This window comes from Kitasatospora sp. NPDC094015 (assembly GCF_040304075.1).
Taxonomy (GTDB): domain Bacteria; phylum Actinomycetota; class Actinomycetes; order Streptomycetales; family Streptomycetaceae; genus Kitasatospora.
This window is the reverse complement of record NZ_JBEOUL010000042.1, coordinates 1-48,447: the sequence shown is the minus strand read 5'-3', so window position 1 is coordinate 48,447 and position 48,447 is coordinate 1. Positions and strand designations below refer to the sequence as shown.

At 75.7% G+C, this 48,447-nt stretch carries 21 protein-coding genes and 1 pseudogene; 4 read left to right on the top strand and 18 right to left on the bottom strand.

Annotated elements, in window-relative coordinates; translation table 11 throughout:
• Positions 1 to 132 (bottom strand): annotated as a pseudogene (locus ABT014_RS34625) (GTP 3',8-cyclase MoaA); the annotation flags it as partial.
• A gap of 2,352 nt (positions 133 to 2,484) precedes the next feature.
• Between ABT014_RS34625 and ABT014_RS31310 the strand changes: the two are divergent.
• Positions 2,485 to 3,285 carry a septal ring lytic transglycosylase RlpA family protein gene (locus tag ABT014_RS31310; RefSeq protein ID WP_350642727.1) on the top strand — a complete coding sequence of 267 codons (801 nt, stop codon included), beginning with the start codon at positions 2,485 to 2,487 and terminating at the stop codon, positions 3,283 to 3,285.
• 139 nt (positions 3,286 to 3,424) lie between these two features.
• Here ABT014_RS31310 and ABT014_RS31305 read toward each other — a convergent pair whose 3' ends face one another.
• The 7 genes from ABT014_RS31305 to ABT014_RS31275 are packed head-to-tail and all read right to left on the bottom strand — an operon-like array spanning position 3,425 to position 11,391.
• The gene (locus tag ABT014_RS31305; RefSeq protein WP_350642726.1) at positions 3,425 to 4,426 is read right to left on the bottom strand and encodes an aldo/keto reductase; all 1,002 of its coding nucleotides are present in this window, start codon (positions 4,424 to 4,426) and stop codon (positions 3,425 to 3,427) included.
• 32 nt (positions 4,427 to 4,458) lie between these two features.
• Positions 4,459 to 5,925: a glycoside hydrolase family 3 protein gene (locus ABT014_RS31300; RefSeq protein WP_350642725.1), complete on the bottom strand. Its 1,467-nt coding sequence runs from the start codon at positions 5,923 to 5,925 to the stop codon at positions 4,459 to 4,461.
• Positions 5,922 to 6,977, bottom strand: coding sequence for an N-acetylglucosamine kinase (locus ABT014_RS31295; RefSeq protein WP_350642723.1), 1,056 nt, complete (start codon positions 6,975 to 6,977; stop codon positions 5,922 to 5,924). Before ABT014_RS31295 ends, ABT014_RS31300 begins: the two co-directional genes overlap by 4 nt.
• Positions 6,974 to 8,233 (bottom strand): 6-phospho-beta-glucosidase, encoded by a 1,260-nt coding sequence (locus ABT014_RS31290; RefSeq protein WP_350642721.1) that lies wholly within the window; start codon positions 8,231 to 8,233, stop codon positions 6,974 to 6,976. The genes ABT014_RS31295 and ABT014_RS31290 overlap by 4 nt, the downstream gene beginning before the upstream one ends.
• Positions 8,230 to 9,126, bottom strand: coding sequence for a carbohydrate ABC transporter permease (locus tag ABT014_RS31285; protein WP_350642719.1), 897 nt, complete (start codon positions 9,124 to 9,126; stop codon positions 8,230 to 8,232). The genes ABT014_RS31290 and ABT014_RS31285 overlap by 4 nt, the downstream gene beginning before the upstream one ends.
• Positions 9,123 to 10,052, bottom strand: a complete 930-nt coding sequence (locus ABT014_RS31280; protein WP_350642717.1) for a carbohydrate ABC transporter permease — start codon at positions 10,050 to 10,052, stop codon at positions 9,123 to 9,125. Before ABT014_RS31280 ends, ABT014_RS31285 begins: the two co-directional genes overlap by 4 nt.
• 1 nt (position 10,053) lies before the next feature.
• Positions 10,054 to 11,391 (bottom strand): ABC transporter substrate-binding protein, encoded by a 1,338-nt coding sequence (locus ABT014_RS31275; protein WP_350642715.1) that lies wholly within the window; start codon positions 11,389 to 11,391, stop codon positions 10,054 to 10,056.
• A 251-nt stretch (positions 11,392 to 11,642) separates the two neighbouring features.
• On the opposite strand from ABT014_RS31275, the gene ABT014_RS31270 reads away from it, so the two are divergent.
• Positions 11,643 to 12,470: a GntR family transcriptional regulator gene (locus tag ABT014_RS31270; RefSeq protein ID WP_350642713.1), complete on the top strand. Its 828-nt coding sequence runs from the start codon at positions 11,643 to 11,645 to the stop codon at positions 12,468 to 12,470.
• Between the two features lie 116 nt (positions 12,471 to 12,586).
• Here the strand turns inward: ABT014_RS31270 and ABT014_RS31265 are convergent, their stop codons facing one another.
• The 3 genes from ABT014_RS31265 to ABT014_RS31255 all read right to left on the bottom strand — a co-directional run bounded on the left by ABT014_RS31265 (position 12,587) and on the right by ABT014_RS31255 (position 19,853).
• A complete protein-coding gene (locus tag ABT014_RS31265; RefSeq protein ID WP_350642711.1) occupies positions 12,587 to 14,083 on the bottom strand; it encodes a ricin-type beta-trefoil lectin domain protein in 1,497 nt (498 codons plus the stop codon).
• A gap of 144 nt (positions 14,084 to 14,227) precedes the next feature.
• Positions 14,228 to 16,996, bottom strand: a complete 2,769-nt coding sequence (locus ABT014_RS31260; RefSeq protein ID WP_350642709.1) for an AfsR/SARP family transcriptional regulator — start codon at positions 16,994 to 16,996, stop codon at positions 14,228 to 14,230.
• A 34-nt stretch (positions 16,997 to 17,030) separates the two neighbouring features.
• Positions 17,031 to 19,853 (bottom strand): AfsR/SARP family transcriptional regulator, encoded by a 2,823-nt coding sequence (locus ABT014_RS31255; RefSeq protein ID WP_350642707.1) that lies wholly within the window; start codon positions 19,851 to 19,853, stop codon positions 17,031 to 17,033.
• A 315-nt stretch (positions 19,854 to 20,168) separates the two neighbouring features.
• Between ABT014_RS31255 and ABT014_RS31250 the strand changes: the two genes are divergently transcribed.
• Entirely contained in the window at positions 20,169 to 23,063 is a 2,895-nt protein-coding gene (locus ABT014_RS31250) for an AfsR/SARP family transcriptional regulator (RefSeq protein WP_350642705.1), read from the top strand.
• Here ABT014_RS31250 and ABT014_RS31245 read toward each other — a convergent pair.
• The 5 genes from ABT014_RS31245 to ABT014_RS31225 form a co-directional block, all read right to left on the bottom strand.
• A complete protein-coding gene (locus ABT014_RS31245; RefSeq protein WP_350642703.1) occupies positions 23,003 to 23,572 on the bottom strand; it encodes a sigma-70 family RNA polymerase sigma factor in 570 nt (189 codons plus the stop codon). The genes ABT014_RS31250 and ABT014_RS31245 overlap by 61 nt on opposite strands.
• A 203-nt stretch (positions 23,573 to 23,775) precedes the next feature.
• Positions 23,776 to 24,243 (bottom strand): hypothetical protein, encoded by a 468-nt coding sequence (locus ABT014_RS31240; protein WP_350642701.1) that lies wholly within the window; start codon positions 24,241 to 24,243, stop codon positions 23,776 to 23,778.
• Positions 24,244 to 24,497: 254 nt separating this feature from the next.
• Positions 24,498 to 25,796, bottom strand: a complete 1,299-nt coding sequence (locus tag ABT014_RS31235) for a S8 family serine peptidase (protein WP_350642699.1) — start codon at positions 25,794 to 25,796, stop codon at positions 24,498 to 24,500.
• On the bottom strand, positions 25,793 to 29,128 hold the full coding sequence (locus ABT014_RS31230) for a right-handed parallel beta-helix repeat-containing protein (RefSeq protein ID WP_350642697.1): 3,336 nt from the start codon (positions 29,126 to 29,128) through the stop codon (positions 25,793 to 25,795). Before ABT014_RS31230 ends, ABT014_RS31235 begins: the two co-directional genes overlap by 4 nt.
• Positions 29,129 to 29,192: 64 nt before the next feature.
• Positions 29,193 to 30,854 carry a hypothetical protein gene (locus ABT014_RS31225; RefSeq protein ID WP_350642695.1) on the bottom strand — a complete coding sequence of 554 codons (1,662 nt, stop codon included), beginning with the start codon at positions 30,852 to 30,854 and terminating at the stop codon, positions 29,193 to 29,195.
• A gap of 200 nt (positions 30,855 to 31,054) precedes the next feature.
• On the opposite strand from ABT014_RS31225, the gene ABT014_RS31220 reads away from it, so the two are divergent.
• Complete coding sequence (locus tag ABT014_RS31220) at positions 31,055 to 32,986, top strand: hypothetical protein (RefSeq protein WP_350642694.1); 1,932 nt, start codon at positions 31,055 to 31,057, stop codon at positions 32,984 to 32,986.
• A gap of 69 nt (positions 32,987 to 33,055) precedes the next feature.
• Here ABT014_RS31220 and ABT014_RS31215 read toward each other — a convergent pair whose 3' ends face one another.
• Complete coding sequence (locus ABT014_RS31215) at positions 33,056 to 34,888, bottom strand: peptidoglycan-binding protein (RefSeq protein WP_350642693.1); 1,833 nt, start codon at positions 34,886 to 34,888, stop codon at positions 33,056 to 33,058.
• Positions 34,889 to 35,053: 165 nt separating this feature from the next.
• A complete protein-coding gene (locus ABT014_RS31210) occupies positions 35,054 to 48,202 on the bottom strand; it encodes an EndoU domain-containing protein (RefSeq protein ID WP_350642692.1) in 13,149 nt (4,382 codons plus the stop codon).
• Positions 48,203 to 48,447 lie beyond the last annotated feature (245 nt).

Below are 48,447 nucleotides of genomic sequence, written 5' to 3'. Positions count from 1 at the left end.
CCGCAGATCGCTCTCCTCGGTGGCGAACAGGCAGTTGCGGACCTGGCCGTCGGCGGTGAGCCGGGTCCGGTCGCAGGCGCGGCAGAACGGGCGGCCAGGCCGAATCCACCACCGATCAGGAGCAGCGCACCCGCTCCCGCGACCACCACGCTGGTGGCGTCGCCGCCGCCGGTCGAGGCCAACTGGCCGTCCCCGCCCTTGTCCTGGGGCTGGGCCGGGGCGGGCTTGGGCTTGGTGGCGGGCGGGGTGGTGGACTGCGTCGCGCTCGGGGTCGCGGTCGGGGTGGCGGTGGGGCTCGGGGTGGCGGTCGGGGTCGGGGTCGCCTTCTGCGTGGCGCCGGTCGTCGCCGTGGCGCTCGGCGTCGAGGTGGCCGTCCCGCACTGCGAGCCCGGGGCGGTGCACTCCTCGGGCTTGCTCTGCGACGGCGCGGGCGTGGCGGTCACCGGGGCGGAGGCCGACCCGGAGGCCGAGACGGACCCGGAGGCCGAGGCGGAGGGCATCGCGGTCGGGCTGGCACAGTTGCTCGGGGTGGCCGCCGGGCTGGTGGCCGCCGACGAGGAGGCGGAGGCCGAGGCCGACGGCGAGGCCTTCGCCGACGCGGACGGCGAGGCGGAGGGCGAGGCCTTGGCGGACGCCGACGGCGAGGCCGACGCGGACGGGCTCTCGGAGTCGACCGGCTGGGCCGAGGCGCTGTTGGCCGACCGGCCCAGGTGGCTGTCCTCGTCCTCGTCCTCGTCCTCGTCGTCGCTCTGGTCGACCGGCTCCCCGGGCTGGGTCTGCGCGACCCGACGCCCCTGCTGCTTCCGGCCCTCGGACTCCTCGGTGCCGGTGTCCTCGTCGTCACCCCCGTCGTCGCCGTCACCGTCGTCCGCGGGCTTGGCCGTGGTGGTGCTGGGATCGGGCTTCGGGCTCTTGCTCTTCTTCCCGCTCGCGGACGGCGAGGGTGACCCGTCCCCGCTCTCGGACGGGTCGGCGGTCGCCGAGGCGGAGGCACTGGCTGAGGCGGAGGTGGAGGCGCCGGCGGACGGTGTCACGCCGGGCGTCACGCAGGCGCCGGCGCCCGGCACCGAGTCGACGTGGTAGCCGGCGACCACCTTGGTGAACTCGTAGTCGCTCTGCGCGATCCCGCTGCACTCCGACTCGGCGTTCTTGTCGTACGCGCCGGCACAGGCCCGGTCCCGGTTGACCGCCCAGAAGGTGAACCGGGCCAGGTGGTGCGTGGCCGCGAAGTCGCGCATCGCCGTGAGGTCGGCCACCGACACCTGCTCGCCGGTCTGGTCGGTGCGTCCGATCATCGAGGACAGGCCGGAGTGCCGCCAGGCCTTGTCCGCGTCGTAGCCGTAGGCGGTGGCGACCGCCTTCTGCAGCCCGGTGACCGCGGTGGCGGTGGCCTCCGCCATGGTGCCGGTGTGGCTGTCGAAGTCGAACGGCATGACCGTCCAACCGTCGACCTCCAGGCCGGCCTTGGCCGCCTTGCCGATCAGGTCGACGCCTTCGGCCTCGGGCCCGTCGGGGGTGGCGCCGAAGGTCAGGTAGACCAGCAGGCCCTGGTTGCGGTCCTTGACCAGCTTGAGCGCGTCGACCACCTTCTGGCGGTTGCCGGCGTCGGTGTACTCGGTGTCCTCGATGTCGATGTCGATCGCCTTGAGCCGGTAGGCGTCGATCACCTTCTGGTAGGCGCCGGCGAGGTCGGCCGCCGTGGCGCACTTCTCGCCGAGCTTGGCGCCGTCCCAACCGCCGAAGGAGGCGAGCACGTCGCCGCCGGCGGCCCGGATCGCCTTGATCCTCGCCTCGTCGTCGCCGCCGACCAGCGGCCGGGAGCCGTCCCACAGCGGGTCGCAGCCGCCGTCCTTGCCCGCCAGCACGAAGGAGAGCGTGAACTGCTTGATGCCGGTGGCGTTCATCACCGCGACCGGGTCCTGCGCCTTGCCCCAGCCCAGGTACTCGTAGACCGCGTTGAGGCCGACCGGGTCGCTGGTGGCGGCCGGTGCGTAGTTCTGGGCGACCACGAAAACGCCTCCGGCGGCGAGGGCCGTGGCCGCTGCCGCGATCCGGCGCCGCTGGCTGAACCGGTGTCTGGTCATGAGGATTCTCCTGAGAGGGGACGTGGGCGGGCGCGCCGGCGTACGGCGCGAGCACGCCCGGGGGGCGCCCTCCCACAAAGGCACCCCCCGAGCGCTCTTCCGACTCCCGCCGGAGCGCACGGGGGCGGGCCGGGGCCACGGGTGCCACCGTGGGCGGCGACCCGCCCACGGCCGGCCACGGGCCGGTCCCCGGGTCCGGAGGAGTCCTCGACGGGAGGAACGGCCCGTACGGCGCCGCCGGTTCAGCTGTTCCGCCCCGGTCGACGATCCGTCAGCTGTCGCCGCGTGCGGCCGAGGTCCCGGGTGAACCACCCGACCCCGGACGGCCGTTCTCCCGCAGGGGCGGGCGCGGGAGCACCGCGCGACGGACCACCGCCCGGACTTCGACGCAGGGGTGGGCATGGGGCGCAGGAGACTTCCGCGCAAGCGCTGGCAGGCCGCACTGGTGGTGACCGCCGTGGGCGGGGCGGGGGCCGCCGTGCTGCTGCCCTCGGCCCAGGCCGCGCTGCCCGCGCCGCAGGACTGCACGGCGTCCTGGTACGGCGCGCGGGACGAGGGTGTGGAGGGTGCGGCCACCGCGAGCGGTGCGCCCTTCCACGCCGCCGAGATGACCGCGGCCAGCCGCACCCTGCCGTTCGGCACCGTGGTCACGGTGACCGACCGGCGCACCAGCCGGTCGGTCACCGTGAAGGTCACCGACCGGGGGCCGTTCACCGATCCCGGTCACCGCTGCCTCGACCTGTCGGCCGGCGCCTTCGCCGCGCTCGGCGCGGACCTGTGCGCCGGGCTGGCGGAGGTCCGGGTCGCGCCGGTGGCCCCGGGCACCGCGCTGACCGCCCGGCGGCCCGACTTCCGGCCGATCTCGATGGCCGACTGCGCGCCCGGCAGCGGCGACCCCGGCCCGGACCCGGAGCCGGACCCCGCGCCGAGCCCCACCCGGCCCGAGCCGACCCCGACGCCTTCCCCCTCCCCCTCGCCCTCCTCCTCGGCGACGGCGACCCCTTCGGCCACGCCGTCCCCGACGCCCGCCGTCGACACCCCGCACCCCGACCCGGCCGCGACCCACGACGCCCGGTGGTGGCAGCAGGAGTGGCAACGCCAGATCGAGGAGATGGTCGCCACCCAGCAGCGGATGATCGACGAGCAGCGGCGTCAGATCGAGGCCCAGCAGAAGCTGATCGCCGACCGGCGGGGCTCCTGACCAGCGGAACTCAGGTGCAGGACCCGGCCGTACGGATGATCCCGTCCTGTCGCCCCCGGCGCCCGGGTGCTCCCGCGGGCGTGCCCCGACGAGGGGCGTAGCGGGCGGGTACGGGCGCCGGGGTGGGGTGCGGCGGTGGTCACCAGGCGTAGGACTCCGGGGCCTCGCGGTGCGGCGGGAAGATCTCGTCGAGCCGGGCGAGGGTGGTCTCGTCCAGGGTGACGTCGAGGGCGAGGAGGGCCTGCGCCAGCTGGTCGGCGGTGCGCGGGCCGATGATCGGGGCGGTGACGGCGGGGCGGTGGAGCAGCCAGGCCAGGGCGACCCGGGCCGGCGGCAGGCCGAGCTCCGCGCAGAGCGCCTCGTACGCGGTGATCTGCTCGTGCAGGCGCTCGGCCTTGCCGATCAGCGCCTCGTCGGCCCGGCGGCCGCTGTCGGCGGTGCCCTCGGTGCCCTCGGTGCCGCGCCGGATGCCGCCGAGCAGGCCGCCGCCGAGCGGGGAGTACGGCAGCAGGCCGAGACCGTGGTGGCGGGCGGCGGGGATCAGCTCGCTCTCCACCGTGCGTTCCAGCAGGTTGTAGACGGACTGCTCGCTGACCAGGCCGAGCAGTCCGCGCCCGGTGGCGGCGGCCTGGGCGGTGGCGATGTGCCAGCCGGCGAAGTTGCTGGAGCCGACGTAGAGGATCTTGCCCTGGGCGATCAGCACCTCCATCGCCTGCCAGATCTCCTCCCAGGGCGTCGCCCGGTCGATGTGGTGCATCTGGTACAGGTCGATGTGGTCGGTGCGCAGCCGCCGCAGGCTGGCGTCGACCGCGCGCCGGATGTGCAGGGCGGACAGCCGGCCGCTGTTGGGCCAGCCCTCGCCGAGGTCGGGCATGGTGCCGTAGCCCTTGGTGGCGAGGACGGTGCGCTCGCGGCGGCCGCCGCCCCGGGCGAACCAGGTGCCGAGGATCTCCTCGGTGAGCCCCTTGGTGACGGTCCAGCCGTAGACGTCCGCGGTGTCGATCAGGTTGATGCCGGCCTCGTGGGCGGCGTCGAGGATCGCGTGGGCGTCCGGCTCGGTGGTGCGGTCGCCGAAGTTCATGGTGCCCAGGCACAGGCGGGAGACGGACAGGCCGGTACGGCCGAGGTGGGTGTACTCCATGGTGGGTCAGCTCCGGGGTCGGTGGTGCCGGGTCAGGCCGGCGGGGCGGGGCGCTGCGGCCGGCGGCCGAGCAGCAGTTCGGCGGCGGCCAGCGCGCCGGCCCGGGAGGCGCCGTGGGTGGCCAGGTAGGCGGCCGCGGCGGCCGGGCGGTGGTGCGGCAGGCCCATCTCGACCAGGACGGTGTCCGGCCGGGCGGCGAGCAGGGCCTCGACCGCGGCCCGGGTGGCCGGGTGCCGGTGCAGGTCGCGGACGACCGCGAGGACGGGGCCGCCTGCGGGCAGCGGCGGCAGCGGGGCCGCCGGGTCGGTCACCGGGACCACCCGGGCCCGCGGCAGCCGTCCGGCGACGACCTCGCCGAGGCCCCAGGCGGTGGCGCCGATGGCGGGGGTGGGTTCGTCCTGGAACTCCAGCACCACGGGGGCCTCGCCGAGCTCCGGGAGTCCGTCGGCGAGCAGGGCCCGCCGGGCGGCCGCCATGCCGATGTCGTCCTGGTCGTCCGTCAGGCATCGGCCCGGTCGGGCCCGGTCGGCGAGCCGGGCGATCCGTTCGGCGGCCTCGGCCAGCCGTTCGGCGGGCAGCTCGCCGGCGGTGACGGCGGCGGCCAGCTCGGTCCTGAGCATCCGGGCGCGGGCCTCGCCCCGGTGGGTGCCGACGCACAGGCCGTCCGCGCCGGCGGCGATCGCCCGTACGGCGGTGCCCGCGATGCCGTACCGGTCGTGGACCGCGTCCATCTCCAGCGAGTCGGTGATCACCGCGCCCTGGAAGCCGAGCCGGCCGCGCAGCACGTCGGTGAGCAGGGTCCGGCTGACCGTGGCGGGGACCCGGTCGTAGGCGGGCAGCAGGATGTGGGCGGTCATCACCGCCGCCACCCCGGCCGCGACGGCGGCCCGGAACGGCGGGAAGGCGGTCGCCTCGAACTCCGCGCGGCCCTCGGTGACCACCGGCAGGTCGTGGTGCGAGTCGACGGTGGTGGAACCGTGGCCGGGGAAGTGCTTGGCGCAGCCGGCCACGCCGGTGGACTGCAGGCCGGTGACGAAGGCGGCGCTGTGCGCGGCCACCCGCTCGGGGTCGCTGCCGAAGGAGCGGGTGCCGATCACCGGGTTGCCGGACTCGGTGTTGACGTCGACCACCGGGGCGAGGTCGAGGTTGACGCCGAGTCCGGCGAGGCGGGTGCCGATGGCCCGGGCGGTGCGCCGGGTCAGGTCGAGGTCGTCGGCGCGGCCGAGGGCGAGGTTGCCGGGCCAGGGGCTGCCCTCGGCCAGGTGGAGCCGGGTGACGTCGCCGCCCTCCTCGTCCAGGCCGATCAGCAGGTCCGGGTTCTCGGCGCGCAGCGTGGCGGTGAGGTCCGCGAGTTGCTCCGGGCCGTCCATGTTGCCGTGGTACAGCACCACGCCCCGGACGCCGCCGGCGATCCGGCGCAGCAGCCAGTCGGGGGCGGTCGGGCCGTCGAAGCCGGGCAGGATGCAGGCGTCGGCCCAGCGGAGCAGTTCGGCGCTCATCGGCCCTCCTGAGGGACGGGTCCGGCCGCGTCGGCCGGCTCTCCGGGGCCGCCGGGGGCGGTGGCGAACTGCTTGACCACCAGGTCGCGGGCGTGCCGGTGGTCCTCGCCGGTGCGGTCCGCGGCGTGCAGCTCGCCGAGCGCGTGCAGGGCAGCGCCGGCCACCGGCGGCAGGGTGACGGTGCGCAGCACGGCGTGCGGCGCGGCGGCGAACCGTTCGGCGACCCGGCCGGCCAGGTACGGGTGGCGGGCGGCCAGGATGCCCCCGCCGAGCACCACGTCGACCGGACGGCCGAGCAGGTCGAGGCGGCGCAGCGCGGTCAGGCCCATCGCGGCGATCTCGTCGGCCTGCCGGTCGAGGATGCCGCGGGCCACCCGGTCGCCGCGGGTGGCGGCGTGGAACAGCAGGTGGGTGAGTCCGTTGGTGGCGTCGGGCGCGAGGGTGCCGGTGTGCAGGGCGACGGTGACCTCGGCGACGGTGTCCCGGCCGAAGTGGGCGGCGACGGCGGCGGCCAGGGTGGTGGCCGGCCCGCGGCCGTCCTCGGCGCGCACGGCCTGCCGGAGCACCTCGCGGCCGAGGTCGGCGCCTCCGCCCCAGTCCCCGGAGATGGCGCCGAGGGCGGGGAAGCGGGCCACGGCGCCGTCGGGGGCGACCCCGACGCAGTTGATGCCGGTGCCGCAGACCACGGCGACGCCCCAGCCCTCGGCCGCGCCGGCGTGCAGCAGGGCGAAGGTGTCGTTGCCGGCGTGGCTGTGCCGGGCCCAGCCGCGTTCGGCCAGCGCGGCGGTCAACTGCCGTTCCTCCTCGGGCAGGTCGGCGCCGGCCAGGAAGGCGGAGAGCCGCTCGACCGGGCGTCCGGCGGGCCGGTGGCGGTGCAGCAGGGTGTCGAGCAGCTCGCCGAGCGCGTCCAGGGCGGGGCCGAGCCCGGTGACCTGGGGCCGGAACGGGCCGCCGCGGACGCCGCCGAGCAGCTGGCCGTCGGCGGTGCCGAGGTAGGCGTCGGTCTTGCTGTTGCCGCCGTCGACGGCCAGGAACAGCGCGTCCCCGGTCATCCGCTGCTCCACGGCAGGTGGGCGGAGTCGGAGGCGACCAGCTGTTCGGCGAGCCGGCGGGCCTGCTCGTACTGGCCGATCAGCGGGTGGGCGAGCAGGGCGTTCTCGACCAGCTCGATGCCGCCCTGCAGGGCGGCGCGCAGGGCGAGTTCCTCGTACGCGGCGACGTGGGCGACCAGGCCGGCGTGCAGCGGGTCCAGCGGGGCGACCGGCAGCGGTTCGGCGCCGCGGGCGCTGATCCGGGCGGGCACCTCGATCACGGCCTCGGGGGGCAGGAACGGCAGGGTGGTGCCGTTGCGGACGTTGGCGACCTGGATCTCGCCGGTGTCCCGGAGCAGGCCGCCGACCAGGGCGACGGCGGCCTCGGAGTAGTAGGCGCCGCCGCGCTCGCCGAGCAGTTCGGGCTTGGTGTCCAGGGTCGGGTCGGCGTACATCTCCAGCAGTTGCCGCTCCAGCGCGGCGACCTCCTCGGCGCGCGAGGGCTTGGCGCGCTGCTCGGCCACCACGGCGTCGTGGCCGTAGTAGTAGCGCAGGTAGTAGGACGGGACGACGCCGAGCCGGTGCAGCAGTTCGGGCGGGAGCAGGCAGCGGGCGGCCATCGAGTCGGCGTGCTCGGCGAGCAGCCGGGGCAGCACGTCGACGCCGTCGACCCGGACCCCGCGTTCCCAGGTGAGGTGGTTGAGCCCGACGTGGTCCAGCTCGACCTTCTCCGGGTCGACGCCGAGCCACTCGCCGAAGGTGTGCTGGAAGCCCTTGGCGACGTTGCACAGGCCGACGGCCTTGTGCCCGGCGTCGAGCAGGGCGCGGGTGACGATACCGACCGGGTTGGTGAAGTCGACGATCCAGGCGTCGGGGCTGGCCCGGCGGATCCGCTCGGCGATGTCCAGCACCACCGGGACGGTGCGCAGCGCCTTGGCGAGGCCGCCGGCGCCGGTGGTCTCCTGGCCGACGCAGCCGCATTCGAGCGGGAAGGTCTCGTCCGAGTGGCGGGCGGCCTGGCCGCCGATCCGCAGCTGGAGCAGGACGGCGGCGGCGCCGTCGAGGGCGGCGTCCAGGTCGGTGGTCCAGCTGACCGTGCCGGGGTGGCCGTGCCGGGCGAGGATCCGGGCGGAGAGCGGGCCGACCAGGTCGAGCCGGGTGGCTTCCGGGTCGACCAGGACCAGTTCGTCCAGGGGCAGTTGGTCGCGCAGCCGGGCGAAGCCGTCCGCGAGTTCGGGGGTGTAGGTCGAACCTCCACCGACGACGACGATCTTCAACCCTTGACTCCTGTCATGGTGACGCCTTCGATGAAGGCTCTCTGGGCGAGGAAGAAGACGATGATCACGGGGACCATCGCGATCAGGGTGGCGGCCATGGTGAGGTTCCACTCGACCGCCTGGGAGCTGCGGAATCCCGCCAGGCCGACGGCCAGGGTCCAGCTGTCCGGGTTCTCGCCGGTGTAGATCAGCGGCCCGTAGTAGTCGTTCCAGGCGGAGAAGAACTGGAACAGCGCGACGGCCGCGACGGCCGGCTTGATCATCGGCAGGACGACCCGGGTGAGCACCCGCAGTTCGCCGCAGCCGTCGATCCGGGCGGCGTCCAGGTACTCCTGCGGGAGGGTCAGCAGGAACTGCCGGAGCAGGAAGATCGAGAAGGCGTCGCCGAACAGGGCGGGCAGCACCAGCGGCCACACCGTGCCGGTCAGGTGGAGCTGGGCCCAGACCAGGTACATCGGGATGACCAGGACCTGCGGCGGCAGCATCATCATGGTCAGCACCCCGAGGAAGGCGGTGCCGCGGCCGCGGAAGCGGAACCGGGCCAGCGCGTAGGCGACCGGGACGCTGCTGACCAGCATGGCGAGGGTGGCGCCGACCGCGTAGACCAGGGTGTTGCCGAGCCAGGTCAGCACGGGGGCCCGGCGGAACACCTCGGCGTAGTTGGACCACTGCCAGTGCTCGGGCCAGAAGTTCGAGGTCATCGACTGCTGGTCGGTCATCAGCGAGGTGAGCAGGATGAACACCAGCGGGCCGGTGAACGCCAGCACCAGGGTGACGGCCACCGTGTGCTCGGCGATCCAGATCAGCGCGCGGCGCCGGCGGGCCCGCTGCCGGGCCGCCCGGTGGGCGTTGGCCGCGGCCGGGCGGGCGGGGAGCGTGACGAGGGACGTCATGACGCCTCCTGCGGGGTGAAGGCGGCGGAGCGGCGCAGCAGCACCACCGTGAAGAGCATGGTCACCAGGAACAGCAGCACCGCCAGCGCGCAGGCGTAGCCCATGTGGAACTGGCCGAAGCCGGTGGTGTAGAGCCACTGGGAGTACGTCAGGGTGGAGCCGCCGGGGTAGCCGACCGGGACGCCGCTGCGGCTGTTGCCGGCCACCTGGGAGGCGACCATGGCCTGGGTGAAGTACTGGAGCGCGGCGATGACGCCCGTGACGGCGGAGAACAGCAGCACCGGTGCGATGGTCGGGAGGGTGATGTGCCGGAACCGCTGCCAGGGCCCGGCGCCGTCCAGCGCGGCGGCCTCGTACAGTTCGGCCGGTACGTCCAGCAGGGCCGCGAGGAAGATCACCATGCTGGAGCCGCTGCCCCACAGGGCGAGCAGGGTGAGGGCGGGCTTGGACCAGCTCTCGGAGGTGAACCAGAGCGGGCCGGGCAGCCCCAGCGAGCGCAGCAGTTCGTCGACCGGGCCGGTGCCCGGGTTGAAGAGGAAGACGAAGGCCACCGTGGCGGCCACCGGCGGGGCGAGCGCGGGCAGGTAGAACAGGGTGCGGAAGAGCGTGGCCCCGGCCTTGAGACGGGCCGTCAGCATCGCCACCCCGAGTGCGAAGAGCAGCTGGGCGGGCACCATCACCGCCACCAGCCAGCCGGTGTTGCGCACCGACTGCCAGACGTGCGGGTCCTCGGTGAACAGGTAGCGGTAGTTGCGCAGGCCCACCCAGGCGGCGGGCGAGATCATGTTGGAGTTGGTGAAGGACAGGTAGACCGTGGTGACCAGCGGGTAGAGCAGGAAGAGGGCGACGCCGATCAGCCAGGGCGACAGGAAGGCGAGCAGGACGCGCCGGCGGCGCAGCGCCGGTCGCGGGGCGGTCACGCTCATCTCACTGCCCGAGCCGCAGGGCCGCGTCGTTCTGCCGGTCGAGCTCGCGCAGCCCGGCGGCGAGGTCGCCGACCTGCCCGTCCTGCCACTTCTCGGCGAAGGGCTCGAAGTTGGTCACGTACGCGCCGCCGTCCGGCGAGGCCGGGGTGGTGGTGCTGTGCGGGTTCTTGAAGACGTCCAGGAAGGGCTGGAACTTCGGGTCGCGGGCGAGCTCGAGGTCGGGCGAGGCCAGCGCGGGGAGGGTGGTGGGGACGTTGCCCACCTGGTTGGCGAGGGTGACCAGGGCCTGGGTGTCGGTGGTGAGGAACTTCAGCAGCTTCCAGGCGGCGCCGGGGTGCGCGGTGCCCTTGGGGATGCCCATCACGTTGCCGCCGACGTAGCCGGCGCCGTACAGCTCCGGTTTGCCGTCGGCGGCGGGCATCGGGGCGGTGCCGTAGTCGATGTCCGCGCCGTCGCCCTTGATGAAGGCGGTCCGCCACTCGCCGTCCACCATCATGGCGAGGTTGCCGGTCTCGAAGGCGTTCTGTGCGGACTGTTCGGCGGCCAGGCCGGCCTTGAAGGTCTTGAGCTTGTCCGCGCCGAACCAGTCGACCAGGTTCTTCTGCCAGGTGAGCGCGGCGGCGAAGGCGGGGTCGGCGGCGGTGTTGGAGCGGCCGTCGTCGGTCAGCCACCGGCCGCCCCAGCTGGGCACCAGGTGCTCGGTGAGCATCTCGTAGCCGCCGAAGTACGGCATGAAGCCGGCGGTGCGGATCGAGCCGTCGGGGTTGAAGGTGGTCAGTTTCCTGGCGTCCTCGGCCAGTTCGGCCATGGTGCGGGGCGGGTCGGCGATGCCGGCCTCGGCGAACAGCTTCTTGTTGTAGTACAGGCCGAAGGTGTCGGCCAGCCACGGCATCGTGCAGCGCTTGCCCTGGTAGGCGGTGTAGCTCTGGGCGGCCGGCGGGATCTGGGTGAGGTCGACGTGGTCGGCCGCGAGGTTCGGCGCCAGGTCGAGGAAGGCGCCGGAGGAGCACCAGCCGCCGACGTTGCCGGCGTTGAAGGAGGCCGCCACGTCCGGCCCGGTGCCGCCGCGGATCGCCTGGTTGATCTTGTCGTCGGTCTGGCCCTTGACCGTCCGGACGGTGATGTAGGGGTACTTCTGGTGGAACAGCGCCAGCGCCTGGTCCACCGCCGCGGTCTCCCGCTCGGAGGTGAAGGCGTGCCAGAACGTGATGGTGACCGGCGAGGTGTCGTCCGCCCCGGTGTCGGCGCTCGGCGCCGTACCGGTGGTCCCGCAGCCGGCCGTCAGCAGCGAGACCGCGAGGGCGGCGGTGGTGACGGCGGAGCCGACGCTTCTTCTCACAGCAGTACCTCATTCGTACAGGGGGGAGATCCGGGGGCCCGCGGCGCGGTGGGGGCGCGGGCAGGGAGAATCGGAGACGCTCCGCCGGGGTGGGGCCCGGAGCCCGGCCAGGCGGCGGAGACGTGAGAATTTTTACCAGTTCGACGACCAGGGCGCCATAGTTTGACCATTGGTAAATTTCGCGAGATCATCGAGCATGATCGGTACACGGCCGCGGATCGGCTCCGGCGGCCGGTGAGGAGCAGCGAGAAGTGACCGACGAGGCGGCCGACCGGGAGAGCTCCCGGACATCGGCCAAGCGCAACCGCATCCGCGACCACCTGCTCGACCTGGTGGAGACGCTGGCCAACGGCGACGCCATCCCGTCCGAGCGGCGGCTGTGCACCGATCTCGACGTGTCGCGGCCCACCCTGCGCGCCGTGGTGGACGACCTGGTCCGCGACGGCCTGCTGGTGCGCCGCCAGGGACAGGGGGTGTTCGTGGCACAACCCAAGATCGCGCAGACGCTGACGCCCGGTGAGGGGCCGGTGCCGCGCACGGCGGGCGCCGCCGGCACGTGGACCAGCCGCACCGTGGACTTCGCCCGGATCAGCGCGGGCGCCCGGGTCGGCCGCCGGCTGCGGCTGGCGCCCGCCTCGCCGGTGCTGCGGATCACCCGGCTGCGGCTGGTCGACGGCCAGCCGATGTCGGTGGAGACGCTGTACGTGCCCGAGTCCGCGGTGCCCGGCCTGACCGCCCGCGACCTGGAGGAGAACTCCTTCTACGACCTGCTGGAGCGGCGCTACGGCATCGGGGTCACCGAGGCGGTGCAGACCATCGAGCCGACCGTCACCGACGAGCAGGAGGCCGAACTGCTCGACGTCCCGGCGCACTTCCCCGCCCTGCTGTTCGAGCGGGTCACCGAGGACGAGCGGGGCACGGTGGTCGAGTTCACCCGCTCGGTCTACCGGGGCGACCGGTACCGGATCGTCTCGCGGCTCTCGCTGGCCGGCGGCGGCCAGGGGCGGGTGCTGTCGGGCGGCTGGGCGACGGCCGGGCCGGGGCCGGACGCGCTGCCGGCCGACCCGTTCCTGAGCTGAGCCGGCGACCCGGCCGGCGCGCGCCGACGGAGGCGGGGCCGGGGGCCGGGCAGGCGAACGGGGCCGGAGGACGGTGTCCCCCGGCCCCGCCGTCAGCCGGTCAGCCGCTCAACCGGTCAGCTGGCGGTCCAGATCTGGTTCGTCCGGCCGGTGCACGGCCACAGCTCCAGCTTGGTGCCGTTCGGCGCGGCGACCGCGCCGCCGATCACGTCCAGGCACAGGCCCGACTGGACCCCGACGATGCTGCCGTCGGCCTTGACGTTCCACTGCTGGTTGGTGCCGCCGTTGCAGGTGTAGAGCACCACCGGGGTCTCCGGGGCGGTCTTGCGGCCGGAGGCGTCCACGCACTTGCCCTGCACCCGCAGCGTGCCGTCCGCCTGCGCGGCGACCTGCTGGCCCGCCGAGCCGTCGCAGTCGCGCACCTCGAACCGGGTGTTGTTGGCCGCGGACGGGGTGTTCAGGCACCGGCCGCTCGCCTTGGACACCAGGCCACCGGCCGGGGTGCCCCCGCCCAGCGCGCCCTTGGAGAACCAGGCGTTGCCGCCGCCCAGCGCCCACACCGACACATCGGTCACCCCGAGGTCGCGGACCACCTTGAGCTTGGCGTCCAGCGCCACCTGGTCGACGTAGTCGTAGAACTTGCCGCCCGAGCTCCAGCGGATCTCGCCGGACGCCGGGTCACGGCGCTGGGCGACCACCGCCGGGTCCTCGGAGTAGCCGGGGGCCTTCTTCATGTCCGCCACCGTCTGGTTGCCGACGATGGTCTGGCACTGGTCGCTCGCGGTGTAGGCCTCGGACGGCAGGCCCGCCACGAAGCGCGACCGCTGCGCCGCCGGGATCTGCGCCAGCGCACCGGACACCAGGTCGGTCATCCAGTCGAAGGGCGCGAACGGCAGGCAGCTGGAGCCCTTCGGCGACTGGTACTCCAGGTCGTAGACCATCATCACGACCTGGTCCGCGCCGACCGACAGCGCCTTGCCGTAGTCGAACTGCGTGGTGGTGTCCGGCGGCCCCTCGACCTGCAGCTTCAGGCCGCGCGCATGCAGCCCGTCGGCGAGGTCGTGCAGGAAGGAGTAGAAGTTCGCCGCGTCCTGCGCGCTCCAGTCCCAGTAGTTCTCGAAGTCGATGTCGACGCCGTTGAAGCCGATCTGCCGGGTGAAGTCGGCCAGCGTGGTCACCGCGGCGGCCTTCTTCGCCGCGTCACCGGTCAGCTTGCGCTCGGCGGCGAGGTCGGCCAGCGAGACGGTCATGTACTGCTGCGCCGAGTGCGCCTTGACGTCGGCCGCGTTGGCCGCGCTGTAGCCGTTGCAGGCGTGGTCCGGGTCGGTGGCCGGCAGCAGGACGGCCTGGCCCTGGGCGTTGATCGTGTAGTACTCGGGCTTGAGGACGCCGTTCTTGACCCGGCCGTCCGCGTACTCGGCCGGCGCGGTGCAGGTCACCGAGCCGGTCTTGCCGGGGTACAGCCACTCCTGCACCGCGATCGGTGCGGCGGCGGGTGCGGCGGCCGGGAGGGCGGCGTCCGCCGGGCCGGGGGCGGCGAGGGCGAAGGTGCCCGCCACCGTGAGGGCACTGGCGGCGACCGAAGCCGCGCGCCGGGGGAAGCGAGATGTCATGGGCGGAATCCTGGCGCTGGATTGACCACTGGTCAATACCAGTGGCAAGAATCCCCGTTGCGATGACCGCCGGCGCCCATACGGGGGGACAGGCGCCGGCGGCGGCACCGCACTGGGAAGAACGGCCGCCGGACCCCGTCCGGTTCATCCCACCTGCGGATCCGGTCCCAGACCCAGCGCGGCCAGCCGGGCCCGGATGCCGTCGAGCGGCCGCCCGTGGCGGTCCAGCACCTCCAGCGACCGCAGGTAGTACGCACGGGCCTCCCGGCCCCGGCCGAGCCCCTGCAGCACCAGTCCGGTCTCCTCGGCGTGCTGCGCCTCCATCCGGTGGTCGCGCAGCTCCCGGTCCAGCTCCAGCGCCTGGAGCAGCACCTCCAGCGCCTGCTCCGCCAGCCCCAGGGCGATCCGCACCTCGGCCAGCGTGCCGAGCGAGATCGCCAGCGCCGGATCCGTCCGCCCGGCCAGCAGCGCGACCGACTCCTCGGCCGCCGCCAGCGCGGGCCGCGGCTCCCCCAGCGTCAGCCGGCACTCCGCCAGGTTGTTGAGCTGGACGGCGGCCGAACGGCCGTCCCCGGCCGCCCGCTCCATCTCCACCATCCGCTCCAGCAGCGGCAACGCCCCGCGCGCGCCGCCGAGTTCGTACAGCGCCTCGGCCAGCACGCTCAGGCAGCGCACCAGCGGGGGCCTGCGCCCGAGCCGCTCGGCCAGCGGGAGCGCCCGCTCCATCAGCTCGGCCTGCTCGGCGTGCCGGCCCTGCTCCCCGAGGATCATCCCGAGGTCACCGCTGGTCCAGACCCGGCCCTCCAGGCTGCCCGCCTGCTCGGCCGCCGCCAGCGCGGACCGCGCCAGCCGCTCCCACTCCGGCAGGAACCCGCCGTCGTGGTAGTACGCGGGCGCCACCTCGTAGGCGAGCTGCCAGACCCGCTCGCCGTGCCCGTCACGACCGGCCTCCACCACCAGGGTGCGGATCGCCCGCTCCTCCCGCCGGAACAGCTCCAGCGCCTCGGCCGGGCCGCCGGGCACCGCCACCCCGCCGGAGGGTGCCGGGCCCGGGGTGCGGACCGGCAGCCTCGGCCGCCCCAGCGCCCTGGTGAGCGCCGCGCAGGTGGCGAGGTAGTAGTCCAGCAGCCGGTCGACCGCGGCCCGGCGCTCCGGCGCCGCCAGGGTGTCGGTCAGTTCCCTGGTGTACAGCCGCACCAGGTCGTGCCGGCCGAACAGCCCCGGCTCCGGCTGCTCGACCAGGTGCGCCGCCCCCAGCTCGGCCAGCAGCCCGGCCGCCTCGTCCGCCGCCAGGCCGCCCAGCGCCGCCGCGGCCTGCGGGCACACCTCCCGGCCCGCGTGCAGGCCGAGCAGCGCGAACAGCCGGGCGGCCGGCGCCGACAGTGCCCGGCAGCTGAGCGCCAGCGCGGACGCCACCCCGAGCGCGCCGCCGGTGGAGAGCGCCGGCAGCGCGGTCTGCTCGTCGGCCAGCTCGGCGGCCAGCTCGGCCAGCGCCCAGTCCGGGCGCGAGGCCAGCCGGGCCGCCGCGATCCGCAGCGCCAGCGGCAGGCCGTCGCAGAGCTCGACGATGCGCCGGGCCGCGTGCGGTTCGGCGGCCAGCCGGGCCGGGTCGACCACCCGGGCCAGCAGGTCCAGCGCGTCCGCCGGCGCGAGCACGTCCAGGGTCAGGCGCACGGTGGCCGTGCAGTTCGGCCGCTCCTGGAGCCGGCTGCGGCTGGTGACCAGGGTCAGCACCTCAGGGATGTCCGCGTACAGCGGCGCCGCCTGGGCGGACTCCCGGACGTTGTCCAGCACCACCAGCATCCGCCGGCCCGCCACCAGCCGGCGGAACAGCTCGGAGCGCTCCGCCAGCGAGGCCGGCACCGCTTCGTCGGCGACGTCCAGCGCGCGCAGCAGGCCGCCGAGCGCCTCGCGCGGGTCGACCGGCCCGCTCTCGTCGAAGCCGCGCAGGTCGACGTAGAGCCGACCGTCCGGGAAGCGGTCGGTGTTCCGGTGCGCCCACTGGAGCACCAGGCTGGTCTTGCCGACCCCGGCGGCCCCGCAGACCAGCACCGCGGTACGGCCCGGCCGGTCCACCGCCTCGTCGATCCGGGCCAGGTCGGCCGCCCGGCCGGCGAACCCCCGGCTGGCACGCGGAAGTTGGCAGGGCACGGCGGACCGCCGGACCGGCTCCGGGCGGGCCGGGCGCGGCGGCGCCGAGCCGATCTGTCGGTGCGCCGCCAGCAGCACCCGGCCCGGACCGATGCCGAGCTCCTCCTCCAGCCTGCGCACCGTGCGCCGGTACACCGCCAGGGCCTCGCCGGCCCGGCCGGCCCGGTCCAGGCAGAGCATCAGCAGCGCGACGACCGGCTCCCGCCGGGGCGCCACGGCCACCGCGGCGGCCAGCTCGTCCAGCACCTCCGGCGCCCGGTCCAGGCGCAGCAGCGCCTCGGCGAGCCGCTCCAGCGCCCGCAGCCTGGTCTCGCGCAGCGAGCGGGCCGCCTGGTCGGGCAGCGCGGACGGGCTGTCCTCGGCCTCCCAGGGGCCGGGCCACAGGGCCAGCGCCGCGCGCAGCACGGCCGCCGCGGCCGGATCGGTCAGCCCGGCGGAGGAGGCCACCAGGCTGTCGAACTCGTGCGCGTCCACGGCGTCCTGGCCACCGGTGAGGACGTAGCCGGGCTCCCGGGTGACCAGCCGCAGCTGCTCGCCGTCGAGCTGCTTGCGCAGCGCCGCGACGTGCCCCTGGAGGGCGGCCCGGGCGGTCGGCGGGGGCTCGCTCCCCCACAGCGCCTCGACCAGGCGGTCGGTGGGCACCACCCGGTTGAGCTCCAGGGCGAGCACGGTGAGCAGCGCCCGCCGCTTGGGCGTGGCGACCGGGACCTCGGTGCCGTCCGCGCGCCGGAGTTCGACGCCGGCGAGCAGGTTGATTCGCATGGAACAGTCCTGAGGGTCGGGGTGCCGGGACGGGTCAGACCCGCCCGAGCACCGCCAGCTTCTGCCGCAGGTGGTCCGCAGGACGGCCCTGGGCCATGAGGAGTTCGATCGCGCGCTGCCAGGCGGCCGCCGCCTCGTCGGGGCGGCCCAGTTCGCCGAGTACGGTAGCGATCTCGTCGAGCTGGTGCAGCAGCAACCGGATGTTGTCGTGCCGCTCGGCGACCTCGATCGCCCGCCGGGAGTCCTCGACCGCCTCCTCCCGGCGGCCGAGCGCGTGCAGGGTGGCGGCGCGGCTGGACAGGAAGCTGCCCTGGAGCGGGTCGTCCGGGCGGTCCTCGATCAGGTCCAGCGCCCGGGCGGTGAGGGCCAGCGCGCGCTCCGGATCGCCCGCCTCGCACAGGCAGTTGGCGAGGTTGTCGAGCGCCCTGGCGGTCAGCACGGGCCGGCCCTGGGCCTCGCAGGAGGCCACCACCCGTTCCATGATCGGGACGGCGTCCCGGGGCCGGCCGGCGGCGAAGACCGCGCCGGCCACCACCGTCAGGCAGCGGTCCCGTACGGCCGGGTCCGCCACCCGCTCCGCCTCGGCGGCGGTCCGCCGCATCCAGTCGAGCATCTCGGGCCGGCCCTGCCCGTCCAGGGTGATCCCGATGTCGGTGCGCAGGTGGACCTGGGCCGCCAGGTCGCCGCAGCGCTCGGCGGCCAGCAGCCCGAGCCGGGCCACCTTCTCCCACTGCGGCAGGTAGCGGCCGTCGTGATAGTAGAGCGAGCCGGCGCCGTACGCGAGGCGCCAGGCCCGCGCGTCCCGGCCGCGGGTCAGCGCCGCCTCGACCAGCGCGGCGACCGTCCGCTCCTCGCGGCGGAACCACTCGATCGCGCGGGCCGGGCCGGGCGGGCCGGGGTGCTCGCCGAGCGGGTCGGCCTGCGGGCCGGGCCGGGGGCCGGTCCCGGCTTCGGCTTCGGCTTCGGGCCCGGGTTCGGTCCCGGGTTCGGTTCCGGCTTCGGGCCCGGTGTCCGTTCCGGGTTCGGCTTCGGGCTGCGGGGCGTCCGCGGCCACCCGGCCGAGCAGGTCGGCCGCCCGCCCGGTGACGGCGATGTAGTGGTCCAGCAGGCGGTCCAGCGCGCTCTCCCGGGCCTTGGCCGGCAGTTCGGCCGCCACCCCGGCCGCGTACAGCCGGACCAGGTCGTGCCGGGCGAACAGGCCGGGCGAGACCTCCCGTACCAGGTAGGCGGCGTCCAGCACGGCCAGCGCCGCGCGGGCGGCCGGCAGCGGCAGGCCCGCCAGCGCGGCCGCGGCCCGGGCGTCGACCGCCGCGCCGGGGAACAGCCCGAGCAGCCCGAACAGCCGGGCCGCCGCGGGCGGCAGCGCCGCGCGGGTCAGCCCGAGCGCGGCGGCCACCCCGAGCGAGCCACCGGTCGCCAGCGCGGCCAGCCGGCCCTGCTCGTCCGACATCTCGGCGGCCAGGTCGGCCACCGACCAGCCGGGGCGGGCGGCCAGCCGGGCGCCCGCCACCCGCAGCGCCAGCGGCAGCCGGTCGCAGAGTTCCACCAGCCGGGCGGAGGCCTCCGGCTCGGCCCGGACCCGGTCCGGGCCGGCGGCCCGGCCGAGCAGCTCGACCGCCTCCTCGTGGCCGGGCACCTCCAGCGGCAGCGGCAGCGCGGCCTCCCGGGCCACCAGGTCGGCCAGCCGGGCGCGGCTGGTCACCACGACCAGGACGCCGGCGGCGCCCGGCAGCAGCGGTTCCACCTGCTGGTAGGAGGCGGCGTTGTCGAGCACCAGCAGCATCCGGCGGTCGGTCAGCACCCAGCGCAGCAGGGCGGAGCGCTCCTCCACCCGCTGCGGCAGCTCCTCGTCCGCGACGCCGAGCGCCCGCAGCAGGTCCGCCAGCAACGCGCCGGGCGCGGCCGGCCGGTCCTCGTCGAAGCCGCGCAGGTCCAGGTAGAGCCGGCCGTCGGGGAAGCGCTCGGCCTGCTGCCGGCCCCAGCTCAGCACCAGGCTGGTCTTGCCGACGCCGGCAGCGCCGGACACCAGCACCGGCCGGGCCCCGGCGGACTGCGCGGTGCGGTCCAGCCAGGCCAGTTCACGGGCCCGGCCGACGAACCCCCGGGTCGCCCGGGGCAGGGCGGCGCCGGTCGGGAGGGCGGCGCGGCGCAGCCCCAGCTGCGCCTCGGCCAGCAGCGGACCGGGGGCCAGGCCGGTCCCGGCCAGCGCGGTCCTGGCGCGCTCGTAGGCGGCCTCCGCGTCGGCGGTGCGGCCCGCCCGGCCGAGGCAGGTGACCAGCAGGGCGGCGGCCGACTCGCGCAGCGGCTGCGCCTCGACCGCCACGGTCAGGTGCGCCAGCGCCTCGCTCTCCCGGCCGGCCGCCAGCAGGCGTTCGGCCAGCCGCTCGGCGGCGACCAGGCGGGCGGCCTCCCAGGGGCGGCCGGCCCGCTCGCGCAGCGTCGGCGAGCCGCAGCCGTCCAGTGCGGGGCCGCGCCAGAGTCCGAGCGCCTCCTGGAGCAGTCCGATCGCCCGCTCCGGCCCGGCCTGCTCGGCGGCGGCGCACAGCCGCTCGAACCGGTGCGCGTCGACCGTGTCGGGGTCACCGGCCAGCAGGTAGCCGGCGCCGCGGGTGAGCAGCTCCAGGCCGGTGCCCTCCAGGGCCCGGCGGACCAGGGCGACGTGGCCCTGCAGCGCGGCCCGCGCGGTCGCCGGCGGCGCGCCCTCCCAGACCAGGTCGAGCAGCCGCTCGACCGGCACCATCCGGTTGAGCTCGACGGCGAGGGCCGTCAGCACGGCGGTGCGTCGGGATCCGGGCAGCCCGACCGGGCCGCCGTCCCCGGTCCTGAGCTCGACCCGGCCGAGCAGATTGATGCGCACGCTCGCTCCTTGCCGCCTGCTGCTGATGTGGACGGAGCTGACAATACGGACCTTCGCACAAGTGATCCAAGCTCTTCACCGCATCACCTCGGGACGCCAACTTCCTTGCAGGCGCCGGATACCAGCGCCTCGTGCGGCGATTCGTCAGCTCCCAATCTTCGCCCCGAGTTCATCCTCCGTCGGCTATTTTCGAGGACGAAGCACCCCGCCGGCCGTTCACTCACCGTGACCCGACGGGTGTCATCAGGCACTCCTCGGCTGGCTAGACTGCCCACCGGCGCCTCGACCACGAGGCCCGGAGAGTGGGGGGAGCGGATGCGCGTTCGGCTGCTCGGTCCTGCGGAGATCCAGGCCGAGGACGGCAGCCCGGTGGCCGTGCCCGGGGCCAAGCGGCGTGCGGTGCTGGCCCTGCTCGCGCTCGAACTGGGGCGCTGCGTGCCGGTCGAGCGCTTCTTCGAGCTGCTCTGGGGCGAGCACCCCCCGGCCCAGGCCAAGGCCGCCCTGCAGGGGCACGTGGCGGCGCTGCGCAAGGTGCTGGCCGGATCGCCGTTCACCCTGCTCACCCGGGCACCGGGCTACCTGCTGCTGGGCGAGCCCGCCCGGGTCGACGTGCACGCCTTCCGGGCGCTGGCCGCCCGCGCCGCGGCCGACCCGGACGACGCGGCCGCCGCCGAACTCTTCGGCCGGGCCCTGGAGTTGTGGCACGGGGCACCGCTGGCCGACCTCCCGGAGACCGAGCTGCGGCACGCCTTCGCGGACGAGCTGGAGCGCGACCGGCGGGTGGCGCTGGAGGCCTGGGCCGAACGGCTGCTGCGCACCGGGCGCGGCGCCACGGCCGTACCGGCGCTGGAGCCGGCCGTGCGCGCCGACTGGCTGCACGAACCGGCCGCCGCCCTGCTGGTGCGCTGCCTGCACCAGGCGGGCCGGCCGGCCGACGCGCTGAACGTCTACCACCGGGCCAGGGCCGGACTGGCCGAGGAGCTCGGCGCCGTGCCCGGCGCGCAGCTGCGGGCCGCCTTCACCGCCGTCCTCGCCGAGGAGCCGGCCCAGGCGGCCGCGGCCACCGCCCCGGACGAGGTCCCGCCCCAAGCGGCCACCGCCGCGCCCCGGCGCCCCGGCGCCGCCGGACCGGCCGCCCCCGCGCCCCGGCTGGAGTGCCAACTCCCGCGGCTGCTGCCCGGGTTCGTCGGGCGCACCCGCGAGTCACGACGGCTGGACGAGCTCTGCGGCGCCGACCACGACGGGGACGGCATCGCCGTGGTGATCGGCCCCGCCGGGGTCGGCAAGACCGCGACCGTGGTCCGCTGGGCGCACGCGGCCGCTCGCGGCTTCCCGGACGGCCTGCTCCACGCCGACCTGCGCGGGTTCGACCCGGCCGGCCCGACCGACCCGGCCGAGGTGCTGGCCCGGTTCCTGCGCGCCCTGGGCGTCCCCGAGGGCGAGGTGCCCGAGGATCCGGTCGAACGCGGCGCCCGCTACCGCGAGCTGACCGGGCAACGGCAGCTGCTGGTGGTGCTGGACGACGTCCGCGCGGCCCGGGACGTGAGCGAGCTGCTGCCCGCCGGCGCGGGCTGCGCCACGGTGGTGACCAGCCGCAACACCCTGGAGGACCTGGTGGTCACCGAGGGCGCGGTCCTGCTGCGCCTGGAGGCGCTGCCGGCCGAGGACGCGCTGGCCCTGCTCGGCCAGCTGCTCGGCGACGAGCGGGTACGGGCCGAGCCGGCCGCCGCCCGCCGGCTGTCGGCGCTGTGCGACCAGCTCCCGCTGGCCCTGCGGATCGCCGCCGCCCGGCTGTCCTCCCAGCCCTCCTGGACCATCGCCGGGCTGGTCGCCGAACTGGAGGACGAGCGGACCAGGCTGCCCGCGCTGGACGCGCAGGGCGGGGTGAGCGTGCGCTCGGCCCTGAACCTGACCCATCGCCACCTCGACCCCGAGGGCGCCCGGCTGCTCGCCCTGCTGGCCGTGCACCCGGGCGGCGAGGTGGACGTGGCCGCCGCCGCCGCGCTGCTCGGCACCGGCCCCGCGGCGGCCCGCCGGGCGCTCGGCTCGCTGGCCTCGTACCACCTGCTGACCGAGTCCTCCCCGGGCCGCTTCCACCGCCACGACCTGGTCCGGGTCTACGGGCTGGAGCTGCTGGACGCGCTGGCGCCGGACACCGGCCGGCTCGCCCGCGCCCGGCTGCTGGACCACTACCTGGCCGCCACCGGGCACGCCGCCGCCCGCCTCCAGCCCCACCTGACGGAGTTCGGCTCGCCGGTGGAGCACCCCACCCCGGCGCGGCCGGTGCTCGCGGACGTCCGCGCCGCGCTCGCCTGGTTCACCACCGAGGAGCCGGCCGTCCGGAGCCTGGTGGACGCCGCGGCGGCGGCCGGCGAGCACCGGCGGGCCTGGCAGCTCGCCCACCTCGCCAACTGCCTGTACTACGGCGCCGGGCGGCTCACCGACCGGCTGAGCTGCCTGCGGTCGGGGCTCGCGGCCGCGGTCGCGCTCGGGGAGCCGGTGCCGATCGCACTGCTGGAGTCGGCCACCGCCCGGGCGCTCGGCCGGCACCGGCCGGCCGAGGCGCTCGCGCTGGCCCGGCAGGCCGCCGGGCGCACCGCCGCGCCGGGCGGCGCCGCGCACGTGCACAGCCTGACCGTGCTGTCGCTGACCCTGGCCGACCACGGTGACCTCGCCGACGCCGTGCTGGCCTCGGAGCAGGCGCTCGCCCTGCTGCGGGAGCTGGGCGTGCGGGAGGCCGGCGCGTGCACGCTGGCGCACGCGGCCGGGCTGCGGGCCCGCTCCGGCGACGGCGTGACGGCGCTGCGGTACGCCCGCGAGGCGGGCGGACTGCTCGCCGGGCACCCGGAGGCCACCTTCCACCTGCACGCGCGCTCCGCCGAGGCCGAGGCGCTGCACCTGCTGGGCCGGCCGGAGGAGTCCGAGCACGTCTGGCGGCAGGCCCTGGAGGGCTGCCGGACCTCGGGCATCGCGCACGTGCACGCGCTGACCCGGCGGCAGTTCGCCGACTTCCTGCTGGCCCGGGCCCGCCCGGCCGAGGCCGCGGAGCACCTGGCGGCCGCCGCCGAGCTGTACACCGCGCTCGGCGACAGCACCGCCGCGGCCGACCTGGCGGAGAGACTCGCGACCATCCGCGGGGAGCTGGCGGCTCAGCCCGCGCCGGCCATCCCCTTGGCCTCCAGGATCGGGCGCAGCGCCCGGACGGCGTAGAAGTTCCGCGACTTCACGGTGCCGACCGGCACCCCGAGCACGACCGCGGCCTCGGCCATCGACCGGCCCTTCATGTGCAGTTCGACCAGCACGTCCCGGTGGTGCGGCTGGAGCTCGGCCATCGCGACCTCGATGTCCCGGGCGGCCAGCACCTCGTCGTACGGGTCGTGGGTGCCCGCGTGGTCCTCCGGCGAGTCGTCGGCGACCTCCTGGGCGCGGGCGGCCTGCATCCGGAAGTGGTCGATGGCGATCCGCCGGGCCACCGTGAACAGCCAGGGGCGGCTGTGCTCGGGGCCGCGGTGGATCGCGGCGGGGTTCTTCCAGGCCCGCAGCAGGGTCTCCTGGAGGATGTCCTCGGCCTTCCCACGGTCTCCGCTGGTGACCCGCAGCAGCGCGCGCAGCAGGTAGGGCCCGTGCAATCGGTACAACTCCGCCAGGGTCTCCTGGTCGAGGGTCGCCCGGGCCTGGCCGGCCCGGGCGGTGCCCTCGTCGGCAGCGGCAGCTTCCATGGCCACAGCCCTTCGCTCCGGTTCGACGACCGACAGGGGGATGCCCGGACGCCGATGGCCGGCCGCCCAGGTCCCCTGTCCTTACCCGTCACACCGTTCCAGGCTCCGCCAACACGGGACCAATGATCCGCCAACGGACCGCCAAGTCGACCGGCCCGCGGCCTTGGCACCCGTTCCTCGCCGGGTACCCGCCGGTGGTGGCGTCAGCGGGGACCGGCCAGCGCGGCCACCAGCCGCTGCACCCCGTCCTCGCCGAAGCGGTGCATCAGGACGGCGATCCAGCGGCCCAGCTCGGCCCGTTCGCCGGCGCTCCAGGAGGCGGCCGAGGGGTGCTCGTCCACCACCAGCGCCTCGGCGATCAGCCGGAGGTCGGCCGGCGGCACCGGCCAGGGTTCGCCGGCCAGCCCCTCGATCGCCAACCGCCGTGCGGTGGAGACGACTTCGCGTGCGCCGGCCGGCGGCACGGCGAGGCCGGACGGGACCGGCCCACCGGCCCGCGCACCACCTGCGGGGCCGCCGGCAGCCCCGCCCGGCACCGCTGTGCGCGTCGTCGCGTCGGCGGGGCCCGTCGTGTTGCCGGCCCCGCCCTCGTCCTCGGTCCCGGCGAGCCAGGAGGCGATCAGCCGACGGGCCGTCTCCTCCTCGTCACCGTGCATGCCCTGGTCCACCATGACCGCCAGCATGCCACCGCTTCGGAAGTCAGTACTCGCCCACATGGGTAACCTCTCGTCCGCCGATCGAGGCGGCCCGCCGGAGTGCCGTCGCCGCATCTTGTTGAACGGCTAACAGGCTCGCGGGTGTTCACCACCGGGTCGGCCGTCCGGAAGGCCCTGTTCGCCCACCGTCCCACCTGCGAGGATCCCGCCGTCGGCCGGCTCGGCGGCTACCGGGCGCGCCGGGCCCGGCGCCGGGGCGGGCGCCCGGTTCAGGCGCCGGGCCGCCACGGGCCGCGCCGGCCGAGCCCCCGGAGGGTCGCGGCGAACGCCAGCAGCAGCACCACGGCGCCGGCTCCGCCGGCCACCAGTAGCGCCAGCCGGACCGCGCCCGGGTCGACCGGCGGGCGGACCAGCAGGGAGCGCGCGGGCTCCGCGGGCGCGGCGGCCGGGGCTGCGCCCTGCTCCTCGGGGAGCTCGGCGGTGACGGCCGCGACCGGGTCGACCGTGCCGTGGCCGAGCAGCGGGTCCGGCAGCACCGAGCCCGGCCGGTACGCGGTGGCCTCCAGCCGGTGCACCAGCTGGGGAAGCGTCAGGCCCGGCCGCCGGGCCAGCACCAGCGCGGCGGCCCCGGCCACGTACGCGGCCGCGTAGCTGGGACCGGAGGCGCTGAAGTGGCCGCCGCCCGGCCCGGCGCCCGCGACGGCGTCGCCGGGGGCGGCCAGGTCGATCCGGCCGGTGCGGGCGGCGCCGTTCGGCGGCGCGCCGTTCGGCCCGATGTCGGCGACCGCCAGCACCCCGGGGTAGGAGGCCGGGAAGACCGGGCCGCTCCGGGCACCGTCCGCGTCCGCCGCGCAGGGGGCGACCAGCAGGACGCCGCGCTCCTGGGCGTGGCGCACGGCCGCGGTCAGCTGGTCGCTCGGGCCGGGCACCGTCACCGCCACGGCGACCACCCGGGCCCCGCCGTCGACGGCGTCCCGGATGCCCTTGGCCAGCAGGTCGGCACTGGTGGCGCCGGTGTCGTCGGTGACCGCGACGGCGAGGATCCCGGCCTCGGGCGCCAGCCCGGCCGGGCCCTGACCGGCCGGGCCCTGGCCGGAGGCGCCCGGTGCGGCGGCGTCCTGGCCGGCGGCGTCCTGGCCCGTGCCGCTGCCGCCGGCGGGTCGCCGGCCCGCGATCAGCCCGGCGATCAGGGTGCCGTGCCCGACGCAGTCGCGTCCGGCGTCGCCGCCACCCGACTCGCGCGGGCCGACGGTGAGGCGGCCGGCCAGCGCCGGCGAGGAGCCGTCGACCCCCGAGCCGACCACCGCGACGGTGACCCCGCCGCCGCGGGTGAGCACCCAGGCGCCGTCCGGCGGCAGCAGGGCCTGCGCCCACGGGGTCCGCCCGGTGGTCCGGGTGGACGGTTGGAGGCAGCCCGCGTCCCGGACGTCCTGGCGGAGCTGGGCGACAGTGGGCAGCGGCTGCTCCGGCGCGGGCGAGGAGCTGCCCTCGGCGCGGGCCGGGACGGTGGAGGCGGCCAGCGCGCAGGCCAGCACGGCCGGCGCCCAGGCCCGCCGCCGCCGGCTCATACCGCGCTGCCCAGCCGGTCCGCCGCGATGTCCTGCGGGAGCAGCAGGCTGAGTTCGGCCAGGTCGGCGATGTCGAGCCGGCTGAGCCGGCCGGCCTGCCGGGTGATCATCGACTCCAGGGTCTGCCGGGCGAGGCGCCCGTTGCCGAAGGTGCGGTCGCGCGGGGTGGCGGCGAACTGCCGGCCGAGCGCCGCCAGCGTCTCCGGGGCGCAGACGTAGCCGGCGTTCTCGGCGTGCAGCGAGACGATGGTGACCATCTCGTCGTCGCTGTAGTGGCCGAACTCGATCTGCCGGGAGAACCGCGAGGCGAGGCCCGGGTTGGAGGCCAGGAAGCCCTGCATCTCCTCCTCGTAACCGGCCACGATCACCGCGACCTCGTCGCGGTGGTCCTCCATCAGCTTCATCAGGGTGTCCACCGCCTCCTGGCCGAAGTCGCCGCCACCGCCGTGCCGGGGGGTCAGCGTGTAGGCCTCGTCGATGAACAGCACCCCGCCGCGGGCCCGGTCGAAGGCGTCCTTGGTGAGCTGGGCGGTGTGGCCGACGTAGCGGCCGACCAGGTCGGCGCGGGCGGTCTCGATCAGCTGGCCCTTGGGCAGCACGCCGAGTTCGGCGAGCAGCCGGCCGTACAACCGGGCGACGGTGGTCTTGCCGGTGCCGGGCGGCCCCGCGAAGACCAGGTGGTTGCTGATCTTCGCGGTGGGCAGGCCGGCCTCCTGCCGGCGGCGGACCTGGGTGATCAGGTTGACCAGGTCCTCGACCTGCTCCTTGGCGGCCGGCAGCCCGACCATCGCCCGCAGCTCGGTGAGGATCGCGGTGCCGCCGTCCACCGGCGCGGCCTCACCCGTCCCGGCGCCGGTGTCCTCGGCGACCAGCAGGGCGAGGTCGGCGTCGCCGATCTCGGCGAGCAGCGCCAGCCGGGTGGCCTGCCGGTCGACCATCTCCTCGAACACCTTGCGGGCCGAGCGGCCGTTGCCGAAGTCCGCTCCCCTGGGCATCTTCTCGAACAGCCCGTGCAGCGCCTCGCGGGTGCCGTCGGCCAGCTCGTAGCCGTGGCCGGCCGCGGCCCGTTCGACGATCGTGACCAGCTCGTCCACCTCGTAGTTGGCGAACTCCACGGTCCGGCTGAACCGGGAGGCCAGGCCCGGGTTGGAGGCCAGGAAATCGGTCATCTCGGCGGAGTAGCCCGCCACGATCACCACGATGTCGTCGCGGTGGTCCTCCATCAGCTTGACCAGGGTGTCGATCGCCTCCCGGCCGAAGTCCGGCCCGGTGCCGCCGGAGCCCGCCGAGAGCGCGTACGCCTCGTCGATGAAGAGCACCCCGCCGAGCGCGTCCTTGAACACCTCGGTGGTCTTGATCGCCGTCCCGCCGACGATCGAGGCGACCAGGTCGGCCCGGGCCACCTCGGTCAGGTGGCCGCTGCGCAGCACCCCGAGCTCGGCCAGGATGCTGCCGTAGAGCCGGGCGACGGTGGTCTTGCCGGTACCGGGCGGCCCGGCGAAGATCAGGTGGCGGCTCATCGGGAGGGACGGCATCCCGGCCAGCTCGCGGCGCTTGGCCAGCTTGTTCAGGTTGACCAGGGTGGCGACCTGCTCCTTCACGCCGGTCAGGCCGACCAGCGACTCCAGCACCTCCAGCGGGCCCGGCGCGGCCTGCGGGACCTGCGGCTGGGCGGCCACCGCCTCGACGGCCTGTCCGGTCGCGGCCTGCGGCTGCGCGGCGGCGGTGGCCGAGCCCTGGGCGTCGGGCATCCCGTTGTCGCGGCTCTGCAGGCCCTCCACCGCCAGCCGGGTGCTCGGCGCGGTCTGCCGCAGGCCCGAGGCGCGGTTGCCGGCGACCGTGCAACCGGTCAGCCGGACGGCGTCGGTGGAGTCGATCCGGATGCCGTCGGCGGTGTTGTCCAGCGCCTCGACCTGGCCGAGGGTGGCCCGGGCGCCGGCGCCGATCCGCACGCCGTGCCGGCGGTTGCCGCGCGCCCTGGCCCGGGTGCAGGTGACCTCGCCGCCCTCCTCGACCGCCAGGCCGTCCTCCCCCGAGTCGACCGCCTCGCAGTCGCGCAGCGAGGCGGTGCCGGCCCGGCCGACCAGGAAGCCGCTGCCGCCGCTGTCGCGCACGACGGTGTTGCCGACGAAGGTGTTGGCGCCGTCGGCGATCAGGACGCCGGCCCCGCCGGCCGCGAGGACCTCGGAGTTCTCCACCCGGCCGCGGCCGTCGCGGGTCGCCTCGATGCCGGCCCCGCGGGTGCCGTTGACGGTCGCCCGGCGCAGCAGCGGGTTGGCGCCCTCGCCGATCCGCACGCCGGTGCCGGCGATGTCGCGCACCTCCAGCCGGTCCAGCTCGGCGGCGCTCTCGCCGGTGAGCTCCACGCCCGCCTCGCCGCAGTCCCGGACGGCGACGCGGGTGAGCACCGGGCCGGCGAAGTCGCCGATCCAGATGCCGACCCCCTCCGCCCCGGTGACCTCGCACTCCTCGAAGGTGCCGCGCGAGCGGGCGGTCACGTGGATGCCGTGCCCCTTGGTCCGCGCGGTGCGGCAGCGCCGCAGCAGCGGGTCGGTGCCGCCGGCGAGCGCGATGCCGTGGCCCTGGGTGCCGGTGACGGTGCAGTCCTCCAGCAGCACCCGGGAGGCCGAACTGATGTAGACGCCGACGGTGGTGTCCCGGACGGCGGTGCGCAGCACCCGGGTGCTGCTGTGCTCCTCCAGCGCGATCGCCGGCTTGTCGGTGCCGGAGATCTCGCAGTCCTCGACGGTGCCCCGGGCCTCGCCGTTGGCGCACACCCCGTTGCCGCGGGCGTCGCGCATCACGCAGTTGCGGAACACCGGGTTGGCGCTCTCCCCGATCACCACGGCGGAGGTGCCCAGGTGCTCGATCACGCAGTCCTCGATCACGCTGGTGCCGGTCGAGGTCTCCACGATGCCGGCGCCCGCCGCGTTGACCACCCGGCAGCCGCGCATGGCCAGCGAGCCCTGCTGGCGGGTCAGCACCGCCGTCCACGAGTTGCCGACCACCTCGCAGTCCTGCAGGGCCGCCTGGCCGCGCGGGACGTCGATGGCGGGCATCTCCTCGTCCTGGCCGGCCAGCACCAGGCCGGTCAGCTGGACGGCCTCGGCGACCACCTGGACCACGCAGCCGCGCCGGGGAGTGATCCGGACGGTGCCCCGGACGTCCTCGGCGGTGATGGTGACCATCTTGGTGATCACCAGGTTCTCCTCGTACCGGCCGGGGCGGACCGAGATCACCGCGCCGCTGCGCGCCGCCTCCAAGGCCTCGCCGATCGTGCGGTACGAGCCGCCGCGCTGCTCCTGGCACACCGTCAGCACATGGCGCGACATGACCTGGTCTCCCCTTCGTCCTGCTGTTCCGTCACTCGGTGCGGCGGGCCGGGCCGCGCGGTGGTCAGCTGCAGTCGGCCCGGGCCGAGGCCGCGGCCAGGTGGGCGTGGTTGGCGCTGTCGAAGTCGACGCCGCGGGTGTGCAGCATCACCGAGATGGAGCCACCGGTGAGCTTGAACGAACCGGCGTTCACCCACTGCCCGAGGTTCTTGACCTGGTTCACGCTGAACGAGCCGATCGTGCCACTGCCCGGCGAACTGCCGTTCTGCACCGTGTAGTAGGCGGGGGCGCCGCCGACCACCCGGATGTCCTTGTTGTTGGGGACGTAGACCGAGATCCGGCAGGTGCCGCTGGTCACCGGCGCGGTGCGGAAGGTCCAGACCACCGAGTTGCCGTCGTCCTTGGTGGCCGAGCCCGACATCGGCATCGAGGTGAACTTGCCGTCACAGCTGGCACCCGCGAAACCACCCGTCTGGGTGAACCAGCCGTGGTCCCCCTCCCACCAGCCGTACTGGCTGAACGACACGCTGGCGCTCTTGCACCAGGCACCGCCGATCCCGGTGTACGAGGGGGCGGCGGCCGGCGGCGTGGTCGGCTTCGGGGTGGGCTGGACCGGCGGCACGGCCACGGGGGTGGTGGGCGCCGCCGGCGTGCCGGTGCGGCCCGGGGCCGTGACCGGGCCCGCGCCGGGGGCGGTGACCGGGACGACCCCCGCACCGCCCGCGGCCGGCCCGGCGGCGGTATCCGGTGCGACACCGGTACCGGCGGCCGGCGGCTGGCCGGGCACGCTGCCCGGGGCGGTGGCGGCGGCCGGGTCGGCGGCGGGGTCCGGGGTCGCGCCCGGGGAGCCGGGGGCGGCCGACGGCGGGGCGGTGACGTCACCGGGGGCGGGGGTGTGCGGGGAACTGTCGCCGCCGACCGGGGCGTCGGTCCGGCTCAGCCCGGCGCTGTCGGTGTCGCCGAGGCTCTGGGCGGACCCGTTGCCGTGCGAGATCACCAGCGGGAGCCCCATCAGCACCATGCCGACGGTCGCGGCGGCGGCCACCGCCGGGCGCTTGAGCCGGTGCAGCCGGACCACCCGGCCGGGGCCGGACGGCTCGCCGCTCCCCTGGCCCGGTTCGACCGGGACCGGGGCACCAGGGGTGGCGGAGGCGGCGGGGGCGGGCAGCGGGGAGTCGGGCGGGGTCGGGGCCGGGGCCGGGGTCGGGGTCGGCGCGGGCCCGGCCGGGCGGTGTGCGGCCGGGTCCGCGACGGCGCGGCGCAGCGCGGCGAGCGGGGCGGGGCGGTCGGCGGGGCGCTGGGTCTGGGCTGCCGGGGTCTGGGGCTGGGTGTGGGTGTGGGCCTGGGCGCTCGGGTCGGTGGCCGGCGGGGTAGGCGCGGCCTGCGCGGCGGTGCGGCGAACCGGGCCCAGCGGCGACGGGCCCTGCGCGGACGGCACGGAGGCCGACGGGACGGGGGCGGACGGGGCCGGGGCGGGCTGGTGGGCGTGGACCGGCGGCGGCTGGTGGGCGGCCGCCGGCTGCACCTGTGGAGTCTCGGGCTGCTGCTCGGGTCCGGCCGGCTGCATCGCGGCAGGCTGCTCGTACGGCTGGGACTGCTCGTACGGTTGCGGTTGCGGTTGCGGTTGCGGCTCGGCCTCGCCGTCCTGGTCGTCCATCATCCAGGCGACCGCGGGCAGCTGGTATCCCGTCGAGCTGCCACCGTTGTCGTTCCGGCCCGTGTCCACCGCAGCCCCCTGGTTCCGCTTCGATTCCCGTCACGAACCGCCTGGCGGCAGGCCGCCGGCGCTTCCACCCCGGGGAACGGACCGGCGGGCGTCGACGGTTCACCGCGGCGGCACTGAACCCGCGCCGAACCCGCGGGCGTTCTCCGGGTGTCGAGACGTCCCAGGTTCCGGGCTGATTCCGGGACCGATCGAGGAGTGCCATGACCCCCCACCGTGCCGGACGCCGCGCCGTGCTGCGCGCCGCCGTCGCCCTGGCCGCGCTGGCCGGCCCGACCTCGGTGTGGAGCACCGCGGCCCTGGCCGCCGGCTCCGCCCCCGCCGCCGGGAGTACGGCAGCCACGGCCGGCGACCCCGCCGACTGGCTGCGCCTCGCCGACGGCCGCCTGGTCTACGGGCAGGACCGGCAGGGCAACCGGGTCCCGGACTTCTCGTACGCCGGGTACCGGGGCGGCGGCGTCCCGCTGCCGACCGTCGGGGCGGCCGTCACCCTCGGCCCCGGCAGTGGCGGCGACGACACCGGACGGATCCAGCAGGCGATCGACAAGGTCGCCGCGCTGCCGCAGGGTGCGGACGGGCAGCGCGGCGCCGTGCAGTTGGAGGCCGGCAGCTACCGGCTGGGCAAGCCGCTGCGGATCACGGCCTCGGGTGTCGTGCTGCGCGGCGCGGGCAGCGGCAAGGGCGGCACCCGGCTGGTCGCCACCGGGGCGCCGCACGTCCTGGTCGAGCTGGCCGGTGAGGGCTCGCCCCGGCGCACCGGCGACCAGCGCGCCGTCACCGACGCGTACGTGCCGGTCGGTGCCACCACGCTCACCCTGGCATCGGCGGCGGGGCTGCGGCCCGGTCAGACCGTCGTGGTCCAGCGGCCGCAGGAGGACTCCTGGATCCGGGCCATCGGCATGGACCGCATCCCCTCCCGGGACAACGGGACCACCAAGCCGTGGACCCCCAACGACGGGCTGCAGTTCCAGCGCACGGTCACGGCGGTGGACGGCAACCGGATCACCCTGGACGTCCCGCTCACCAACGCGCTGGAGAAGGAGTACACCCACGCCACGGTCTGGACGTACGAGTTCCCCGGCCGGATCTCCCAGGTCGGGGTGGAGGGAATGAGCGCGGACGGCTCCGGGATGGTCTCCGCCCCGGGCTACGACGCCGGCGGGTACTTCAGCAGCGGCTTCGCGCACTTCGCGGCCGTCCAGGACGGCTGGCTGCGCGACATCGTGGCGGACGCGTTCGGCTCCGGCATGGGCTCGATCGGCAGCACCGCGTCCCGGATCACCGTCACCGACACCGCGGCCACCGGGATGGAGAAGGCGATCCCGCAGCGCTCGCCGCTGGCCCAGCCCGGGGCGTACACCGTGGAGGGGCAGCAGAACCTGGTCGTCAACTGCACGGTGAGCGGCAGCAACCTGCACGCCTGGATGACCGGGCCCCGGGTGCCCGGGCCCAACGTGTTCTCCAGCTGCTCGTCCGACAACACCGGCCACTACCGGCTGGACGCCGGCCCGCACCAGCGGTGGGCCACCGGCACGCTGTTCGACGCCATCACCATGCGGCACTCCCGGGGGCCCGGCGACGACCTGGCCCTGACCGACCGCGGCAACATGGGCACCGGGCAGGGCTGGGCCGGTGCCAACCAGGTGCTGTGGAACGCGGACGTCGGCTACTACGCCGTCGAACAGCCGCCCACCGCCCACAACTGGGCCTTCGGCACCCGCGGCACCCCGGTCGCGGGGCGGCAGAGCGGCATCCTGGTGTCCACCGGCACCGCGATGACGCCCGCCAGCCTGTACGCCCAACAGCTGGCCGAACGCGGCGGCCAGGTGCCCCGGCAGCCGGCCGCGCCCGCCGTACCGGTGACCGCTCCGACCGCGCCCGCGCCGGCCGCCTCCCCGTCGGCCACCGCCTCCATCACCGCCGGCGCCCCGACCACCGGGGCGCCGTCCGCACCGGCCACCCCCGCCACGGGCGCGCCCACGAGCGGCACGGCGGCCCGTAAGCCCGAGGAGTCCCTCGCCTCCACCGGGGCCGCGCTGGGCGCCGAGATCTCGATGGCGGCCGGGGCGCTGCTGGTGGGCGGCGCGGCGATCGGGCTGACCCGGGAACGGCGCCGGGCCCGGCACGCCCGGTAGGCGCGGCGGGCCCGGGTAGGTGCGGGGCGGCCCGGCGGGGCCGCCCGGTACCGCGGGTGCCGGTGCGGGTCAGGCGCTGTGGCGGCCCCGGCGGCGGCGCTCCTTGGTCAGGCCGATGGCGGCGGCGCCGACCAGCAGGGCACCGGTCGCCAGCGACAGTTCCGCCCCCAGCTCCGATCCGGTCGAGGCGAGGCTCTCCTCGGGCTTGCGGGCCGCGGGGCTGCTCGCGGAGGCGCTCGTGGCGGACCTGGACGGCTTCGCGGGCGCGGAGGTGGTCGGGGACGGGCCGGCGGTGGTGGCGCTCGGAGCGGGCGTACCGGCGGCCGGCACCGGGGCGGCGGACCGGGTCGGGGCCGCGGACGGGGCCGGGGCGCCCACGCCGCGTTCGGCGAGCTGCTGCTCGTACAGGCTGGCGGGCGTCATCGCGGTGCCGGTGGAGACCAGTTCGCCGTCGTGGCGGGCCTGGTCGGGGGTGCCCTTGGTGCCGAACGCCCAGTTGTGGGCGCCGGGCGGGCTCTGCACGGCGATCCGCTCGACCGTGCAGTTCCATGCCGTGCTGTTGGCGTCCGACCAGCCGTGGCCGGTGCCGCGCCCGCCGTTGTTCACCAGGTCCAGCGAGCCCTGGATGGTCAGGTTGTCGTACAGCGTCCCGCTCCCCCAGCGCTGGTGGCCGCCGGAGTCGTAGGTGTCGCCGGTCGTGGTGGCGGTGCAGCGGGAGAAGACGTTGGGGCCGGACTGCCGGGCCTCGGTGACGAAGGCGTGGATCTTGGCGGCGGTCAGCGTGCAGTCCTGCACCAGGTTCTGCTGGCCCTGCAGGGTGTAGCCGTCCGACCTGGCGGAGGTGGCCGTGTTGGTCACCATGTCCAGCGCGCCGGTGTGGAGCACCGAGATCCGGCGGCTCTCCGGCCCGAGACCGGTCACCCCGTCCTGGCCGAAGTGGTGGGTGAACACGTTGGTCACCCAGCCGTCCTGCACCGCGCCGAAGTGCGAGAAGGTGGAGTGGTAGAAGGTGGTGGCGTAGCTCGGGTCCTTGGTCATCGCCTGACCGTCGGCGCCGAGGTCCTCGATCCCGACCCGGCTGATCCGCGGGTAGCCGTACCGGTAGACCAGGGACTGCGTGTACTGCTTCTCCAGCGCGGTGGTGAGCGGCGCGTCGAGGGTGACCCGGTTGCCGGCGATCGCGGTGATCCGGCGCTCCGAACGCAGGCTCCAGCCCGGCGTCCAGGTGCCGTTCATCCCCACCGCGTCGATCCACGCCTGGGTGGTGGGACGCTCCACCACCACCTCGCTGCCCACCGCCAGGCCTTCGGTGCTGCTCAGGTTGAGCACCGTGGCGCCCACCGGCACGTAGTCGTCGGTGACCTTCAACTGCGGGCCCTGGACGGTGTAGCCGGACTTGCCGCCCAGGTTGACCAGCGTGCGCGCGGTGGCCCCGGTCGCCACCAGGGTGGTGCCGGAGGCGTCGGAGCCGGCGCCGCGCAGCACCACGCCGTCGGCCGCGATGGTCAGCGAACCCGCCAGGTGGTACTGGCCCGCGGCGAGCTGGACCGCACCGCGGAAGCCCTGCGCGTCGGGCGTGAGCGCGGACACCTTGTCGATCGCGGCCTGGATCGTGCCCGTGTCGTCGCCGCCACCGGGCGCCGGGACGGTGACCTTCGTCGCCACCTTGGGGATCGCCACGCCACCGCCCGCGTACCCGGCGTAGGAGTAGTCCGGCACCTGGTTGCCGCGGTCGTCGTGCCCGTACACCAGGCGGCCGTTGCTGAACTTCAGCCAGTCCGCCGGGGCCACCGGGCCGGCGGCCGAGGCGAAGGTCGCCGGGACGACGGTGAGACCCGCCAGCGCCGGGACGGCGATCCCCGCCCGGAGGACGGTGCGCCACCTGCTCCTGTGAGTGCTCATCAAGTCCGCTCCTGTGACGGCGACATATCCGGACGTCCAGGGGAACGGGGCCTGACACGGCGCGGGTTCAGGGGCCGCCGGGCGGTGGCCGTGGTGTGGACCACACGTCCCGGCGGCCCGGCGGCCGGGTCGCCGGGTCGCTGGGTCGCCGGGTCGCTGGGTGGCTCACCCGGACAACGCTCGGTAGATCGCGTCGGCGGTGGCCTGCTCGGGGGGCGTGGTGTCAGCGGTTCCGGGTTCGGTCCCGGAGCCGCTGCCGCTGCCGCTGCCGCTGCCCGAGCCGGAGCCGGAAGCTGCTGCTGCCGCCTTGGCCGCGGCCTCCTCCGCCTTGCGGCGCTCCTTGGCGGCCTTGAGCGCGGCGAGTTCCTCGGGTGTGGGCTTCGGCCTGCCCACCTTCACCGGCTTGGTGGTCGGCCGGCTGCCGAGCCCGGTGGAGATGTCGGCGAGACGGCTGTGCTGGTCGGCGGTCAACCGGGCGCGGGAGAACTTGTCGACCTCCGCCACCACGTCGGCCAGCTTCTCGATCACCGACTGCATCCCCGGGCGGGCCCGGAGGCTGTCGAGCACCCCGCCGTCGAGCTTGGGGTGCAGGGTCAGCACGTCGAGCGCGTCGCGCACCCGCTTCTCGCGCAACAGGGCCACGTCGGTGTTGCTGTCCTGCTTGCGCATCGCGAGGGCGGTGAGCTTGTCGCCGAGCAGGTCCTCGGTGGCGACGACCTTGAGCGGGACGGTCTGGCCGCTGTGCGTGTGGCCGTCGACGACCACCTGCATCTGGTGCTCCTGCTCCCGTACCGGTGCGAGCGTGATGCTCGCGTCGAGGCCGCCGAACGTGCCCCGCACGGTGGTCGACTGGTCACGGCGGCCCGGCACCACGTGGCCGTCCACGAGGACGTGGGTGGCCAGGTGTTCGAGCACCTGGTTCGGGTTGGTGATCGGACGGACGAAGGAGAGCCGCAGGTCGAGGTCCTGCACCGGGCGGTGCAGCTTGACGGCGGCGACGCCACCGCCACCGCCGAGCACCACCGAGCCCTCGGGCAGGTCGAGCCCGCTGCCTTCGAGGTGGGTCAGGACGCCCTGTTCGAGAAGTGCGGCCATACCGAGCCGGAACTCGGAGTCGACCATCTCCGCGTGCGTCATCATCTCGGGAGTGCGGGGGCGGTCGGGGGTGGCGTTCACGTCGGCGTGAGCGTTCACGTCGGCGCGGGCATTCGCGTCTGGGTGAGCATTCGCGTTGTCGTGAGCGTTCACGTCTGCGCCCGCGTTCACGTCCGCGTCGGCATTCACGTTCCCGTGAATGGTCGCGTCATCGTGAATGGTCGCGCCGCCATCAACGCTCGCGCCGCCGTGAACGTTGCCGTCCTGGTGAACGCCCGGTGGGCCGGACGGCGGCGGGTTGGTACCGCCGTTCTCGCCGCCCCAGCGGACCGGTTCGGTCGGCGGGAGCGCGCCCCGCTTCTCGGAGACCGGGAAGCCGGTCCCCCCGAGCAGACCGTCCAGCCCCTTGAGCCCGGCCAGCAGGTCGTGTCCGAGCGGGATCGTCGCCCCACCCGTGACCACCGTACTCGGCCCCGCCCCGGCCCCGCCCGCACCCGCACCCGCACCCGCACCCGCACCCGGCATCAGCGTGAAGCTCGCCGGCCGCCACCCGGCCGCCACCGGCCGGCCGTCGGCGTCGTGCAGGAAGCGCCCGGCCAGCACCGCCCCGTCCGGCGTCGTGTACACCGGCCCGTCGGCGCTGACCAGGTGCAGCCCGGGGGCCAGCCCGTGGATCACCTCCGCCGCCGAAGGCCCGCCGTTGAAGCCGGTGTTGACATCGCAGCCGACGAAGACCAGCAGGTGCCCGTCCGGCAGGTTCTTCGGCGCGATCACCTCCTGGTGGAAGCGGTCCGGCGGCAGCGAGCGGTTGCCCACCAGGAAGCTCCCGGGGTGGGCGGGATCCCCGTGGACGTGCAGCACCGTCCCGTTGGTGATCTCGGGGAAGTTGTACGCCGCCTGGAGCTGCTGGTGCCCGTCGTCCTGGAAGTGCTCGTACCCGGGGGTGCCCTGGAGCCCCTTCGCCGGGATGTAGAAGCCGGACGGTGTGCTCAGCCCGTGGGTGTGCAGCGCCGGCGAGGAGAGGTGTTCGAGCGCGTACTCCGGTGCCACGGCGAGCTTCAGCGCCCGGGCCACCTCGAAGGAGACCCGGGTGGTGCCGCCGCCGAACCGGAGCGGGCCGCGCTCGTCGTGGGCCTCGAACTCGACCGTGACCACGGCGTCCGCGTGCAGGGTCGCCCAGTGCACGTCCCGGCTGCGCGAGACGGTGGTGAGCTGGTCCTTGTGGCTGGCGGAGGTCGATTCGCCGATCCGCTGGCCGAGTCCGGCGCTCACCGTGGCGCCGGGGTGCTGGGCGTCGTGGGAGTTGGCCGGCAGGTTCGGGTCGAGGCTGCCGGAGGTGGTGCTGACGCCGGTGGAGGTGTTCAGGCCCCGGCTGGTGCCGGAGGACCGGCCGTCGCCGGTGGCCCGGAACCGGAAGGTGTCGCTCTCCAGCTCGCCCTTGAGGAACCCGCCCAGCTTGTGGTTGAACGGCTCGACCTTGATCCGCAGCCGTCCGACGGTGTCGGTCAGCAGTCCGCCCTCGCGGACCAGCGCGGGTGAGAGCAGGCCGTCGGTGCCGACCAGCAGGTCCAGCTCGCCGGTCATGCCGGCGTGCGAGAGCAGGTAGCCGACCGCGTCCCGGCCGAGCGTGCCGTGGCTGACCATCCGCGCGGTGGCCCCGTTGCCCGAGCCGTCGAGCGGCGCCGTGCTGCCGCTGAGCCGTTCCAGCACCTCGTCGGCGAGGATCCGGAGCTTCTCGTGGTGGAAGCCCAGGTTGACCACCTGCCGGTCCATCACCTGCTGCGGGGTGACCGGCAGCGCGGTGCCCCCGAGGTCGGCGGCGCTGCTCCCGTACGGGACCTCGCGCACCGCGACCTGGCCGGGCGTGGGCCGGTAGGGCTCCAGGTCGGGCCGGTGGGCGGCCTTCGGGACCAGCATCACCTCGGTCAGGGTGACGGAGGTCCCGCCGTGGGTGAATCCGGCGTCCTGGTGGTGGCCGAGGGCGCGGGCGCCCTTGTCCGGCAGGGTGAGCAGCAGCGAGTTGGCCACCTTGGAGGGGTTGGCGGTGCGCACCACGCTGACGTCGATCCGCAGGTCACCGGCGTACCGGTCGGCGGGGCCGGTGACCGAGAAGGAGTTGCGGCTGACGTCGCCGGTGCCGACCGAGCGGTCCCGCCCGGTGTCGCGTCCGACCGAGGCGCCCGCGCCGGTGGAGGCGCCGTTCAGCCGGCCGTCCCCGGTGCCGGCCGGCAGGCCCTCGGAGGTGGGGGCCGATGCCGACCAGCCGCTGCTGCGACTGCGGGAGGCGGACACGTCGGTGCGGTGCTGGCGGACGGTGTAGCTGGTCGCGGTGGTGTCGGCGGGGGCGTCCAGGTGGAAGTAGCCGAGGTTGTCGGGGTCGCGGTGGGCGCGCAGCACCAGCGAGACCCGTTCGTGGTGCAGCACCCCGGCCTTGGTGGAGTGCAGGATCAGGCCGGGGCCGAGCATCGCGTCGAGCAGTCCCTCGGCGGACTTGACGTCGAGGATGCTGCTCAGGGTCTGCTTGACGGGTCGCGCGGCCGTGCCGGGCGCCTCCACCACCCAGTGGTCCTCGAGCGCGCCCGGGGCGTGTTCGGCGAGCAGCCGCTGCACCGTGCTGACGATCGGGTTGCCCTGACCGGTGACGTCCAGCGGCCGGGGGGCGCCGTCGGGCTTGACCACCAGGCGTTCGGTGACCGATCCGGGCGGGAAGAGCGGGTCGACGGTGACCCGGCGCCCGGCCGCGCCGGCGGCGGCGTCCTTCGGGGTGGCCGGCATGGTCGGCACCACCAGGTCGGTGGGGCGCTGGATCCGCGGCGCCGGGGCCGGTCCGTGTGCCGGGGCCGGCCCGGGGACCGGCCGCGCGGCGGCGCCGGGCAGCGGCGGGGGCGGGGTGGGGCCGACCGGGTGGTCCGTGCGGATCAGGGTGGGCGCGCCGCCCGGCGCCTCGTGCACCGCGCCGGCGAGGGCGGGGTCGTGCGGGTCGGCCCCGGCGCCGGTGGGGCGCAGGTAGTGCATGCCGTCGCCGACCTCCAGCAGCGCGGACGCGACCCGTGGCCGGTCCGAGCCGAACATGTTCTTCTCCTGGTTGATCACGGTGACCCGGTAGAGCATGTCGGCCGTGCGCTCGCCGAACTCCTGCTTGCCGACGGTCAGCCGGCCCTCGGTCGGGCTGACCGATTCGCTGACTCCGGTACCGAGTCCGGCCCCGCGCGAGTGGTCGAAGCCGGGCGTCACCGTCTGGGTGCCGCCGCCGGCCTCGCCGGCCCGGGTGCCGAAGCCGAACGCGGCCTTGAGCGCCCCGCCGAGCCCGGAGCCCCGGCTGCCGGAGACGCTCAGCGAGCCCTCGGTGTTGTCGATCCGGGTGGTGGTGATGCCACGGCCGCTCGGCCGGCTGTCCAGCGGGAAGCCCTCGATCCGGACCAGCACGTTGCGGTCCTTCACGAAGCCCTGCCGGACGAACGCCGCGCCGACCTCCGAGGAGCCCCGGACGTGGGCGCCCATCAGCATGCCGGGGTCGGTGGTGGTCCAGGAGACGTTCCCGGCCGCCTCGCGGCCGACGCCCACCTGCCGGAGCAGGTCGCGGAGCTTGGTCTCGACGTGCCGGGTACCGGGGGTGCCGAGCACGATGTCGCGGGTGTCCAGCGGCTGGTGTCGGTCGCGCAACGGCCGTGATATCTCCGGCAGTTGGACGGCCCACCGGCGGTCGTAGCGGCGGTGCACCGACTCCACCCCGTACCGGTGCTCGCGGACGCCGCCGGGGGTGGGCCCGGCGTGCGCGGCGTCCAGGGTCAGCGCCTCGGGCACCACGAAGCGGGCCCGGTACGGCGCGGCGGGGTGGCCGCGCAGCACGCCGGACATGCTGGCGACGTGCCCCTCCGGCGCGTCCCGCAGGAAGTCCGGCCGGGGCCGGCCGCCGGGGGCGCCGGCGCCGGGGGTTCCGGGGCCGCCGATCAGCCGGCCCAGGCCCTTCGCCGCCGTCATCGGCAGGTCGGCGAAGGAGCTCCTGGTCGGCTCGTGGCGGACCGACACCCGCACCACGTAGTCGACGTCGTAGTCGTAGGTGCGCACCGGCCCTTCGTACAGCGCCCCGTGCAGCTGGAAGGTGGAGGCGCCGATACTGGTGCCGACCGACTTCGAGGTGGACCCGGAGGCGCCGAGGGACGGTCCGAAGGTGCGCAGCCGGTCGCCGGTGCGGTCGCCGATGCCGACGCTCGCCGACAGCGAGCCGCTCGCGCTGAGCGAGGCGGCGAGCGAGTCCCCGGCGCCCGCCCCGGCGAAGGCGGCCGGCATCAGGTCGACCTTGCCGGTGGCGCGGCGGCCGTGGCCGTCGAGGGCCGGGGTCTTGCGGGCGGTCACCTCGACCGTGATGACCTCGGTGCCGCCGCGCACCGGCCGGGTGTACTGCTCCTTGACGCCGCCCGGCCGGAACAGCGCATCGCCCTGCGCGAGCAGCGCCTCCCGGCTGAACTTGGCCTTCAACTGCTGTTCCAGGTGCAGCTGTTCGAGCGGGCTGCGGTCGACCTTCCAGGGCCGGGCGAACTCGACCTTCGCCAGCGTCGAGGTGATCTCCGGGATGACCTTCTCGGCACCCGACAGGTACTCGATGCCGCCGGGGCCCAGGCCCTGCCCGGTGGCGAGCGCCGCCGGCGGGTGCTTGTCGACCTGCTCTGCGTCCTCCAGCGCCTGGCGCTGCGCCGGGTCCTGCGGCCGCGGGTCGCGGTCCTTGGGCACCGCGACGTCCGCCCAGGCCTGGCTGCCCGGTTCACCGGCCCCCTCGCGCTCCAGCAGCCGTTCGAACCGGTCGGCCTCGCCCGCCGGGATCCGGACGAACATCTGGTTGTCCGCCCCCGCGATCCGCTGCCGGTGGCCGACCTGGGCCAGGTCGCCGGTGGCGTCCACGGTGGTGCGCACGGTGATCCGGTACAGCACGCTGTCCCCGGTCGACCCGACGGTGCGCAGTTCGCCGCCACCGAGGTTGCGGTTGCCGCTGCGCGAGCCGGACAGCTTGGCGCCCACGGTGAACCCGGCGCCGAGCGAGTGGCTGAAGCCCATCGGGGCCGAGGCGTCGCCGAGGGTGTAGCCGAAGCTGCCGCCGATCGGGGTGAGGCCGAGGCCACCGGAGTTGGAGACCGAGTTGGCGGCCCGGACGTAGCGCGAGTGCTGCTCCTTGAGCGGCACCGCTCCTTCGGTGACCCGCTGGGCGCCGAGCAGCCGGGACCTGACGGTCAGGTGGACGGTGTCCTTGCCGTCCCCGGTCCGGTAGCCGGGCGAGACGGCGCCGCTGCTGGTCAGGTCACCGTAGTTGTGCAGCAGGTTGACCTCGCCCAGCCAGTGCCGGACCCCTTCGTGGAGCTCCGACCCGAGCGGCGCCAGCCCGGGCGGCAGGGCGCCCAGGGCCTGGCTGCGCAGGTCGGCCAGGCCCGAGACGGACTCCGGCAGGCTGAGCACCTGGCCGAGCACCTCGCCGGTGCGTTCGATCTGCCGGGGGCTCGCGGTGGCCAGCCGGACCGGGTCGAGCCCGAACACCGGGCCGGCCGAGCCGCGCGGTACGGCCGGCAGGACCGGACCGCCGTCGGTGCCGCGCGGCGGTGCCAGCTCGCTCGGGAACGCGATCCGGGTAGGCGCCGGCACGGGCGTGCCGAGGGTCGCGGTGGCGTCCTGCGGGCCCTTGACCTCGACCTGGAGCTCGGCGCCGGGGAAGTCGAAGTGGCTCTCCTGCCCGCCCAGTCCGAGCTGCTGCTTGGCGCCGACGGAGGCCCCCGAACCGTCCGAGAAGCCCTTGGCGCTGTCCCCGGTCACCGAGGCCGACATCGAGGCCGAGAACAGCTTCGCCGGGAGCTCCCCGAAGGCGAGCGAGGTGGAGACCGCCGCCGTGACCGAACGGCTGTTCTCGCCGCTGCGGCCCGCCGAGGCGCCCGTCTCGTGGTCGCCGGCGTCGGCGTAGACGTGCTTCTGGCCGAACAGCGCCTGGTGCGAGGGGGGCGCGGCGGCCTGCCGGCGCTGCGCCTCCCAGGCCGGCACGTGGCGGGCCAGGTCGGTGCGGCCGAGGCCGAGCCGGACGGTCACCTCGTGCCGGCCCGCGCCGGGGACGTCGACGGCCAGCGGCAGCCCCTCCTCCAGCATCCGCTGGGCCGTCTCGCGGCTGCCGATCGCGGTCAGCTCGGCGCGGAAGGCGTGCTCGACGGCGTCCCCGAGCGCCCGTCCGCTGCCGGCCGGCAGGGCCCGCCGGACCAGCGCGGAGACCGCCCGGTCGTCGCCGAACCAGGCGTCGCCCAGGCTGAGCACCCGGCCCCGCTGGCCGAGCGGGTACTGCGGGGTGCCGCCGACCGTCTCGCCGAAACCCGGCGGGAGTTCGCGGGGGGCGTCGGCGGACTGCCGGGCGTGCTCGGCGGCGGAACTGCGCAGCCGCCACTCGGCGACGCTGCTCGCCGCCTCCCGGACCGGTGCCTCGACCTGCCGCCGGGCCTGCTCCGCAGCCTCGTCGCCGCGGGTGCCGGCGGCGGCGAGCAGCTCCGGGCGCTCGGCCGCCAGGTCCGCCCAGCCGAGCCGCTCCAGCCGGTCGGGGTCGTAGACCGCTTCGACGTGCTGCCGGAAGGTGTCCTCGTAGGCCGCGTCGGCGGCCAGGTCGGCGGCGCCCGCCGCCTCCGCGAGGGCCTGGTCGACGGCTCCGGCGTGGTCCGCCGCCTGCTGTTCGCGGACCTCCGGCGGGGTGTCGGTGGCGACGGTCGGCGCGGGCACCCGGGCCCGCGCGTCGTCCAGCACCCGGGTACGGGCGCGGTCCGCGGCGTCGGTCGCGGCCTGCTCGGCCGCCCGGCGCAGGCCGGTGATCCGCTCGGTGATCGGGTGCGGCGGCGGCGCCAGCGCGGACGGGTCCGCGGTCTCGGTGCGGATCTCCCGGTAGGCGCGGATCCGGGCGGCGGCGACCGCGTCCCGGTGCGCGGCGTCGAACTGCCGGGTGCGTTCGGCGGCGCGGGCCGGGCCGGTCAGGGTGGAGTGGTCGGCGGTGTCGGCCACCGCGTTCTTGGCGCGGGTGACCGCGGCGGCCTCGGCGTGCTGCTGCCCGGGGGCGGTGTGCTCCTGGTGCCGGCGGGCGATCCGCTCCAGCCGGTCGAGGTGCTCCAGCGCCTGCCGGTCACCGGTCAGCGCGCGGGCGACCAGGTCGGTGACCTTGGCCGGCCGGTCGCCGTGGAGTTCGGGGCCGAGTGCCTCGGTGGCGGCGCGCAGCCGGGCGGCCTCCGCGGCGTCCTCGGCGCGCCGCTCGACCTCGGGGTGGCGCACCGCGTCCGCGGCGGCCTGGGTGAGCCGGGCCAGTTCGGGCTCGGTCAGCGGGCGGCTCCACGGGTCGGCGGCGTCCACCGGGTGCGGGGAGTGGTGCGGGGCCGGGGCGGGGTGCGGGGCGCCGCCGCCGGGCCCGGTCAGCGGCCGGGTCGGGACGAAGTGGTTGTCGCCGACCCCGGCCAGCAGGAACGGCGTCCCGTCCGGCCGGCCGGTGCGCCCGCCGCCGGTCAGCGTCCCGGCGCCCTCCACCACACCGTTGGCGCCGACCACGCCGAGGTCGAGCCGGAACACGTCGGCGGCCAGGTGCGGGGCCAGCGCGCCGAGGGTCGCGGACCAGCGGGTCGGGTCGCGCAGTTCGGCGACCAGCTGCTCCGGGGTGCGGCCGGGCTCCAGGTACGCGCGGTAGCGGGAGCCGGGCAGGGCGAGTTCGGCCGCCAGGTGGTCGGCCATCGCGGTGCGGACGGCGTCGTCGGTGACGGCCGGCAGGTGGTGGGCCAGCTGCTGGTCCGCCGTCAGGCGCAGCGCGGAGAAGAACGAGTCGGGGCGGGGGGCGTTGCCGACCTCGGTGGCGATCACCTCCTGCCCGTACCGGGCCAGCGCCGGGCTCTGCGCCGAACTCAGGCCGTACGGGAGCGGGACCTCGGTGCCGGGGGCGGGGCCGCCGGCCTTCATCTCGACGCCGAGCAGCGCCCAGGCCTCCTTGAGCCGGGCGGTGCCGAGGCTGCGGGGGCGGCCGTCCTCCACCACCCAGTCGCCGTCCGCGATCACCTTCGGCCGCCCGTCCGCGCCGATGCCGATCCGGCCGGAGATCACGTCGCCGTCGGCGGTGACGATCGCCTCGCCGGTCGGGCCGAGGGTGGGGCGGCCGGTGGCGCGGTGCGCGGCTTCGATCACCGACGGGCCGCCGGGCCCGGGTGCGGCCGCGTAGCAGGTGACGAACGCCTGGCCCTGGTCGGCGGAGAGCTGGTCCAGCACGTGGTCCACCGGCTGCAGCGCACCGTCGAACTCGACGCCGCCCGGGGCGCCGTGGCCGACCAGCAGCTGCCAGCCCTCGGCGCCCGGCACCGCGTGCGCGGCGGTCGCGGTCAGCTCCGAGGCGTCCGCCTGCGGGAACCAGCGGCCGTGGTCGAGCTCGACCACCGGTCCGCGGACGACCGGGGCGGTGCCGGTCGGCGCGGGGTGCGGCTGGGCGGGCTGTGACGCCTCGGGGAGGGTCGGCTCGGGGTGCGGCGCGGGCGGGTGCTCGACCGGTGCGAAGTCGACGATCAGGTCGTGCTCCAGCCGCACCTCCAGCTCGACCCCGGCGAACCGGCCCCGCAGCACGGACGCGGTCGGGTCGGCCGGGTCCGCCGAGGCGGACAGCGGATTGCGCTTCACGGCGACGGCGGCGAACTTGGCGGCCTCCGCGGACCAGGTGCTCGGGTACTTCTGCGGGGTCCAGCCGCTGCGCGGCGAGCCGTCCTGGAAGTTCTCGGCGAAGCGCTGCCGGGCGGTGTCGAGCCGCTGCACGGTCTCCTGCCGCCGGCCGGGACCGGCCCCCGGGCTGTGCTGCGCCCCGGACAGCGGGGCGGACGGCGGCCGCACCATCGACCCGTCGAAGTGCTGTCCGGGCGCCGGCCGGTAGTCGACGATCAGGTCGTTCTCCAGCCTCACCTCCAGCTCGACCCCGGCGAACTCTCCTCGGATCAGCGTGCGTTGCGGGTCGGCGGGGTCGGGCTCGACCGCCCCGTCCCGGGACACCTCCAGCGCCGCGTACCTGGCCTCCTCGGCGGTCCACTCCTTGGGGAACCCCGTCCCGCTGCCGGCGTCCTGGGCGAACGCCGCCGCCAGGTCACCGGCGTGGTAGTCCATCATGGTGATCACCGGGAGGTTCGGGTCCTCGGCCGGCAGCGGTCCCGGCTCGCGCAGGTCGGTGGGCCGGTTCAGCACCTGGTCGGCGACCAGCGCGTCGTCCACCGCCTGCTGCCACTGCACCGGGTCCTGGTCGGCCGGCTGCTCCCAGGGCTCCGTCGAGGTCTTCGCCGCCTCGGCCACGAGCGCCCGCAGGCCGGCCGGGTCGACGCCCAGCGCCGACCTGAGCGCCTCGTTCATCTCCTGGGTGGAGAGCTTGTCGATCGCCACCGTGGCGTGCGCGGTGCTCGGGTCGTCGGTGAAGTCCAGCTCCACCTTCAGCAGCGGCGCACCGCCGGGGCCGGACGCGCGGCCGTACGCCGTGGTCTGGGCGGCCAGGGTCTTCTTCACCGTGTCGGCGAACCACTGCGGGCCGCCGGCCTCCTGCGCCAGGTGCAGCCGGACGCTGACCAGCCCGCCGTGCTGACCGTTGTCGAACAGCACGTGCCGCAGGTCGAGCGGCGCACCCCCGCCGCGCCCGAGCGGCACCGGAGCGGTCCGCGCCACCGGTACGGCGTCCTTGGGCCAACTCGGGTGCGGCTGGGCGACGGTGGGCCGGTACGCCACGTGCTGGCCGTCCCGGTACAGGCCCTCGATCCGCACCCCCTCCGCCTCGCCGACCCAGTGCGTGGTGCGGCCGTCCGGCAGCAGGACGGTGCGCCCCTCGCGGCCGGCCGCCGCGTGCGCCGCCTCGACGGCGTCGAGCAGCTTGTTCGGCGACCAGTGCTGGGGGAACATCACGTGCTCGTCCCAGTTGGCGCGGGCCCGCCAGCGGGACGGGAATGCCGTGAGCAGGCTCCCCGGCCCGACCTTCGGGTCCAGGAACCACGGGGTCGCCCGGTAGGTGCCGTTACCGGCGGCCTCCCCCTTCGGGTCGAACATCAGCCCGTGCTTGTCGAGCGTCGCCTCCTTGGGCTCGTGGTGCGCACCGGTCAGGGTCTGCCGGTCGCCGTAGCGGGCCACGTCCTCGACCCGCAGCCCGAACTCCGAGGTCGGCAGCGCCACCGGCGCGTACCCGGGGGTGGTCAGCCCGCCCTGGTCGTCGGACGGCCGGAAGGAGGTGAACTCGCCGTGCCGGACCTCGCCCTCGATCCGGACCCCGGCGTAGTCGCCGACCCAGTGGTAGGAGTCGCCGAGCGCGCCGGTGTCCAGCTTGCTCACCGTGCCCGCCCGCCGGGCCGCCAGATAGGCCTGCTCGGCGGCGTACACGGCGTCGTCCGAGCTCCAGTGCGCGGGGAACATGACCTGCTCGCGCGGGGTGGAGGTGGCGGTGGCGGTCCGCACGGGCACGGCCAGGTCGCCCGCCAGCGGATGCCCGCCGTCGCGCTGCGGCGCCGGGTGCTCGGGCTCCGGGTAGCGGGCCCGGTAGGTGCCGTTGGGGTTGACCTCGCCGATCCGGGTCGGCCGGATCCGCTCGGACATCCCGGACGGCGGCAGGTGCCCACCGACGCCCGAACTCCCCGCCCCCGAACTCCCCATCCCCGGGCCGCCGTACAGCACAGTCGACCGGGTCTCCAGCGAGAAGCTCGCCCGCGCGGGCGGCCCGGCGTCCGCACCCTGCGGATCCGGGCCGCCGAGCGCGGCCTCCATCCAGGCGCCGAAGTGGCGCAGATCGCGCGGGGAGATGGTCAGCTGCTCGAGCTCCTGGCCGTTGGCGGGCTGGTGGTCCAGGTCGACGACGGGCCGCGACCGGCGATCCACCCAGCCGGCCCCGATCAGCTCCAGGTCCCCGTAGACCGGCAGCGGCAGCGCGGCGGTGCTCGACCGGTACTCGTCGTACAGGCCGAGCCGGTGGCCGTTCTCGTGCGCCAGGACCTTGGCGGAGGTCGTGATGCTCCAGTTGACCCAGTTCTCCCGGGCGAACTCGGCATGCACGGTCACGGTGCGGTGCGCCGCCGCCGGGTCGTCGACGAACTCCAGTTCCAGCCGGAACCGGTCGCCGTTCGGCAGCCGGTAGCCCAGGTTGTAGTTGGTCTCGACGCCGTGCTTGGCCCGTTCGGTGAGCGCCAGGACCTCGGCCGCGGCGTTCGGACGGCCCGTCAGCGCGCTGGTGTCCAGATGGAGCCGCAGGACGGCGCGGGACTCGGCGCTGCCGTCCGCGAGCCGGTAGCGGCGCACCTCGAAGTCGTGCTTGGGCGCCGCGCGCGGGTCGGTGCCGACCGTGTGGAAGCTGCCGGCCGCGATCTCGGCCCGGCCCAGCTCGGCGACGACCTCCGGTGAAGGGTCCGGGAGCCGCAGCGGCAGCTTCAGGTGCGGCTCCGTGGTCGTCGGCATCCCGACGAGCGGGGACATCTTCCCGTCGGCGTCGGTGGGTCGGTACGGGTCGACGGTCGGGCCGCCGCTCGGGTGCTGCGGGGCGGACGGATGGTCGGTGGGAGCGGTGGTGTCGGGCAGGCCGTTGCGGATCTGCCAGATCCGGCCGTCCTCGACCCCGACCACCAGCTTCAGGCCGTCCACCTCGCCCTCGTGCAGCACCAGGCCGCCGCCCGGGCGCTCCGGATCGGGGTAGCTGCGGTCGGGGTGCTCGACGATCTGCTGCGCGGCGGCCGTCAGCCGCTGGTCCGACCAGCCTGCCGGCAACCCGCCTTGCTCGAAGCCGGACTTGAGCCACCACGGCGCCACCGGCTCGTCCGCCCGCAGCACGGCACCGGGAGACACGGGAGCGGGCCGCTCGGCCGGCCCGGGCTGCTCGACGGAGGTGTGCGGCACTGGTCGTACGGGAGCGGGGGCAGGTGCCGGGACCTCGGCGGTGGCGGCGCCTCCCGCGGTACGGACGGGCGTGGGCGCCTCGACGGTGCCGGCCCCCGCCGCCGTACGGACCGGCTTCGGGGCCGTGGCGGGGCCGGTGTCGGCCAGGGTGCCCTGCGAGTCCGTCCGGACGGGCACCGGCTTGCCCTTCACCCCGGGGTCGCCCACCAGCGTGGCCTGGGAGTCGGTCCGCACCGGCGCCGGCCGGCCGGACGGCGGGAGGTCGAACAGGGCTTCCAGATCCGCGTGCCCGAACGCCTGCGCGAACAGATTCGCGTACTCATGATCCGGCGGCCCCGCCAAACCCCGCGAGAACCCCAACACCTCACCCCCCGCCACCTCCCGACCCGACGGACCCATCCGCGGCACCGGGAACGGCGCCGGATGCCCCGCCAGATTCGACGCCAACGACACCAACGTCAACGGATGCAACGGACCGAAGAACCGACCCCCACCCTCACCCACCGCCTCGAACTGCCACGACCGCACAAAACCCGCCCACCGCTGCCCCACCCCCGTCGCCGCGAACGCATGATGCACCCCACGAC

Excerpts from the sequence above, each read along its gene's own strand:
- ABT014_RS31305 (WP_350642726.1), bottom strand. The coding sequence starts at position 4,426 with ATGGAGTACACCCACCTCGGCCGTACCGGCCTGTCCGTCTCCCGCCTG.
- ABT014_RS31310 (WP_350642727.1), top strand. The coding sequence starts at position 2,485 with ATGGGGCGCAGGAGACTTCCGCGCAAGCGCTGGCAGGCCGCACTGGTG.
- ABT014_RS31300 (WP_350642725.1), bottom strand. The coding sequence starts at position 5,925 with ATGAGCGCCGAACTGCTCCGCTGGGCCGACGCCTGCATCCTGCCCGGC.
- ABT014_RS31220 (WP_350642694.1), top strand. The coding sequence starts at position 31,055 with ATGACCCCCCACCGTGCCGGACGCCGCGCCGTGCTGCGCGCCGCCGTC.
- ABT014_RS31280 (WP_350642717.1), bottom strand. The coding sequence starts at position 10,052 with ATGAGCGTGACCGCCCCGCGACCGGCGCTGCGCCGCCGGCGCGTCCTG.
- ABT014_RS31230 (WP_350642697.1), bottom strand. The coding sequence starts at position 29,128 with ATGTCGCGCCATGTGCTGACGGTGTGCCAGGAGCAGCGCGGCGGCTCG.
- ABT014_RS31245 (WP_350642703.1), bottom strand. The coding sequence starts at position 23,572 with ATGGAAGCTGCCGCTGCCGACGAGGGCACCGCCCGGGCCGGCCAGGCC.
- ABT014_RS31260 (WP_350642709.1), bottom strand. The coding sequence starts at position 16,996 with ATGCGAATCAACCTGCTCGCCGGCGTCGAACTCCGGCGCGCGGACGGC.
- ABT014_RS31250 (WP_350642705.1), top strand. The coding sequence starts at position 20,169 with ATGCGCGTTCGGCTGCTCGGTCCTGCGGAGATCCAGGCCGAGGACGGC.
- ABT014_RS31235 (WP_350642699.1), bottom strand. The coding sequence starts at position 25,796 with ATGAGCCGGCGGCGGCGGGCCTGGGCGCCGGCCGTGCTGGCCTGCGCG.
- ABT014_RS31240 (WP_350642701.1), bottom strand. The coding sequence starts at position 24,243 with ATGGTGGACCAGGGCATGCACGGTGACGAGGAGGAGACGGCCCGTCGG.
- ABT014_RS31265 (WP_350642711.1), bottom strand. The coding sequence starts at position 14,083 with ATGACATCTCGCTTCCCCCGGCGCGCGGCTTCGGTCGCCGCCAGTGCC.
- ABT014_RS31295 (WP_350642723.1), bottom strand. The coding sequence starts at position 6,977 with ATGACCGGGGACGCGCTGTTCCTGGCCGTCGACGGCGGCAACAGCAAG.
- ABT014_RS31215 (WP_350642693.1), bottom strand. The coding sequence starts at position 34,888 with ATGAGCACTCACAGGAGCAGGTGGCGCACCGTCCTCCGGGCGGGGATC.
- ABT014_RS31285 (WP_350642719.1), bottom strand. The coding sequence starts at position 9,126 with ATGACGTCCCTCGTCACGCTCCCCGCCCGCCCGGCCGCGGCCAACGCC.